Source organism: Exiguobacterium sp. (assembly GCF_020832205.1).
Classification (GTDB): domain Bacteria; phylum Bacillota; class Bacilli; order Exiguobacteriales; family Exiguobacteriaceae; genus Exiguobacterium.
In genome coordinates this window covers 56,808-108,223 of sequence record NZ_JAFIFD010000024.1, presented here as the reverse complement: position 1 = coordinate 108,223, position 51,416 = coordinate 56,808, and the positions used below count along the sequence as shown (strand labels likewise).

Sequence of the window (51,416 nt, the reverse complement as noted above, 5' to 3'; positions counted from 1 at the left end):
CGAGGAGAATCAAGTCGAGCTCGTCACCGGGTTCAACCGCCGTTTCGCGCCGGCTAAGACGGCAATGAAGGCCGTCGTAGCCCCGAACCACGTCCTCATCCAGAAGAATCGGACGTATCAGCCGGCGACACTGCGGGAATTCATCGTCGAGGACTTCGTCCACGTCGTCGACACGTTGCGATATTTGACAGGTCTCGAACCGGTGGAACAACTCTCCGTCCGTCCCCGTTACGACGGGGATACGCTCAAGCAACTTCAAATTCAATTCACGGCCGGCGGGATCGAGGCGATCGGGATCATGAACCGGGACAACGGCTGCACGGAAGAAGTGATGGAAGTGATGTCACCGAGCGTGAAGCGGGTCTCCCGGGACGTCGAGCGCGTCTACGACCACACCCCGGACGGCATGCTCGAACGGAGCTTGAGTCCGTGGGAATCGAACTTGACACGGCGTGGGTTCACGACGATGATCGATGAATTTATCAAGCTGCTAAAAGGGGAGCCGAATGATTCCGTAAGGGCCCGTGACAGCCTGACGACCCATGAGTTGTGTGAACAGATCGTCGAAGCGGTCACACGCTGAACACCCCCGTTTCCTGGCGCAATGGAGCGGGTAAGGATTCCTTAAGAGGAGGGATGTTCAGTGGAAATGCAAGAGTTAATCATGCAGGCGAACGACTTGCTATGGACGTATGTCCTTATTTTCGTTTTGATTGCCGGTGGGATCTTCTTCACGATCCGGATGGGCTTCGTCCAGTTCCGGATGCTGCCGGAAATGTTCAAGCTGTTGTTCGTCAAAGGATTGAAGCATGAGAAAGGCCAAGTATCTTCGTTCCAAGCGTTCGCGATCGGGACGGCGGCACGGGTCGGTACCGGGAACATCGCCGGCGTCTCGACGGCGATTGCCCTCGGGGGACCCGGGGCCGTCTTCTGGATGTGGCTCATCGCCTTGATCGGTTCGGCGTCGGCTTTCGTCGAGAGCACGCTCGCCCAAGTGTATAAAGTACACGACGGCAAAGCGTGGCGCGGGGGACCGGCCTATTACATCGAGCGGGCCCTCGGGCAACGCTGGCTCGGCATCGTCTTCGCGATTTTGATCACGTTCTCGTTCGGGTTCGCGTTTAACTCGGTACAAGCGAACACGATCGCCTTGTCCGTCAACAACGTGTTCGACATCGACACGGTATGGGTCGGGCTCATCCTCGCCGTCGTGACAGGGATCGTCATCTTCGGGGGGATCCGCTCCATTTCGACGCTGTCGGGGATCATTGTCCCGGTCATGGCCGGAGGCTACATCTTGCTTGCGATTTGGGTCGTGTTGACGAACCTTGACGCAGTACCGGCCGTGTTCTCGGCCATCTTCTCAGAAGGGGTGCTCGGCTTCCAACAACTGTTCGGTGGTGCGGTCGGCGCTGCCGTCTTGCAAGGGATTCGCCGCGGTTTGTTCTCGAACGAGGCGGGGATGGGCTCGGCTCCGAACGCCGCTGCGACGGCTGAAGTCAGTCATCCCGTGAAACAAGGGCTCATCCAGTCGCTCAGTGTGTTCGTGGACACGCTGTTCATCTGCACGGCGACGGCGATGATCGTCTTAATCTCTGGCGTGCCGGGTTCTGAAGAGCTCCAAGGCATCGAACTCGCCCAAGAAGCGCTTTTGACCGAAATCGGTCCGATCGCGACGTCACTCATGACGATTGCGATTCTGTTGTTCGCGTTCAGTTCGATTCTGGCGAATTATTATTACGGGGAGACGAACATCGAGTTCATTTCAGAACGAAAAGTGTATCTCATCATCTACCGCATCGCCGTGATCGGGATGGTCATGTTCGGTGCCGTTCGTTCGGCAGGGCTCGTCTGGTCGATTGCTGACATCTTCATGGGCTTGATGGCGCTCGTCAACATGTACGCCATCTTCCGTTTGAGCAAGATCGCCCGCGTACTGCTCGATGATTACGTCGCGCAGAAGCGGGCCGGAAAAGATCCGCACTTTAGCCGTGATGACGTCGACTTGCCCGGCAAGGAACACGTCGAGGCGTGGGAAACGAAGCGCGAACATATCGGTTGATTCAGGAGCAAGGGCTGTCTGGCGGTCCTTGCTTTAAATCGATATGAATTAATTTATTTCAAATACCGCATTCGTTTTATAAAATTAATCAAGAAAAGAGTAGAGAACATGATACAAACGATCACGACCGTATTCAAGCGTTTTTTTGTGGAACGCTTCTTTGATCAAGCCGCCATGCTGGCCTATTATTTTATTTTATCGACATTTCCATTTCTTCTGTTCGTGCTCGGGATTGTCGGATTGCTGCCGTTCACGAGCGGAGACGTCATCGATGCGCTCGCCCTCGTCATGCCAGAGGCGAGTTACGAGTTGCTAGAAGGAAACATCGAGGCGATCTTTGACGACTCGAGACTCGGCCTTGCGTCCATCAGCATCTTGCCGGCCCTTTGGATTTCGTCGATGGCAGTGCAATCGCTCGTCCGCTCGCTGAACGACGCCTATCGACTGATTCGCAATAAGTCATTCTTAAGAGGGGCGCTCCAAGACATCGCGGTCACGCTTGCCCTCATGTTCGTCTTACCGTTCTCGCTCGTCGTCCCGGTCGTCGAGGCGGCGTTGCGTGAAGTCTCGACACATATCCTGTTTATCGATGAAATTGTCGCGACGTACGCTCAAATTTGGTTTTATTTCCGCTGGGTTGTCGGGACGCTCATCTTGTTCAGTGTCTTCTTGCTCGTCTATAAATGGTTGCCGAGCCATCGGGGGACGTTTCGGGACAGCTGGAGCGGGGCGGCGTTCGCGACGTTCGGTATCTTGACAGTGTCGAACGTGTTCAGCTACTATTCACAGTATGCAAACTATGAACGCTTCTATGGACAGCTCGGCGCGTTCATCGTGTTGCTCGTCTGGTTTTATTTGGCGGCCTCGGTGATCTTGCTCGGCGGGTTGTTGAACGCCACGCTCATCGAACGAAAAGAAAAGTCCGACTAATCTGCAATTGCTTGTTATCATTCGGAGATTCAGGGAATGATATCGATAAGATCGCATCTTTCAATCGGAGGTGGGAAACATGAATATGCAACGGCTCGTACACAATCGTCGTTTCATCGATCAATCATTGTTTTACCTCGCCTTACAACTATGGAAGTGGATCATGTTGCTACCGGTTCTCTTCTACTTGGACGTTTCGATGCGTGTCGCCCCATTTTCCCAGTACGTGATGGTCAGTTTGATCCTTTACGTCGCATTTCGTGTCATTCAATACGTGATTGCGAGTCGGGCCACTTTGATGGAACTGCTCGAGTTCGGTTACGGGATTCTCTCTCTCGTCCTCGTCACTTCGCTGTTGATTGAAGTCTCGGCCTCACCGACCGCGATTGCGTTCCTTGCCGCTGTCTATCTCGTTCACCCGACGTTGGCGCTTCATCATTACCGTGATTTTAGCGAACGTAAATGGTTGAACAAACAGTTCCAGCTGTTCAGCCCGATGCTCAGGCAAGGGGAGGTGCCGGTCCACGTACTCGTATTGACCGAGGACGAGATCGTCATCACGGCCGAGAGCGGCAAAGAATTCACATACCGTCACATCTATTGGGGCGGGTTCTATTTTGAAAATGTGTCTTAAGGTGGTCGTTTGATTGGATAATATGATTGTCATCGGATTTTGGATTGTCGCGTTCCTTGCATTCTTTAAAGGAGCCTACGACATGTGGCGCGAGTATCGATCGACGAAGCAACGATCGGTCCTTTATTTCTTGATCGCCTTGATTTTGACTTGGTTTTGGTTCAACCCTTACGAATTGACCGCACTTCACCCGTTCGTTCTCATGGCTTACTATTGGAATCGGAACCGGACGCTTCGTAACGTGATGCTCGTCCTTGTCCTCGTTCCATTCATCATCCGCGTGTGGTTACTCGCTACGACGATGTGAACTCAAACTAAAATAGGCATAATAAAACACGACCCTGACGAAGGGTCGTGTTTTATTATGTTTATTCTTCTCTCGCGGCAGCAAGTTCTGCTTCCATCTCAGAGAATTCACGGCTGATTCGTTTTTGCTCACGCTGACTCGTGAACGTACTGACGAGTACGATGGCCAACATACTGAGGAAGAATCCTGGCACCATCTCGTAAATGACGTTTGAGAGCCCTGTGACGATCCAGAGGATGACAGTGAGTGCACCGACAAGGATACCGGCGAGGGCGCCTTGACGTGTCATCTTGTTCCAGTAGAGAGACAAGAGAATCGCTGGACCGAAGGCAGAACCGAAACCTGCCCACGCATAGCCGACGAGTGTCAAAATCGTGTTCGACGGGCTGAGCGACATGAGTGTCGCGACAACACCGACGAGAAGGACACCGATTCGTCCGGCGCGTACCATTGTCTTCTCGCTCGCTTCTTTGTTAAAGAACTTGCGATAGAAGTCTTCCGTCAACGCCGATGACGTGACGAGCAACTGCGAGGACACGGTCGACATGACCGCAGCAAGGATCGCGGCGAGCAAGAAACCAGTGATGAACGGGTGGAACAAGACGTCCGAGAAGCGGATGAACACCGTTTCCGGGTCTGCGAGCGGATTGCCCTGACCGCGGAAGTAGGCGATACCGACGAGTCCTGTCATCACGGCACCGATAATCGAGACCGTCATCCAACCCATTCCGATGCGACGTGCCGTCTTCAAAGAAGGGACGTCTTTGATCGCCATAAAGCGGACGATGATGTGCGGTTGCCCGAAATAGCCAAGGCCCCACGCGAGAAGCCCGATGATACCGAGCGTCGTCGTTCCTTTGAACAAGTCAAACAAGTCTGTGTTGATCGCTGTCGCTGTGTTGACGGCGTTCGACATCCCACCGACGTCTGATAACGCCACAAACGGCACGAGAACGAGGGCGAGGAACATGATCACACCTTGTGCGAAGTCAGTCCAACTGACGGCAGTGAAACCACCGAACAGCGTGTAAAGGATGACGACGCTGATCGTGACGATGACACCGGTCTGATAGTTGATTCCGAATGAGCTTTCAAATAGTTTACCACCTGAAACGAGTCCGGCCGACGTGTAGAACGTGAAAAAGATGATGATGACGGACGCGGACAGAATCCGTAGCCAGTTCGAGTGATCTCGGAACCGATTCTCAAGGAAGTCTGGAATCGTGATCGAGTCATTCGCCATCTCAGTGAAGACGCGAAGACGCGGAGCAACTAGCAAGTAGTTCAAGTAAGCTCCGATGACCAATCCAACGGCTAACCAAATTGCTGACAATCCCGTGGCATACATGGCCCCCGGTAGTCCCATTAACATCCAACCACTCATATCCGATGCTCCGGCTGACATGGCTGTAACACCTGGCCCCATTTTACGGCCACCTAACATATAATCTGATGAATCGGTCGTACGTTTAAACGCGACGTACCCGATAGCGAGCATCATCACGAGGTAAAGCGCGATGGATACCCATTCTTGCCATAACATTGTATTACCTCCTGTACGCTTTCATATGGTTCAATCATTCGCTTGAACATTGTGGTGTAATTCCCATAATGTCATCAGCGGGAACGGTAAAGACGAACTTGTGACTAACCTTAACGGACCTTGTGAGGCATTGCAAACTGTCATCTTTTCATAAAAACGGCTCTAAAGCCCATTATACCAACGGATAAGCAACTGTTTTTTCATAACAAAAGTTTAAATTTTCTGAATATTCGTCATACGGAGGATATGCCTATGTAATCTGTTTGTAACATTAAACAGTGGTTATTTCCCTTTCTTATAAAAAACACGTAAAGAAAGAGGCTGACAACGTCAGTCCTCTCAGAATTTACGGGATGTCCCGTCCGAAAATAAGTTGTTCGACGTTGCGCATTGTCGGGAACGTCTGCCCGGACCGCGCTTGCATCGTCACGAGTGCATACTGTTTGCCGCCTTCCTCCATTAAGAAGACCATCGTATAGCCTGATTCATCCGTATACCCGGTTTTTGTCGCCCGGACGAGGTCAGAATAATGGATACTGCGCTCATTGACGGCAGAACCTAGATGATACCACCAACGCCGTTTCTGGTTTCCGTCTTGGTCGATGAAGTTTGCCTCGTATTCATATGTACCGGCTATTTCGACCAGTTCCGGATAGTGACCGAACACGTACGCGATTTTAGCCATATCGTGGGCGGTCGTGTAGTGATCAGGGTCTGAGTAGCCATGGGCATTCATAAAATGCGTGCCCGTCAATCCTAACACGGTCGCCCGTGCGTTCATCAACTCGACGAACTCGCCCGTCGTCCCGCTCACATATTCAGCCAGACTGTTGGCTGCGTCATTTCCAGACTCGAGCAACGTCGCATACAGCGCCTGGCGGACGGAGAGTTGGTCACCGACGGCGAGATGGGCGATATGGCTGTCCCATGGAATATCAAGTGTCGAAGACTTGATTTTAATGAGCGGGGCGTCAAGCTCGTTTGAAACGGACGCCTTCTCATAGGCAAGGAGGGCGGTCATCAGTTTCGTCGTACTCGCAGGAAAGACACGGTCATCCCCGTTTTTGTCCATGAGAATGACACCATCGGTCAAATCGACGAATGTCATTGCACCGACGAGGATGTCGTCATACACGACGTCCGCAATCAGTCCTTGCTTCCATTCATTGATCGGGATGACAGGGAAATCCGGACCTTGACTGACCGGGGTCACTATTGGCGCGGCAGCTTTCGGCTCGACTGGCGTCTCGCGTTTGAAGCCGACGAGAGCCGGGATGAGTGCGATGACGGCGAGAAGTGCGAAACCAAAGATGAGGCGCCGCATCATATACGTTTGTTTTCGGTGTCTGCGTGTTTGCTTCACTATACATTCGCCCCTTTATGTTTTTACTTTTCTACCATAATGGATAACCGGTGTCCGAATCGTCTGAAAAATCTTGAAACAGGTCAATATTTTCTCAGAATGTCCACCTCTTTTCATTAATAGAGAGAAGAGGCACCACGTAGGGTGGTGCACGTGGATGTGCCGAAACAATAGGCAAGGACAACCGAATATAATAAAGTAGAAGTGTAACGACATAACGCATAGGAGTGGTATCGAGATGGAACTGACGAAACAGTGGCGTGACCATTTTAAACAACTACGGGCATTTGATGAGGCAATCTCTCTATTGTATTGGGATATGCGGACGCAAATGCCGGAGCAGTCGGCACCGCTTCGGGCCGAGACGATCGGATACTTGTCGACGGAGGCGTTCAAGCGACAGACGAGCGACTCGTTCAAACGGCTGCTCAACGAGATGGAGGAGACGAGCGGATTGACGATGACAGAGCAACGCTCGCTTCAAGTAGCGAAGACACAATACGAACGGAATGCAAAAATTCCGGCAAGTGAATATCAAGCATACGTGACACTCGTCTCCGAAGCGGAAACGGCGTGGGAAAAGGCAAAAGATCAGAACGATTGGGCCATGTTCGCGCCTTATCTGAAAAAAATCATTACGTATCAACGGAAGTTTGCCGATTACTTCGGTTATGACGCGCATCCGTATGATGCACTCTTGTACGATTTTGAGCCGGGAATGACGGTCGCCCAACTCGATGACCTGTTTGAGACGCTCCGTGACGAGCTCGTTCCGTTGATTCGCAACTTGCCTGGCGGCACCGCTTCGCTCGATTGGTCGATGGACCAAAAAGCACAAGAACGGATTTGTCATGACTGGATGCGAGTCGTCGATTACGACTTGAGCCGAGGACGGCTCGACGCGACCGTCCATCCGTTCGAAATCACGATCAACCGTCGCGATGTCCGGATCACGACCAAGTACGATGAAGCAGATTTCCGGAACGCCTTGTTCGGGACGATGCACGAGGCTGGTCATGCGACGTATGAGCAACAGATTGACGAGTCGCTCGATGAACTCGGACTCGGTGGCGGCGCCTCGATGGGGATTCACGAGTCGCAGTCGTTGTTTTTTGAGAATTTCGTCGGTCGGAGCGTCGCTTTCTTAAAGAGCGTCTATCCGAATCTGCAGGCCGAACATCCAGCCTTGCAAGCCGTCGACTTTGAAACGTTCTATGCCGGAGTGAATGAAGCGAAGCCATCGCTCATCCGCATCGAGGCAGACGAACTGACGTACAGTCTGCACATCATCATCCGCTACGAACTCGAGAAGGCGCTCATTCAAGGCGTCCTTACTGTCGACGAGTTGCCGGAAGCTTGGAACAAGCTTTACAAAGAGTATCTCGGTGTCGACGTCCCAAGCGATGCTAAAGGCGTGCTTCAAGACGTGCACTGGGCCGGCGGGTCGTTCGGTTACTTCCCGAGCTACGCGCTCGGATTGATTTATGCGGCTCAATTGACAGAGGCGTTAAAGGGTGAGCATCCCGATTTCGAGACGTGGGTCGCAACAGGCGAATTCGCGCCGATCAAGCAGTGGCTTGAAACGAACGTGCACCGCCATGGAAAAACGCTCACACCGAACGAGTTGATTCGTGCCGTCACCGGGGAAGACATCTCCGTTCGTCCGCTCGTCCGTTATTTGACAGCCAAATACGGCACCGCGTGAGGCAAACGTGATGAAGCTTTTTGCACACCGTGGAGTGATGGCGCATTACCCGGAAAACACGATGGCAGCTTTTCGTGCCGCCATCGTGGCCGGGGCTGACGGGATTGAGACGGACGTTCATATGACGCGCGACGGTGTACTTGTGCTCATCCATGACGAATCGCTCGAACGTACGACGGACGGGCGCGGACGCGTCGTCGACTTGACGTTAGCTGAGCTTCGAACGGCCAACGCGGCGGTCCATTTCGAGGGAAGCGAACCGGTCCCGACGCTTGAAGAGTTTCTAGCGCTGGTCATGCCGACGGGGTTGTGTGTAAACCTTGAATTAAAGACAGACATCGAACATTATCCAGGCATCGAAGAGCGTCTCGTCGAGGTCGTCGAGCGGACAGACTTTCCTGCAAATCGCCTTGTAATCTCTTCTTTTAATCATGACACGTTAAGACGTTTACGGAAGTTGTCGACCGAGTATGAACTTGCGGCCCTCTCCTCAAGGCGGATCGCGGACCCGGTCGCGTACTTGAAACAACTCGATGCGAGCGCATTCCATCCGAGTGTACGCGCATCGACGGACGCGGAGATCGCGACGTTAGTCGAAGCAGGTGTCAAAGTCCGGCCATACACCGTCAAGACGCTTGACCAATTGACCCGGTTTCAGAAACTCGGTGTGGATGCACTGTTCGTCAATGACATCGAATGGGCGCGAACACATTTAGCCTTGTGACGATACACGTCACAGGGTTTTTCTTTTAATGAGACAGGGTAGTAAAGAGAGTGTAAAGAAAGCGGTATCATCTGGAAAGTCGACGTAGCACATTCCGGACACACTGCCACCTTTACGCCGTTGCTCCGTTGTCTTAAGTTTAAGATGTCACCAGCTACATAGCAATCAGATGTAGCACGCTATGCAGCATCACACCAAACTTGTCGTACGCAGTCAATCGGTCAACCCAAGGGGAAAAAGGAGGAAATTTCACATGAAGAAATTGATGTCTTTGCTCGGAACGCTCGCACTCGCGTTCGCACTCGTCTTACCAGTCAGCGCGGACGGCCATGAAGGCGATGCGATGGTCCGGGTGCTTCACGCTTCACCTGACGCACCGGCGGTCGACGTGTATGTTAACGGCGAAGTCGCGGTCGAAGGCGCAGAGTTCAAAGCGCTCACAGATTATTTGACACTACCAGCCGGTGATTACAACGTTGAGATCAAGCCAGCCGGTGACACGGAAACGGTCGTCGTCGCAGCTGACCTCTCGCTCGAAGCCGGCAAGTTCTACACAGCGGCAGCAATCGGTCAATTAGAAAACATCGAGATCGCAGCGATGGAAGATGACGCCAACTTCGAAGACGGCAAATCGAAAGTCCGCGTTGCCCACTTCTCACCAGATGCTCCAGCGGTAGATGTCGCGCCTAAAGGCGGAGACCCGCTCTTCTCGAACCTCGAGTTCAAAGCGGTATCTGACTACGGTACACTCGACGCTGGCACGTATGACCTTGAAATTCGTCCAGCCGGAGCGACAGACGTCGTGAAAGCGCTCGACGGCGTTGCTCTTGAAGGCGGCAAGAACTATACAGCATTCGCAATCGGTCTTCTTGAAGGAGAGCCGGCGTTTGAAGTATTGCTCGCAGCAGACGGTGGGGAAATGGCCGGAGCTCCTGAAACAGGACAAGGCGGTCTCGCCCAAACTGCTTCAATGAACTGGTTGCTCGCAGCAGCGGCACTTGGTGCGGCAGCAGCTGGCTTCTACGTCTTTCGTCGTAAACAGCAAGACGCTTAAGTTACTCTTGATTGGGACGTTCCTATTTCTCACGGTTTCCGCCTCGGCCGATGCGCCTGACGCAACGCCGAAGCTGAAAACGGTCGGTTTTTCTGAACCGCTCGTTCTCGCCTCGACAGAAGTCGAGCGGCAGTCGTTTCATCGTGAGACGTTCATCCCGAAACGATTGATCATCCCATCGATTGACGTCGATGCGAAGGTGCAACCGGTCGGGAAAGACCGACTCGACCGGATGGACACCCCGGATCATGTCAACGAAGTCGGATGGTATCAATATGGCGCCAAAGCTGGTGCCCTCGGTAACGTCGTACTGTCTGGTCATCTCGATGATCTGCAGGGTCCTGCCATCTTTAGCGACCTCGGGACGTTACAGCGTGGAGAGATGGTGACACTCCAGCATAGCGAACAGGTTGCCAAATACGAGGTCGTCTCTGTGGAACGGTACCGGCTCGAAGATGTGCCGCTCGCTTCGATTTTCGCAGCGACACAATCTGAGCGGTTGCAACTCATCACGTGTGCAGGTCCATACGATCCTGAACACGGGTATCGTGACCGCATCGTCGTGACGGCCAAACTTATACGTTGATTAAATCGACAGCCCGGAGTGATTGCTACTCCGGGCTGTTTGTCGTTTAATTAGGTGAAGCCAATCTTCCATTCAATACGCAGAACGGGGATGAATACGATCACGTTAATAAACAAATATGCCTCGTCGGTCGGATTATGGTTGATCATCTGGTTCCTCGCCTATACGACGGTGGACAATATCGGATGGAGTGTTCTGATTGCGACAATGAGCTATCTGGTCTTGCGGAGCGTGTTCAAAAGATCAGAGCAAAGACAGACGCGGACGTTTGAACGAAAACTTAGAGGTGCGCGTCTCCGCAATGAGGAGGAATTGTATACCGAAGAAAAACGCAGATGGGATCAGTTGGGACGGGACCGAGCGGCTGACGATAAAAACATCGATAAAAAATAAGCCCCAGACCTCATCCAGAAGATGGGGCTGCGGCTTATTTTTGATGTCGACGTAGACTGTTAGGCGTCCATGCGGTCGAGCAACTTCGAGAGGACGATCAGTTCTTCGTCCGAGAAGTCCTCAAACACGTCCATCAAATATTCGATCTTCATATCTTCTAACGTTTCGAACAAGGCGCGGCCTTCTTCTGTCGCTTGAAGTTCAACGACGCGACGATCGCGTTCACTGCGCTCACGCGAAATGAGACCTTTCTTCGTCAACTCGTCCGCTAACGCGGTGATCATCGACGCTGAAAATTGGAACTCGTTCGACAGGGCCGAAGCGATTTGCGGGCTCGTTTGGCAGAGCGACCGAAGGATGAAGAATTCATTGCGTGTTAAATACTGTGAGAACATCGCCCGGAGGTTTTTTTTCACTCCGCGATAGTTCATGCGAATCCCGCGTTCAGCGTCAGCAACGAGCTGACGGCGGGATGCTGTTTGGACAGGTGTTGTCATCCTCGGAAGTCCCTCCTACTAAAAAATCATTATTTGCATATATTTCAGAACATAAAAACATTCTACATCAAAAACATGAAGTCTGTAAAGTTATGTTGGCTCTTCTCGGACGCGTAATTGTTGGATAATTTCATCATAATGTTTCAAATCCGGATAGAACCGGCGGAAGAAGAACTCGATTTGTTGATCGTCCCCTTCGGCAAGCAGCTTGGCCAGGACGGCATAGACGACTCCCATGCCTTGGCGCGGCAAAAGAGAAGACGGTAATAGAGTGGCGCAGTTGACGGCTTGTTTAAAATAATGGTCGAGCGTATCACTTAAATCTTGAAACGTTCGAATCTCTGCATAATGGAACATGCGCGTCAACTCGATGATCGTCGAGAGGTCCGTCTCGAGCAGCCAGTCGCTTTGGAAGATAGCGTTATCGAGTTTCTCGACGGTGACGTCGTTGGCGATATAGTAGTTCAAGTTGTCACGGGTGATCGTGACTTCCTCTGGCGACTCGACGATGCGCTCGACTGTCTCTTGTTCGAACGTCCGCAGCTGCTTACGAATGTTCACAAACTCCGAGTCGGCGATCTCAAGCAGTCCGGCGACTCGGCTGAAGCTGCGTTTGATTTCAGGCGGCACCGCGTTCGGATTCTTATAGCCGAGGTCGTGCTCGATTTCTGCCCAAGCGTGTTGCAAGATCGACCGGACTTGAATCTCCGCTTCTTTCTCTTCATAGCGCCGGTATTCCCCGAGCGCAAGCCGCTTGTCGTTCAATCCGACGACGTAATGGACAGACAAATAACCGAACTCGTTCGGGTCGAGCAGCGTCGACTTGTCAATCGACTGTTCCCGGTCGATCCGAAACTCTTCTTCGAGGATTTGAGCGACGGCGCGCACGTCGTCGTGAAAATACGTCACGATCCGAATACCGGCCAAGTCTTGTACGTCTCGGAGCGACCGGTATTGGTACGGCTTTCTAGATAGTTTGGCGTAGAGGCTCTCGGCTTCCTTCGCCCGGGCGACGATGGAATGGAACTGAATTCCGGCATCATCGAGCAATTCGCTAAGTAGTTGTTTCAGCTTGGCGGCGAACGCCTCGTAATCTTCCTTTTCATTCAAGTAGTCGAGCATGATCGCATTCATATCATGTGTCGGCATCCGTATCACTCCTTGTCTCATTGTCTTAAGTATAGCATCATTGAAATGCGGACACATATGACGTAGATACAGAATGTATAGGGGAGGTGCTACGATGAGGGCAAACCACTCGTTCGAATCAAACGAACTAGAAAAACTTGAGATTGCGGCGTCCATCTTGCAACAGTCCGGTTACCGAATCTCACGCATCCAGCGACAAGGGACGTCGGTATCTTTCACGGCCACGTGTACAGCGGTCGCCTCTGAACAGGAAGAGCGGGCGCGGATTGAAACGCTCGTCGAACATTTCGCGATTGAGGCCTGGTCGGTTCGATTCGGTTAAGGACGCCTTTCTGACGCTCATCATAAAATCGGGTTTTACGTCTCATTTTTGGGGAATAGTATATTATTCGATTTTTACGAAGGTGAACGTTTAGGAGGATGAATGATGTTAGAAACGAGAATTGTACGAGATATGATGTCGGTCGACCATGAAGTGAACGGGATGGTTTCGGGCGGCTGTGTGAACGAGCATATTTACTTATTTGCGAAAGACGAAGAGTTGACGCTTCGCCTTGCCGCCGAAGCGGGCGTCCAGCCTTACCGCATCACGGAAAAAGGGCTCTGGGAGTCGCTCGTCTCAAAATTCACGAAGAACTCAGACGATCGGATCGAACAACTGGAGAGCCTCGGTTTGACGAAAGAAATGGTCGAATCGCTTGAAGGGGAAATCCAAGACGGCAAAATTGTGCTCGTCTGTGACAAATCATAACGAACTCATACGAAACGGACCTGACGCGCGTCAGGTCCGTTTTTTTATTTCGTATCGTAATACGCGTCGACGATTCGTTTGAGCGACTGTTCGTTCAAATCGAGCGGGGCATACCCGGCCTCGGCGAGCAACTGTTTCGTGTTCGAATCGACAAAACTGATGTCGCGATTCAAGTAAGGATTGAATACTTTGACCATGTCATTGAATGCCTGTTCGACCACGCTCAAGGACGTCGTCGGTGTGTCCGTGATGCGCAAGTGCGGGAAGGCGAGCGCATGTTTCATGTAACCAAGCATGTCTTCATTACGGGGCGGTGTGTCGTTCGTCACGTTATAGATCGTGTTCGGTCGAGCGTGTTCGATCGCGGCAAGTAGCACGTCAGCGACGTAGTCGACCGGGACGAGGTTCGATGTACCTGTCTCGGATCCGACGAGCCGAATCGGTCCATCCGGTGCACCGCGGCGCTCAAGACGGCGTTTGAACACTTCAAGGGCACGCATGTACCCGTACATCGTGAATTTCGAGTCGGCTTCGCCGGTCTTCGAGTCCCCGACGATGATGGCCGGACGGAAGATTGATACGTCGAGATGATGTCGCTCATCCCAGACCGCCTGTTCCGCGTGGGCTTTGCTTTCTTCATACGGGTTGTGGAATGGTTGATCCGTCGCATAGAGTGTCTCGTGACCGACTTCGCGGACACCGAGCGTATAAGCGGTACTCACATGGAAGAAGCGGGGGCAATCGAGCGCTTTCGTGAGCGCGAGAGCTTGTTTCGTCCCGGTGAGGTTCGTCTCGAACAGTTCATCCCGAAGTTCTTCATCGAACTTGACGAGCGCCGCCATATGGAGCACCAAGTCAATTTTCTTTTTGTTCGTCTCGATGAACGCATCATCGGCTCCAAGCAACGGTGACGTCAAATCCCCGGCGAGGACGTCGATGGATGCGAGTTGCTCTGTCGAGAAGGTGCGCTTCACTTTTTCCGGTGAGCGGGCGAGCAAGTAGAGCCGATGCCCCCGGGCAATCAATTCACGTGCCAGCCGACCTCCTAAAAATCCTGTCGCGCCTGTCATAAATATGTTCACAGCGTTCTTCCTCTCTGTCTCAGTCTTCTACCATCATACCAACAAGGGGCCATTTGAGCCACTTTGACCATTTGTTTTCGAATTTGGGGTTTAACAATTTTTAAAGTGGGTTATGACTTAAAGAGAAGCGTACGCAAGGTACGTCATGACAGTGTTGACCTGTCAAATAACTTAAGTGAGGTTTTTTAGAATCATGGCAAATCTATTCGGAACTGATAAGGATGGCTACAGGAAGAAGCAAGCAGAGATCGAGAAGACGGTCGAAGAGAAAGGGATCACCCAGATTCACATGTATTTCTCGGACGTGCTCGGAGATCTGAAACTGTTGACTCTGTCTGCGAAGTTGTTGCCGGAAGTCTTTGAAGGGAAGACGATGTTTGACGGGTCGTCCATCGATGGTTTCTCCTCAATCAAAAACTCAGACTTATTCTTACGCCCGGATTTAGATCGACCACGCTACGAACAAGACGGTGACGAGAGCATCCTCGCCTTTTTCTGTGACGTTTGTAAGCCGGACGGCGAACGCTACGAGTTCGATCCCCGGAACGTCTTGAAAGATGCGCTAGAGCGTGCTGCTCGTGACGGCTACTCGATTTTTGTAGGAGCCGAGCCTGAGTTCTTCATCTTTGACGAAAACGGTGAATTTTACGACGAGGCGGGTTACTTCTCGACGCGTTCAGAAGATAAAGGGTACGAAGTCCGCCAGCACATCGCCAACCGCTTGAGCGAGGTCGGCTTCAATATCGAAGCGGTCCACCACGAGGTCGCGCCGGCCCAGCATGAGATCGGTATCAAGTATGATGATGCGCTCCACACAGCGGACAACATTCAATTCTTCAAGGAAATCGTCCAACTTGCCGCCCAAGAGAAAGGCGCGAAAGTATCGTTCTTGCCAAAACCGCTCCGTGACGTGAACGGGTCGGGGATGCACCTCAACATCTCGGTCTGGAAGAACGATAAAGATGGCAACCCGACAGACAACGCCTTCGAAGAGCCGAAATCGGACTATGGCCTCTCGGATACGGCTCGCTACTTCATCGAAGGGATCTTGAAGCATGCGCGGGCGACGGCCATCTTCACGAACCCGCTCCCTGAGTCGTATGAACGTCTCGTCCCAGGTTTTGAAGCTCCGGTCAACATTTGCTGGAGCCCATCGAACCGCAGCTCGATGATCCGTATCCCGGCGTCGCGCGGCAGTGCCACTCGCGTCGAAGTACGAAATCCGGATCCGAGCGCGAACCCGTATTTGGCGCTCGCAGCGCTCATCTACGCGGGACTCGAAGGGATCGAGCAACAGCTCGAACCATCGGCCCCGAACGAAGACGACTTGTTCGAATACTCGGCGAAACAAATCGAGAGTCAAGGCATCGCCTCGCTCCCGTCGACGTTCCACGAGTCGATTCAATCGCTTAAATCGGACAGCTTCCACGATTACTTCAATGAAGATTTAATCGACCGCTACTTGTCGCTCATTCAAGTGCGCAAGTAATAACAAAAGACGCCGTTCCTCCGACGAGAGGAATGGCGTCTTTTTTAGTGGATTCCGCGCATGTACGTTTTAATGACCGGTGCGAGCGCGAACAAGATGAGACTGAGGACGATGGCCGCGCCACCGATGACCCCGAAGTAAACCATCTCGTTCTCCGGTGAGTAAAAGCGGACGAGCTGCGCATTGATCCCTTGTGCTGCAGCGTTCGACAAGAACCAAAGGGACATCGTCTGGGCCGAGAAGGCAGACGGTGCGAGTTTCGTCGTCGCCGACAGACCGACCGGTGACAAGCTCAGCTCGCCGAGGACGACGATGAAGTAACTGAGGACGAGCCAGAGCGGATTGACGAGCGTGTCGGGTCCGCCGAAATAAGCCGGCAACAAGATGACCAAAAAACTGAGTCCCGCGAACAAGATACCGAACGCGAACTTGACCGGGATGCTCGGCTCCCGGTCACCGAGACGCACCCATAACCAAGCGAACACCGGCGCGAGCATGATGATGAAGAGCGGGTTCAGTGATTGGAACCATGCTGCCTTCAGCTCGATTCCAAGGAAGTTCAAGTTTGTCCGTTGATCGGCGTAGTTCGCGAGAATCGTCGCCCCTTGCTCTTGAATGGCCCAGAACATGACCGAGGCGATAAAGAGCGGGATATAGGCGATGATCCGCGACCGCTCGACTTCTGTCGTTTTCGGACTGCGATACATGACGATGAAGTAAATCGTCGGAATTGCGATCCCGAACACCCCGACGAGTCCGATGAACGTATTGATTGTGAACAGACCGCGCGGGATCAAGACGGCGAGCAGGCCTCCGATCAAGAGGACGGCGATTGTTGAGTATTTGATCGCGTTCTTTCGTTCTGTCGGTGTCAGCGGGTTTGGCACGTAAGATCCGGCCAAGCCGAGATTGCCTTTCTTCGTGACGATGAACACGACGAGTCCGATGAACATCCCGACGGCGGCGAGGGCAAAGCCCCAGTGGAAGCCGTAATCGGCCTGAACTTGTCCGACGATGAGCGGCGAGATGAACGCCCCTAAGTTAATCCCCATGTAGAAGATGCTGAAGCCGGCGTCACGACGACGATCCGTCTCATGATACAAGTCTCCGACGATGCTCGAAACGTTCGGTTTCAATAAACCGGTCCCGATGACAATCAACCCCATCGAAATGAACAAGAACGTCAAACTGCCCGGAACAGACAAGACGATATGTCCGAGCATGATGAACACACCACCATAGAAGACGGCGCGTGACGTCCCGAACACCCGGTCGGCGAGCCAGCCCCCGATGACACCGGACATATAGACGAGCGCTCCGTACACCGACATGATCGACAACGCGACGTTCCGGTCTAGGCCGAGTCCGCCTTCGGACACCTCGTAATACATGTAGAACACGAGGATGGCCCGCATCCCATAGTACGAGAACCGTTCCCAGAACTCGGTGAAGAACAACGTGAACAACCCTTTAGGCTGTCCGAAAAATCCTTTTTGTGGCACACTGTCCACGATTTTCTGCTTATCGATTCTTTCCATGAAGATTCCTCCCAACTGTCATATCATAAAAAGAACCGTTATGTTTGTAAAGTAAAATAGAATCATAATTTCAAAATTTAATTATTTTGAAACGAAACTAAAAACCACACTAAACGTCTAGGTTTAGTGTGGCTAAAAGTCAGGCCGTCTTCTGTTTCGCCTCTGCGGCACGCACACGGCGCCCGAGCTGCCAGTAGATGAGACCGGAGACGCAACTGGCGGCACCGACGAGGAGGAGCGCGACGTGGCCGGCACCCCGATTGAAGAACAAACTCGCAAAGAGCGGGGCCGTCACGCCGCCGATCAACCATTGGATGCTGGCCGCCCCGTTGTAAGCTCCGCGCATATTTTCAGGCGCGATCATGGCGATGAACGTCTGCTGGACCGGGGACATGATCATCTCACCGAGCGTATAGAACGCATAGACGGCGAGGAGGATCGAGACGAGCATGAGGTACGGCGTGCCGAGCGAATAAAGGAGACGCGGCACGACGGCAAGAAGCATCATGCCGACGCCGAACACGGTCGCCCCGGCGAGCATGACGTTACCGAACGGCTTTCGTCCGAGTTTCGAGGCAATCGGGAACTGGAACAATACGACCATGAGCCCGTTCAAGGCGAGCAAATAAGGGAACGGGTTTTCGCGGTCCGTGAACGACGGGAGCGATTCTTTCAAAAACAGCGGTAACATGCTCTCGACGATGGCGAAACCCATCGAGATGAAAACGCCGGCGAAGATGAAGACGAGAAAGACGCGGTCTTGAGAGAAGACGCGCAACACGTCTTGATTCGACAACGGCTCGTGCTCGGTCGTTTCCGGCAACGTCTCCCGAATGAATCGGGCCAGGACGAGGGCGTAGACGGCGAATACGGCCGCGGCCGCGAAAAAGATATATTGTCGGTCGAGGAAGAGCACGGCGCTGCCGAGAAGCGGGCCGAACGCCGCCCCGATGTTGTGCCCCATCCGAAGAAGACCGAACGCCTCGTTCAGTTGTTCCGGTTCGGTCACGTCGGCGACCATGGCGCTCGCGGCCGGATGGAACAGCGAGTTCGTCAAGCCGAGCATCGCGTTCAAAAGCAGTAACGGCCAGAACGAGTCGGCAAAGGCGAAGCCGACGAGGGCGACGGCATCTCCGATGATCGCAATCATCATGACGGGCTTACGGCCATAAAGGTCTGCGAATCGTCCGCCGACGACCGAACCGATGAGCGCCATAATCGGTCCTGTCGCAAGGATGATCCCGACTTGGACGTAACTGTCTAGTTTGTCACTATAGTAAAGGACGAGGAACGGGGCAATCATGAACATCATGACGCCGGTAATCGTCTCGCCGAGAAAACGGATCCAAATATTGCGGTCGAGCCGCTTGAGTGATTGATACATAAGGTTTCACCTGTTTCTATGGAATGAAAAAAGGGACGAGTATGCACGGAGCATACTCGTCCCTGTAAACGCGCGCATGCCACGGAAGGCAGGCGAAACCGTTCTCTGTCAAGAAAGTCGAGGCGCCCGCCTGTCAATATGAAGTTCCGTTTGGTGCATGATCATGACTGACATGGGGCAACCTCCTTTCGTGAATGTTGTGGTGTCTACGTTTCAAATGTATGACAGATAGTTTCAATGTGTCAACACATTTTTCTTGCTAGAGGAGCTCGTTCAAGTTCTTGCGGGTGAGCCGATAATCGATGAGCCGCGACAAGATGACTTGGATCATCGCCGTCACCGGCACACTGACGAACATGCCGACGAGACCGAACAAGCTGCCGCCGATGATGATCGAAGTGATGACCCAGAATGGGGTGATGCCGACGCTGTCCCCGAGAATTTTAGGTCCGAGCCACAGTCCGTCGAACTGTTGCAGTAAGAAGATGAACACTAAGACGAGTACGGCCGTGAACGGGTCATAGAAGTACGTGATGATGAACGCCGGAACCATGCCGAGGAGCGGACCGACGTACGGGATGAAGTTCAAGATGCCGATGATGACACCGAGCAACAGCGCATAAGGGGCGCCGATGATGAGCAGGCCGATGACGGCCATCACGCCGATGATGAGACAGTCGAGCGACTTCCCGATAATGTAGCGCTTGAAGATATAGTCCATCTCTTGAAAGATGTCGATCGTCGTCTTTGCTGTCGCGACCGGGAACATCGCATAGAGCAGACGTTTGAACATGCGGGCGAACACTTCCTTGTCTTTCAACAAGTAAATCGAGATGACGATACCGATCAAGAAGTTGATGAGCGTCATCGTGAAGCTCGAGACGTAGCTGACCGAGGACAAAACAGCCGCCTCGACCCAGCCCGAGTAGCGCTCCTCGAATCGTTTGAAGTCGAGCGTCTGGGCGATCGTCTCGTTATAGTCGTGTAAAAACGTGTTCAATTGGCCTAAAAACCCGTCGATTTGTCGAATGTAGAACGGAAGCTCCTCAATCAGCGAGGAGACGCTCGAGTAAATACGCGGAAACAACGTGATGGCCGAGATGACGAGCAGTCCGATGAACGTCACGTAGACGATCAACAGCCCTTGGTATCGTTTCAGTGCAAACCGTTCTTCCATATAAGAAAGGACCGTGTTCAACAACAAGGCGATGGCAATCCCCATGATGACGGGCGTCAACAGTTGAAACGTATATTGTAAGACGCGAGAGATTGTGTCCGGCTCACTGATGACTCGCCATAAGACGAGAAAGATTAGCCCGATCACACTTAATTTCCAAATCAATTGACGGTTTAGCTCCACTAGTCCATCCCCTCATCTTCTATTTTTTTCAGAATAACGTTCTTCTTTTACTATGACCGTTTTTTTTCAGGGTTTCAAGAGGGCTTCATCAATTTTCAAAATAAGGATTGACAGGATTGGTAACGTTTGGTTTACTAAAGGACATATTACACATAAATCGCATATAAACACTTTCTATCAAGAGAAGCGGAGGGACTGGCCCGATGAAGCTTCAGCAACAGATTGTTTTCCAATACTGTGCTAATTCCAGCAAGGTGACCTTGAGAGATGGGAAGGTGGTTGTTTGAATACGTCCGTATCTCGACACCCCTTTCCGCGGAAAGGGGTGTTTTTTGCATAGGAGGACCATCCATGGCAGACAGACGTTCAAACTTACTTAAAACTTTACCACCGCAGCATTTCGTCGGGCTCGCGGCCGAAGTGGCCGCGCTCGAACAGGCAGGGGCGGAGATCATCCGGCTCGGACAAGGCACGCCGGACTTGCCGACACCCGCGCCGATCTGCGAGGCGCTCGAGGCGGCGCTCCTCGACCCCACTACCCACCAGTACGGACCGTTCCGGGGACAAGACCGATTGAAACGGGCGGTCGCGACGTTCTATTTGAACGAGTACGGGGTCGAAGTCGACGCCGCGAGCGAAGTGGCCATCTTGATCGGCTCTAAATCCGGGCTGATCACGTTGCCGCAATGTGTCCTCGAGCCGGGGGACGGCATCTTGCTCCCGAACCCTGGCTATCCGGATTACATCTCGGGGGCCCGGCTCGCCGGGGCGCACGTTCATGACCTCGTCTTGACAGAAGCCAACGATTTTCTTCCCGACTACCACACACTCGACACGCATGGGGCGCGGCTCATGTATTTGAACTACCCGAGTAATCCGACAGGTGCCGTCGCGAGTCCGGCTTTCTTCGAGGAGACGGTACGGTTCGCCAAGGAGCGGGACCTCATGGTCGTCCATGACTTCGCCTACGGCAGCATCGGCTTTGATGGCCATGTGCCCCCGAGCTTTCTCCAAGCCGGCGGGGCGAAAGACGTCGGCATCGAAGTGTACACGATGTCAAAAGCGTTCAACATGTCCGGTTGGCGCGTCGCGTTCGCCGTCGGCAACAAAGATATCATCGAAGCGATCAACACGTACCAGGATCACGTCCACGTCAGCGTCTTCTCGGCCATCCAGGAGGCGGCGGTGGCGGCACTCGAATCCCCGAAATCCCTTCGCGATGATTTGGCCCGTCTGTATGAGGCTCGGCGGGACCGATTGGTGAACGGGTTGCGTCAAGCTGGTTGGGACGTCCCGGCCCCGAAAGGCTCGTTCTTCGTTTGGGCAAAAGTTCCGGAAGGCGATGCCAAATCATTTTCTCAGAAGCTGCTCCATGAGGCCGGGGTGGCGGTGACGCCGGGGTATTTCTTCGGCACGGAAGGCGATCGGTACGTCCGGTTCGGCCTCGTGTCACCGGAACCGAAGATCGATGAGGCCGTCGCCCGCATCGAGCAGCTGTTCGCCGCTTATGAGGAGGTACGGACATGATTCGCCAAGCCGTCCTCGAGTATGATCACGCCGATGACGCCCTCGATCGGCTCGACGAACTGATTGGAGGCCGCCGGGTCCATGTGCTCTGCGGTCAAAGCGGTTACGAGGCCGTCAAGCGAATCCTGCCGGCGATCGCCGACTATCCGACAACTCGGTTTCGTGGCGAGTGCATGGATGCGGAGGCAGCACGGATCGACCTCGCAAATACTGCCGTGTTGATCGCCATCGGTGGCGGGAAACTCGTTGATACGGCAAAACTCGCGGCAGTAGAGCGGGACATCCCGCTCATCGTCATCCCGACGCTCGCGTCCAACTGTGCCGCTTTCACGCCGCTCAGTGTCGTGTACCGGGAGGACGGGAGTTATGATCGTTACGACGTGTTCCGTGTCGTCATTGAACGGGTCATCGTCGACGCGCGCGTCATCGTCAGCTCTCCGTACGACTATTTCCGGGCCGGGGTCATCGATACGGTCGCCAAGCATTATGAGGCCCGCTATTTGAGCGGTGAACGTTCGCGAGACGCCGGGGTCAACTCGGGACTCGTCCTCGCCGAGCAATGTGGTCGTCTAGTCGAGCTCGACTTGAGCGAGGCGGCCTTCCGCGCCTACGGGGAAGACATCCGTTTCGCCGTCGACCACGTGCTTGCCATCGGCGGGGCCGTCGGCGGCTTCGGGGACGCCGGGACACGTGTCGCGGTCGCCCATGCCGTCCATAACGCCCTCAGTCAGTTCGTGACGACCCATGCGTTCTTGCACGGGGACAAAGTCGGGTTTGGGCTGCTCGTCCAAGAATCGTTGCGCCGTTCACCTGACGTGGACCGCCTTCATTCTTGGCTCGAGCAAGTAGGGGCCCCGACGACGCTCGAGGCACTCGGATTGTCCGTAGACGATATCCCGCGACTCGTGGCATCGGTCATCGGTGAGACGACGCTTCAACAGTTGCCTGAACCGGTCAATAGTGACTATTTGAAAATAATTTTTGAAAATTTACAGAAAACTATTTACAGATAAAAGAAAAATGAGTAATATTAAGACAATTACATAAGACCGATTGCTTATCAAGAGTGGTGGAGGGACTGGCCCTGTGAAACCCGGCAACCAGATCGTTATGATCATGGTGCTAATTCCAACAGACGGAAACGTCTGGGAGATGAGCGTGTCCGACTTTGCTGTGTCGTGCCCGCCTCTCTTGATGAGTGGCGGGCTTTCATTTTGGAGGAGGAATTATCCATGAACATCAAATCAAAAACAGTACTTGCCGGAACATCACTACTCGCAGCGATCGCCTTATCGGCGTGCGGACAAACGGACGCGAGCGAGGCGCTCAGCACCGAAGCGCTCACAATCGGCGTGACCGGCGGGCCGCACCAACAGATCGCTGAGGAAGTGAAGAAACTCGCGGCCGAGGATGGGCTCGAGCTCGACATCAAGGTGTTCAACGATTACAACACCCCGAACGCGGCATTGGCCGAAGGCAGCCTCGACGTCAACAGCTATCAGACGCTGTCGTTCCTCGAGCTGCAAAAAGCCGACAAAGGGTATAAGATCGACGACGTCTTCAAGACGGTCGCGTTCCCGATGGGGCTCTATTCGGACAAGCTGACCGACATCGACGACTTGAAGGAAGGCGACAAAGTCGCCGTGCCGAACGACCCGGCGAACGAACTCCGTGCCCTTCGCCTTTACGAGACGGCCGGCCTGATCACGCTGAAGGAAGGTTTGACGGATAAAGCGACGAAACGTGACATCGCCGAGAACCCGCTCAACCTCGAATTCATCGAGCTCGAGGCGTCGCAGCTCCCGACACAGCTCCCGGAAGTCGCGCTCGCCGCCATCAACACGAACTTCGCGATGGGAGCAGGACTCTCGATCAACGAGGACGCCCTGTTCCACGAAGACACGGTCGACAACCCGTATCCGAACTACGTCGTCGTCCGGAGCGACAATAAAGAGGATGAAGTCGTCGAGACGCTCAAGTCGTACTACCACTCAGACGAGATTCGGACGTTCATCGAAGAGACGTTCAACGGCTCGATCGTCCCGGCATTTTAAGGAGGCGCCATGATTGCACTAAAACAGATCAAAAAGACGTTCACTGTCAACAAAGGTACGGTCACGGCGCTCGATGACGTCTCGCTCACGATTGAAAAAGGCGAGATTTTCGGCATCATCGGACGAAGCGGTGCCGGGAAGAGTACGCTCATCCGGATGATCAACCTGCTTGAACGCCCGACGTCGGGCCAAGTCGAGATCGAAGGGCAAGACATCACGAAACTCGGGAAAAAGGAACTCTCGAAGCTCCGGCACCGCATCGGGATGATCTTCCAACATTACAACTTGCTCAAAACGGCCACGGTCGAAGACAACGTCGCCATCCCGCTCCGCTTAGAGGGACTCGATAAACAAACGATCCGACAACGCGTCGACAAATACCTCGACATCGTCGGACTGACCGACCATCGTAATCATTACCCGGAGCAGCTCTCAGGTGGCCAAAAACAACGCGTCGCCATCGCCCGTGCCCTCGCGCATGAGCCGGACATTCTGCTCAGCGATGAGGCGACGAGCGCGCTCGACCCGGAGACGACCGAGTCGATTCTCGACTTGTTGCTGGAAATCAACCGCGAGCTCGGGTTGACGATTTTCCTCATCACCCACGAGATGGAAGTCATCGAGCGGATCTGTGACCGTGTCGCCGTCATCGACGGTGGCAAGATCGTCGAAGAGGGGAACGTGCTCGACGTGTTCTCGGACCCACAACACGCGACGACGCAAAAATTCTTGAAGACGAACCTCGACGTCCCGGAAGAAGTCGTCGAGGAACTGAGCACTCACGGGACGCTCGTCCACTTGTCGTTCATCGGCAGCCAAACTGAACAGGCGGTGCTCGCCCAGCTGACGAAGCGGTTCGGGCTGCTCCCGAACATCATCGGCGGTGGCATCAAAAAGTTAAAAGGCGGTCTCGTCGGCAACTTGCTCGTTCACCTCGACGGCGAGGCGGGACAGACCGATCAAGCTGTCCGCTACCTCGAAGCGAGCGGTGTGAAAGTGAAGGAGGTGACGAACCATGCTACAGTTTTGGACCGATTGGGGTGACTTGATTTGGAACGGGACGCTCCAGACGTTGACGATGACCGGCATCGCCCTCGTCATCTCGACGTTCATCGGACTGCCGCTCGGGCCGCTCCTCGTCTTGACGCGTCCGAGCGGGCGACTGTCGAACCGTTACGTCTATGGTGCCCTTTCTAGCGTCATCAACGTCGTCCGTTCGATCCCGTTCATCATCCTGTTATTCTTCATCTTGCCGTTCACGCGCTTCATCATGGGGACGACGATCGGCGTGCAAGGTGTCCTTCTCCCGCTCATCGTCTTCACGGCACCGTATATCGCGAGGCTGATGGAGTCGGCGCTCCTCGAGGTCGACCGTGGCGTCGTCGAGGCGTATGAGGCGATGGGCATCTCGACGCGGAAAATCATCTGGTACGTCCTCATCCGTGAGGCCCGCTCGTCGATTGTGCTCGGTTTGACGATCGCGACGATCGGATTGATCGGGGCGACCGCGATGGCCGGTCTCGTTGGGGCGGGCGGTCTCGGCGATATCGCTTATCAATACGGGCATCTCCGTTTCGAACCGGAAGTCATGTACGTGACGATCTTCGTCTTGATCTTGCTCGTCCAGTCGATTCAATCGTTCGGTAACCGTTTGGCGGCCCATCTGAAGAAGGCATAAGAAAAAGAGCTCTGCTTCGGCAGGGCTCTTACTTGTTGTCGAGCAATCGTTTGAGCTCGGCGATCCGGTCATGTCGGGGGATGAACGTGCGAATCTCTTTCTCGCTGAACCCGATCTGGATTCGGTTGTCATCGACGACGATCGGACTTTTCAAAATCTGTGGGTGCGTCGCCACAAAACTATACAGTTCGCGGAGCGACATCTCATCCAATTGGTCCGCCGCCTGTTTATACACACTCTTCTGTACGGACAACAGGTCGGTCGTCCCATTCTCGGTGAGTCGGAGCATATCTTTGAACTCGTTGAATGACATCCCTTGATCGGTCAATTTTTTCTCGATGAACGGGATATTCTGTTCACGTAACCAATCGATCGTCTTGCGGGAAGAACTGCAACTTGTATGCGTGAATACGGTGACCGCCACGACAACCACATCTCCTTTTTGTAAGGTTGGATCATTTTATTTTCTCTCATCCATACGAGACGGAGCAAGAATATGTTTCAAATCACATACACTTTTTTTCATGAGGACAGTACGGTTCGTTCTAAGCGAGTTCGGGTACATGACGAAAGAGACTACAACCAAGGAGGGAAACGCATGTTTGATTACACAGTGAAGACGGATCAATCGGTGGCGGATGTCGTCGAGAAGTTGAAAGTGACGCTCAAAGAAGAAGAGTTTGGCGTGTTGTGGGATTTCGATTTGAGCGAGACGCTCGAGGAAAAAGGACAGGCGATTGACGGGGACTATCGCATCCTTGAGGTGTGTAACCCGAAAGAGGCGAAAAAAGTGTTGACGGCGCACCGCGAGGGCGGCTATTTCCTCCCGTGCAAGCTCGCCGTGTTCACGAAGGACGGCGCGACTCATGTCGGGATGCCGAAGCCGACGAAACTGATTGAGTTGATTGAAGATGATTCGCTCCAGTCGATCGCCAGAGATGTCGAGACGCGACTGACGCGTGCCATCGATCGAAGTGTATAAGTGATGACGCCCGCCCACAAGGCGGGTTTTTTATGTATTTTAATAAGTAAGATAATGGTAAAATTGGAGCATCAAGAAAAAAGGGGCGGTACGATTGAAGCCGAAAATGATAGCAATCGCGTTGAGTCTGCTCATCCTCTCAGGGTGCGGGAGCGAGCGGGACAGCGCACTGAAATTAGATTATATCGATGAACATTGGATTGTCGGCCATTATACGACAGATAAGAAGCCGATGACTGATGTCGGAACGGTGCTCGAGGCGTGTACGGGTGAATTGACGACGGTACTCGAGGGTGAACTGATTGTACACGATACAATCGTAGTGAGCCGTCCTCCGTTCACGAACGCAGGAGATGACTTCATGTACAAGGCGGTCACGTATGTGGAAGGGGACCAACTGTACGCGGTCTGCCGGGACATGGTCTCGCCGTACCTCCAGGCGGAAGTCGTTCAATCGTTCCCGCAACAAGTCGCCTCCGCGCAACCGGTCGACCGGGCACCGGTCGTGTTACCGGTCTCAGCATCGGACAAGGAAGCATTCCTCAAAGCGGATACGTTGCAGGACCATCCGTTCAAGCTCGAACCGTTCCGTGATGCCGTGTTCTCTTACTCACAGGCGTTCTACGGTGAAATCGAGATTGCAATCGACGGATGGCCGCCGTTGTTCCCGCTTCATATGTTTGAACCGGCGTCCGCAGGGATCGGTGATATCCAGATGATGTTCGCATCGAGCGAGAGCGAGTCGTTACCTTACATCTTGATGCGATACGGGGACGGACACATCTCTTCCCAACCACTCGAGGTGACGTTCGATGCGACGGAGTCGGCCCCTCGCTTCGAGTCACTCGAGGTCGAACGGCTACCGCTCGATGCGGATGTCCTCATACCGGATGTGTCTTACCCGATTTTTGCATTTCATTATAAGAAAGAGGGGAAGAGCGAGACGTCTGAAGTGACCTTGACGTATCGGGAAGGGACGTTCAGTACAGAAGAAGACCGAGATCTGAGGCAGCAATTCGCAGACGAACAGTTGGCGAATCGGGGTGCGGAGCCATATGTATACGTCCATAAGAAACCGTTCAATTTTGACGAGACGCTCGGTTACCCGGACGTCCTCAAGGCAGCGGGGACCGATATGGATGAGCTAATCGAGGCCATCGAGTTGGCCGAGCCCGTCAAACGGAGCGGCGAGACGGGTGCGTACCCACTACTGACAATCGTGGACGGCTTGAAAGGACAGCAGTTCGCCATCTCGTTTAAACAACGGTCGAAGAAACATGACGTGTACATCACCGACCTCTTGTCGGAACAGACGTATAAATTGACGAGTGAAGGGGCCGAGACGTTCTTTTCGTACTTCCCCCAAGTGAGAAAGTGAGTGTCGCCATGAATCGAGAAAGATGTAAAACTAAATACTTCTATTTGATCGCCTTCGGACTCATCCTTACGCTATCAGGTTGCGATGAATCGGAGGATGTCGTGCGGTATAATTATATCGAGTCCCATTGGACGGCCGAACGTGTGACGATGGATGAACAGGTCCAACAAGCCGACCCGAAAACGATTCTCACACAATGTGAGGAGCAGGAGCTGGTCTCTGAAATCGAAGGGGAGGCTTTGACGATGCTCGGTATCGCCTATGCAACACGAATGCCCTTCACTGAGCAAGATGGAACGACGTACGCGTTCTCCCAAGTCGCATATGTCGAAGGGGAGTCGCTCTATGCGCTCTGTCAATCCAATCATCTTGAAGGATATCGGGCCGTCAAGCTTGAGACACGTCCTGATTTTCTGAAGGACGAGCAAGGAATCGAAATACCAATACGCCCTCATATCGAATCGGCCGCAGATGAGGCGCGGGACACGCTACAGCGTAAAGACTCGATTTATGAAGACGGTCAAGGACAGAGAATACGACCGTTCACCGAAACATTGATGACAATCTCACCTAGCTTCAATGGGGTCATCGAATTCGGTATCGGAGATGAAGGGATTTATCATCCGTATTTCGACTTTGCACCTTACCTCGTTAAACAAGACACATACGTCGCGCTCGGGTATGATGTGAGTACAAATCTACCTTATATGCTCCTTTCACATGATGGCAGATACTACGGGACGCACCCGATACACGACAGCGACTTCGTTCAAGGGGCAGACCACGTTTCGGTACGGGCGTTAGTTGAGGAAAAAACATTAGACCCTCTTCAACCGTCTCCATTATATGAATTAACGTTTGAGTTAGACGGACAGATTGTCACGAAGAAGCTCTCGATTCGTTTTCACCCCAACGCCCTGTTACGAGAACCATCAGAAGTTGAACCTATGTCACTCGCCTATCTACATCGAAGCGCTTATCAACCGAACGTGCCGTTTTATTACCCGGATGCGATCAGTCTCGGCCATGATGCGCATGAGCGATTGATTGAAGCGCTTAATGAAGCGAACCCGACGAAACGAGTCGGTGAGTCCGGCGCGTACAACTATTTGACGCTATTCCAAGGAAACCGTGGCCAACAGTTTGAGCTTTCCTATCACAAAAGGTCAAGTAAGCTTGATGTTTACATAAAAGAGATTGACACAGAGCGGCAGTTTAAGTTGACGAGTGAAGGGGCTGAGACGTTCCAGGACGTATTCCCCCAAGCGTTCAAATGAAGAAACAACCGGCGCTGAAAAACATCTGGAACACCCAATTTCGGGTGTTCCTTTCTTGCTTAATGAAAAGGATTCTACATGGTAAATACTTCAAACTCAAGATATTGACCATCTGTACAAATCCTCACTAGGCGGGACTTTTCTCACACGGTAAACTGAAATTCCAACACATTAAAGGGATAAAGTCCTAATACAATTCATGTAACTAAGGTGGGATTAATCGGAATGACACAACTTAGCAATCGTACGCTCGCAGCACCGGACGTCTTGACTACAATCGCCGCCAATATGGCGATGATCCGTTTCGACCGTCAGCGCCGCGTCGTCGACGTGAACGACTTGTTCGCCAAGACGATGAAATATCGCCGTGATGAGATGATCGGCATGCAACACCATTTGTTCTGCACGCCGCAATTCGTCGGCAGTTCCGATTATCAGGCGTTTTGGAACAAACTGTTCAGCGGCTTCAGTGCATCCGACAAGATCGAGCGCATCGACGCCCGCGGCGAATCGATCTGGCTCGAGGCGACGTATATGCCGATCTTCGAAGGGGACGAGGTCGTTGGTGTCGTGAAAATCGCTTCGGACATCACCGATCGGCAGCTGACGATCGAACGTTATGCGCGCTCATTCCGGGACTTGGCAGAAGACTTGGACGCGCGGGCTCAGAGCGGTATGGAAGAGAGCCATCATTTGAAGAAGACGATCGAGCGCCTTGAGCGGGACGCGTCCGTCAACTTGTCGACGCTCGGGAAGCTGCAAGAGCAAGCCAGTGAGATTACGAAAATCGCGAGCACGATTAAAGAAATCGCCGCGCAGACAAATTTATTGTCGCTCAATGCGGCAATCGAAGCGGCCCGGGCCGGGGAGCACGGGAACGGGTTTAACGTCGTCGCGACAGAAGTACGCAACCTATCCCGTCTCGTCGAACGTGCCGTCATCGAAGTGCGCGCCAATACGGACGGGATGAACAAAGAGCTCGCCTCCATCGTCGACGGGGTATCACGATCGAACGAGGACATCCACGCCAGCGTGACCATCATGGAAGAGACATTGCGTCGGTTCGAGAGCATCGAACAGTCGGCCGAATCGTTGAACGGCGCGACCGAGCAGTTCACCACGGTCATCTGAAGAATTAAAACCAATCGTCCGGGGCAGGAAACGCCCTCGTTCAATTGGTTTTTTTGATGCGCAGCGTATGTCCATTTTGTCGGAGCCAATCCTTCGCCCATGCCACGTTCGGATAGACCGATTCGACGGTCGACCAAAAAGATTTTGAATGATCGAAATGGACGAGATGCGCCCACTCGTGCGCAATCACATAATCGAGCACTTCCGGTGGGGCGAGCATGAGGCGGACGTTGATCGAGATGGTGCCTGTTGAGCTGCAGGAGCCCCAACGCGTCTTTTGGTGGCCGATCCGAATGTTTGTCGCACGCACCCCGAGCAACCGCTCGTAACGCGCCGCGCGTTCCGTGACATGCCGCAGCGCCTCCTCGCGGAGCCAGCGCTCGTACGCGTCTCGTAACGTCGGTTCGTCCCAGTGGCCTGGGCAGAGGAACTTCTCCCCGTCATATGTAAACGAACGGGTGGAGCTTGAACGGATGAGAGGTAACGTGTCGCCCCGGTAGAAGAGACGATTTTCCGGCAACGGGCTCACTTGCGGTATGGCAGCAAGCCGCGTCTCGATCCAGTCCGCGTGGTCGCGCAAGATGGCATCGACTACCCGTTGCGGGAGCCGGGCCGGGATACGGAGCTCGACGCCTTCTGTCGTCACATAAAATGCGGCCCGTTTTCGCCGCTTATGGCGGATGACGGTCACGGTCATCGTTCTCACCTCCATGTCTTTGTCTTGCTCGATTATAGACCACGTCTCGAAAATCTGCCACGCTTTTGCCGACAAGGACCTCTTCATTTTTGTTACAGTAAGAAGAGGAGGGATGAACATGAAATCAATCTTACATCAAACGCTCGACCGGACCGGCACCGACTCGGTGAAATGGGATGGACTTGAGCGCTGGTTCCATTTGAAATCGGATGTGCTCCCGTTATGGGTGGCGGATATCGATGTCCGCACCGCACCCGCCATCAGCGAGGCACTCACGGCACGGGCAGCGACGGGGGAGTTTGGGTATACACTCTTCTCCCGTGATGCACAACGAGCGGTCAGTGACTGGTACAGTCGTCGTCATGACGTCAAGTTCGACCCGAACCATGTCTTGTTCTCAAGCGGTGTCGTCCCCGGGCTGACCCATATCGTCGAGGCGTTGACCGAAGAAGGGGACGGGGTCGTCATCCAGTCACCCGTCTATCCTCCGTTCCATGAACTCGTGACAGGATTGAAGCGTGAACTGCTCGACGCCCCGCTCATCCAAGTCAATGGTCGTTACGAAATGGACTTTGACGCCCTTGAGGCGGCGATGCGCCAAGCGAAACTGTTCTTACTCTGCTCGCCGCACAATCCGGTCGGACGCGTGTGGACGGAGTCCGAGCTCGCTCGTGTCATCGAGTTGGCGCGACGTCATGACGTCATCATCGTCGCCGATGAGATTCACGCCGACTTGACCTATCCGTCCCAACAGCACGTTGCGATCGGAAAGCTCGATGAACAAGTCATCACGGTGAGTGCGCCTTCGAAGGCGTTCAACATCGCAGGACTGTTCGCTTCGTACATCATCTGTCCGGATGACGCCTGGCGCAAGCGCATCATCCAAGTCCAGAACAAACATCACGTCCTGCCGACGCCGTTCGCCAATACGGCCATCATCGCGGCGTACACGGACCCCCGGGCCGAGCGGTGGCTCGATCAGTTGACGGCCGAGCTCGAGGAACAGGCGCAATATGTCGTCGGTCGCTTCCGTGATTCGATGCCGCAACTGACTTGTTATATGCCTGAGGCGAGCTATCTGCTCTGGATCGACTTCGAGCCGCTCGGTCTCGAACCGGAGGCGCGTAAGAAGTGGCTGCAAGAAGACGTTCGCATCTTCCTCTCGCCAGGGGTGCCGTTCGGGGAATCCGGGCGCTCGTTCGAACGATTGAACTTCGGGACGCGTCGCACCCTCATCGACGAGGCTCTCGAGCGCTTGATTCGGCAAGTGGGCGAGAATGAACAACGCACAGGAAACGCGTTTGTATGAAACGAGAAACGGGAAAAATTTCACAACGAGCCAACGAACATGGCGCTAGAAAGCAGGTGAGACGATGGAGACGATCAATTGGAAGAAAAAGATGGAGGAGCAGCTGAGACGGAGCGGCTTCACGCTCCAGGTCGAAAATATGGCCAATCTCGGACTGACCGAGATCCACGCGTCCTCGTCTCCGCTCATCTTCTATCCGCTCCGGGTCCGGCTTTATGAACGGATGGGCTGGCTTATGTGCACCGTCGACGCGACGACGGTCGACCGGAGCGAAGAGCATCCCTTGTTCGAGCGCATGGTCGCCGCTGTGTTCGAACGGATCGTCCGCCATTTGTACCACGCCTACGATTTCCACTTGTTGACGTATATCGGGAACACCGGCAACTACATCGCTCCGAAAGATTCAGAGACAGGCGAAATCGTCCGTCTGCTCGCCCAAGTTTGGAATGACCGCTCGTACTTGCACCTTGAGACGTACGAGGAGTACCCGGCTTTATACGTGACGCCGCCTTGGGCCCACCAGGCGTATGCGTTCGAAAGCACGGATGATGAGTGGATCGTCTACGCCGGACGGAGCGGGCGACCGGCGACAGACTACCGCGCTGACGGGACGGAGCTTCGGCCCCATCGACTCAGTGAGGGGGATTTATTTTTCCCGGTCGATCGCATCTCGAAAGAACGAGGTCCGCTCGCCCTTGCGGAATGGCTCCGGCTTGAGCGGCGGGAAGTCGAGGACTTCATGCTCGCCTTCATGCGGACGATTCGAAAATTCGATCCCTCGTTCGGTTTTGCCTGGGGCGGGACGGAGACGTTCTTCCATGGCGTCCCGGTCGAGCCTTACGCTCAAGTGCTTCGGCTCGAGAGTGGCAAACGCCGCTATCGTGTCATGAACAACTCCGCCAAGCGCTTGTTCGCGGTCGCCGACGATCCGATTGTTTGCCTGAATGAAGTCGAACAGACGTTACGGACGGTACGGCTGCCAGACCATCGCGTCTCGGCGCTCGGTCAACTCGTCATGGGGATTTGGCAACAGTTCGAGTCGGACGAGGCGACGTATATACAAGAAGTTGCGTACCGGGGTATTTCTAAATTCCAAATCGAAGAGAAAATCGGGCACGCGCTCGCCAATCAACAACGCGTCCGTTGGATCGAGAAATCCGACCCCCATCAGTCGGTCATCGAATACGCACATTTACGCGTCTCGTTCCCGAAACGGCCGCCTGGACTCGTCACTGTCGAGCCGCTCGAGTCTCCTTATGAAAGAGGTGCCTTATGAGAATTGTCGATGCTAGAGCGATGCCGATCAGCCATGAGGATTTGATCGCCGTCACCGACTCATCCGTCTACTATCGCGAAAAGTCAGGAGAGACAGGTTTCTCCATCTATCGTTTCGATGAGGTGGACGGGGCCGTCACCAAGATCAACCGGCGCCCTTATGAAGACTACGGAATCTCTAAACTGTTCATGAGCAACGGCCGCGTGTACTTTTTGAACGAGACACCGGACCGGTCGGGTGTCGTCCGGACCGAGCTCGTCGCGCTCGACTATCGTTCCGGCCGTGAAGACGTGCTCGCCACGTTCGAGAAACGGGGCAACAGCACACTCTATTGGGCGCTCGCGGATCGTTACTTCCTCTTTTTGACGAACTATGAATCGACAGACGAGGCGTGGCTTTTTGACGCCGAGACGGGCCGCCAAGAGCGGATTCGCGATGAGCGGCTCATCGGTCAGGCCGGACGTTTCCGGGAACTGTATTTGTTCACGACCGAGTTCGAAGGGGTCCCGTACGTCGTCTGCAACGCACGCCTCGACGAATTCGATTATTATGACGCGCTAGAATCGGGCCGGGTCTCCCCGGACGACCCGATTGACCACTCGGAGGCGATCCTCGTCTGCTCTCTCGAAGAGGCCGTCGAATCGATTTGGGCCAAGGCGGAAGAAGTTCCGTTCGAGGACTTGATTCGGCTGCACGGGGAAGGGGACACCGTGCAGTATCTCGGAGAGAAAGATGGACATCTCCGGTTCGCGGCGTTCATCGATGAAGCGAACGAAGAGACGATTTACGAACTGACGGCACCTGACGTATTGCGTGAGGTCGGGGTCATCGATTGGGGCGCTTACGAACCGATCGACTTCACGTACGATGATGTCGGCTCGACGATCTTCATCAAAGTCGAAGAGTCGGCAGAGCATACGGAACTCATCGATGCGACGACGGGCGCGCGCTATTTAGACACGGCCCCGTTCGAGCGCGTGCTCGCTGGGACATATTTTGTCCACGAATCGGCAGAGGGCGAACGCGGGGGCGTCAGCATCTTCCATCTCGAGGCGAACGAACGTCAGTCGTTCGAGGACGCTTACTATACGGTGCTCGATGACACGATCGTCATCTTGTCGACACGACAATTGTGAAAAGACACGGTTCCCTGAAACATGGGGACCGTGTCTTTATAGTCTGGTTTACATAATAAGTTATCGTAAACCGGTTATCGCTTGTTTTTTCTTCTCGTCACCGATATGGGCATACACTTGTGTCGTCGCGACCGATTCGTGTCCGAGCAGTTGTTGGATCGTCAACACGTCGACCCCTGCCATCGCCAGACGTGAGGCAAACGTATGACGAAGTTTGTGCGGCGTCACTTGTTTATGGACGAGGAAAGGCAAATACGGCTTCAACCGGTCGATGTGACCCTTCAACATATGCTGCACCGTTCGCACGGCGATCCGTTTTCCGGCATCGGACCGAAGCAACGGGCCGCTACGCGGACTTGCCGACTGTTCGAGCAAGGCGATCAACGGGGTCGCGAGCGGGAGGAGGCGTTCTTTATCACCTTTTCCGATGACGCGGATCGTGCCGGTCGTCAAGTCGATATCGCTCCAATCGAGGCCGGTGAGCTCCGAGACGCGCATGCCGGTCAGCCCGAGCAGTTGGATGATGAGGAAGTCCCGGTCCCGGTTCCGTTCGAACCAAGCCGCCTCGCGGTCGGACATGCCGACGTTGCTGCGGACGAGCGTCGAGAAGTCGAGCCATTCCTGCTCGGTCAAGTAGATCGGGTTGCGTTTGGCCCGCTTCGGCCGCTCTACGGCTTGGAACGGATTCGTCGTCGTGACTCCGCTCTCGATCAAGAAATTGAAGAGCGACTGCATCGAGGACAACTTCCGATTGATGACGCTCGGTGCGTTGTCGAGCTCGAGGGCAAGGTATGTCGCGTACGCATCGGCTCCCGCATGGTCGAACTCGATGAACGAGTCGGCCTCGACGGTCGATGGGTCGACTTCTGCCGCACTCGCCATCTCGACCCACCGGAAGAAGTCCATAAAGTCGTATAAATAGCGCTGGGCGGTCTGTTCAGAGTAGTGCTTGGCCGCCATGTGGTTCAAAAATCGTTGGATGAAGCCGGGCATCCGCTCATAACCGTTCAAGTCAAAACGGCGTGCAGCGGTTGGTGCCGGCGCTTGACCGAGTTGACGAAACAAACTCAACAGTAATCACTCCTTCATTAACAAATCGATGTGATGACCCGGTCTTTTCCGGCCTGTTTACCAGCCCGTAGCCGGTCATCGGCTTCTTTGACAAGCGTCTCGACACATGCGGCGGCGGATCCGTCCCGGTATGAGACACCGAACGTCATCGTCACATGTAAACGTGACCCTTCATAGATCGTCTCGGTAGATTTGATACGGGCGCGCAGCTCGTCGAGGCTCGTCGCGACTTCCTCTTCTGACTGGCCCTCGATGAACAGGAGCAACTCTGCGCCGCCCCAACGGACGCAAACGGCGTCCGTCCACGTCAAGGTGGCGGCGACACGTTTCAAGACGAGGTCGCCGCAGTCGTGTCCGTACCGTTCATTGAACGCTTTGAAGTGGTCGATGTCGGCGAGAGCGACAGCATAAGGCCGCCCTGCTGAGACGGTCCGTTCGATCGCCGTCTCGATATGGGCCGACCCGGTCATGCGGTTGTAGAGGCCGGTCAGTCCGTCTCGCGAGGCGAGCGTATGCAGGCGCCCGTTCGTCCGTTCGAGCTCGGACGTCACCTCGACGACCGACCCTTCGAAGATGAACGAGAGTCCGGCGATGAGTCCGATCGTCGACAAAAGGCAAAAGAGGCCCAGTCCTTGCTCGAACGACGGGGTGAGCGGTTGCGTCCCTGTCGTCACGGTGACGTACAGGAAACCGTAAATAGCCATGGCGAGGCCTGTCGTCGCGATACGGACGAGTCGGCTCACGTTCGGCATGAAGAACACACCGTAAGCGGCCATGATGATGAAATAGTGGACGTTCGCACCCCAGCCGAGGACGATCGTCGAGATGACGGCGTTGTAGACGACTTCGATGAACAAGCCGGTGAAGAACGTCCGATAGTAACGCTTATGTACGAAATAAAATGAAATCGAGTAGTAAAGGACGCTCGCGACGTTCGACCAGGCGAGCAGACCGACGTCGAGCCGCCAAAATGTGATTAAGAACACGACGTGGATGAACCAGGCGAGCGCGTTCCCGTATAAAGTGATGCGGTAGTTGTATAACGTACCGCGACGTTCCTCATAGGCAGTCCCCACGTGAACACCTCCTTTTACCAGTATACCGAACTCACCTCCGTTTGCCCATGCAAGTTCGTGAAATCACGTCAATCTGTCTGTCGAGAACCGCTAAGAACGGTCCGTATAATTGCGTGAAATAGATATTTCACGCAACGTTCTTGTGTGGGCGATTTTACACCCGAACGAACATCGACCAGTATATTCGATAATCGAAGGCTCTTAACATGGTTTACATAATAAGTTATAGTAAACCAATTGATTTGTTTTAAAAAAAGGAAAGAGTTACAGTTGTATGTAAATTGAAAATAAACCTTGAACCGCGATTAGGGGAACGGTACACTGAGAACGTAAACAAAAGGGGGCTACTGGAATGGACGACCAGCGTTTGAAACAATTGCTCGAGGAAGCGAAGACGATTGCCGTCGTCGGGATCTCCTCGAATCCGAACAAGACGGCCAACCAGATCGCAGACTATCTGCTGCTGCAAGGGTACACGGTCATCCCGGTCAACCCGACGCTCGAGACGTGGAACGGACGCAAGGTGTATCCGACCGTCGAAAGCATCCCGGGCCATATCGATATCGTCGATGTGTTCCGGCGCAGTGAGTATTTGGCCGGCGTCGCCGAGGATGCTGTCCGGCACGGGGATGTCGGGCTCATTTTCAACCAACTCGGGCTCTCGAGTGCCGAGGCCGAACGAATCGCCCGCGACGCCGGGATCGATTACGTCGAGAACCGATGCATCTACGTCGAGCATGCCCGCTTGATCGGCTAAGACCTGCCTCCTTGGTAGGTCTCCTTTTTTTCACGTGTCAAGCGTGACAAGGGAGGCTTGCCAGAATTCAAAAATCGCTATACAATAGGTTAGAAAAACGAACGTGTGTTCGAAATTGAGGTGACGGAAATGTCAACAGATTTATTCAATTACAATGAAGACGCCATCCAGGTGCTCGAAGGACTCACGGCCGTACGAAAACGCCCAGGAATGTACATCGGTTCGACCGACCACCGCGGGCTGCATCACCTCGTCTATGAGATCGTCGATAACGCGATCGATGAGGCGCTCGCCGGCTTCGGCGGACAGATCGACGTGACGATCCATAAAGACGATGCCATCACGGTCCGTGACCACGGACGTGGCATGCCGACGGGAATGCATGCTTCCGGCAAACCGACGCCAGAGGTCATCTTCACCGTCCTCCACGCCGGCGGAAAGTTCGGCCAAGGCGGCTATAAGACGTCCGGAGGGCTCCACGGGGTCGGCGCCTCGGTCGTGAACGCCCTCTCGAGCAAGGTCGTCGTGACGATTTACCGTGACGGCAAAATATTTGAGCAGACGTTTGCCGATGGCGGCGTCCCACAGACGACTCTTCTCGAGACCGGGAAGACACGCCAGACCGGGACGAGTGTCACTTTCAAACCGGACGCAAGCATTTTCTCGACGACGACGTACAACTACGACACGCTCGCCGAACGGCTGCGGGAATCGGCTTTCCTGTTGAAAGGATTGACGATCACGCTGACGGACGAGCGTTCTGGTAAAGAAGAGACGTTCCATTACGAGGAAGGGATCGCCGAATTCGTCCAGTATTTGAACGACGACAAGGCGACACTCCACCCGATCGTCTACTTCGAAGGGACCGAGAACGACATCGAGCTCGAACTCGCCTTCCAGTTCACGGACGCCTACTCAGAGAACGTGCTCTCGTTCGTCAATAACGTCCGCACGCGCGATGGTGGTACACACGAAGTCGGTGCCAAGACGGCGATGACCCGAATCGTGAACGAGTACGCCCGGAAGAACGGCTTGTTGAAAGAGAAAGATAAGAACCTTGACGGCGGTGACGTCCGTGAAGGGCTCACGCTCATCGTCTCGGTACGGATCCCAGAGGAATTCCTCCAGTTCGAGGGACAGACGAAGTCGAAACTCGGCTCGCCTGAGGCCCGTACGAGTGCCGACGGGGTCATGGCCAAGCAACTGACGATCTTCCTCGAGGAGAACCCGCAGATGGCGACGATGCTGATCAAGAAAGCGATCCGCGCCGCCCAGGCCCGCGAGGCCGCCCGGAAAGCCCGGGAAGAAGCGCGTAACGGCAAGAAGAAGAAACGCTCGAGCATCTTGAACGGGAAACTGACACCGGCGACGTCGAAGAACGCCGCCAAGAACGAACTGTTTCTCGTCGAGGGTGACTCGGCCGGCGGTTCGGCCAAACAAGGCCGTGACCGGACGTTCCAAGCCATCTTGCCGCTCCGTGGGAAAGTCATCAACTCGGAGAAGTCAAAACTTCAAGACATCATGAAAAACGAGGAAATCAACACGATCATCCACGCGATCGGGGCCGGTGTCGGCCACGATTTCGACCTCGAGGACTGCAATTTCGACAAAATCATCATCATGACCGATGCCGATACGGACGGGGCCCACATTCAAGTGCTCTTGTTGACGTTCTTCTTCCGCTACATGCGCCCGCTCGTCGAGGCCGGCAAAGTGTTCGTCGCCTTGCCGCCGCTCTATCGCATCTCGAAAGGGAAAGGCAAGTCGGAACAGTTCGAGTACGCCTGGGACGAAGAGGCGCTCGAGAAGCTCGTCAAAGTGTATAAGAAAGGCTATATCCTCCAACGCTACAAAGGTCTCGGTGAGATGAACGCCGACCAGCTGTGGGAGACGACGATGAACCCGGACACACGGACGCTCATCCGCGTCACAGTCGATGATGCCGCCGTCGCCGACAAGCGCGTCTCGGTGCTCATGGGAGACAACGTCGCCCATCGCCGGGAGTGGATCGAGGAGAACGTCGCCTTCGGCCTCCAGGAAGATGATTCGATCATCGCCAATGAACACGTGACTAAAGCGATTGAGGAAGTGATGTAACGATGTCGACGATTCAACACATTTTAAACTTGTCGCTCGAACAGGTCGTCGGTGACCGCTTCGGGCGTTACTCGAAATATATCATCCAGGACCGGGCCCTCCCGGACGCGCGCGACGGGCTCAAACCCGTCCAGCGCCGCATCCTGTATGCGATGCACCATGAAGGCAACACGAACGAGAAACCGTACCGCAAATCGGCCAAGACGGTCGGGAACGTCATCGGTAACTATCACCCGCACGGTGACAGCTCCGTCTATGAGGCGATGGTGCGCTTGTCGCAGGACTGGAAGTTGCGTTATCCGCTGATCGACATGCACGGGAACAACGGCTCGATGGACGGCGACTCGGCTGCCGCGATGCGGTACACCGAGGCCCGGTTATCGAAGATCGCCGGTGTCATGCTGACGTCGATCGCGAAGAACACGGTCGACTACACGCCGAACTTTGACGATTCGACCGAAGAACCGCTCGTCTTGCCTTCACTCCTCCCGAACTTGCTCATGAACGGGACGACAGGGATTTCCGCAGGTTATGCGACCGAGATTCCGCCGCACAACTTGACCGAGGTGCTCAATCTCGCCATCGCCCGCTTGAAAGGCGAGGTCGATACGGCGACAGACGCCCTCGAATATATGCAAGGACCGGACTTCCCGTCCGGTGGGATCGTCATGGGACGCGACGGCATCTTGAAGGCGTTCGAGACCGGCAAAGGAAAAGTCATCATCCGCGCCAAATCGGTCGTCGAGCCGCTCAAAGGCGGACGTGAACAGATTACGATCACCGAGCTCCCGTATGAGGTGAACAAGGCGAACCTCGTCAAGAAGATGGAAGAGCTTCGTCTCGACAAGAAAGTTGAAGGCGTCGCCGAAGTCCGTGACGAGACGGACCGGACCGGTGTCCGCGTCGTCATCGAGTTGAAAAAAGAAGCCGATGCGGAAGGTGTGCTCCACTTCTTCTTGAAGCATACCGACCTGCAACTCGCCTATAACTACAACATGGTCGCCATCGTCAACCGGACGCCGAAACAGATGGGACTCTTGCCGATCATCGACGCGTATTTGAAACACGTTGAAGAAGTCGTCACCCGCCGGACGACGTTCGAGCTCGACCAGGCGAAGAAACGCGCCGAAATCGTCGATGCGCTCGAACAGGCCATCTCGGTCTTAGACGAGACGCTCGAACTCATCCGGTCGGCGAAAGACAAGGCTGAGGCGAAGCAGAAGCTTATGACACGCTTCTCGTTCTCGGACCGTCAAGCCGAAGCGGTCGTCATGCTTCAATTGTATCGTTTGACGAACACGGATATCGTCGAGCTTCAAAAAGAAGCGTCGGCGCTCCAGAAAGAGATTGGCCGTCTCGCCAATATTTTGAACGTCGATGCGACGAAGCGGAAGCTCATCTCGAAAGAGTTGACAGCGCTCCGTGACGAGTTCGGCGACGCACGGCGCTCGGTCATCGAGTCAGAGGTCGAAGAGTTGAAACTGAAGACCGAGGTCATGATCGCCGTCGAGGAGACGATGGTGTTCGTCAGCCGCGATGGCTACGTCAAACGCTCATCGATGCGCTCATATGGCGCCTCGAGCGACGATATGCCGGAGATGAAACAGAAAGACCGTCCTGTCCTCGTCACGCAGGCGATGACGACGGACCATCTGCTCGTCTGGACGAACAAAGGCAGCTACCTGCTCATCCCGGTCCATCAGATTCCGGAGTCAAAATGGAAAGACGCCGGTCAACACGTGGCCAACCTCGTGCCGATCGAAGGCGAGCAAGTCGTGTCGGCTGACGTCGTCTCGACGTTCGAGTCGGACGCGCACTGCCTGTTCGTCACGCGTGAAGGGATGGTCAAACGGACACCGCTCCGTGACTATGACGCCCAGCGCAAGTCGAAGGCGCTCATGGCACTGAAGCTGAAAGGTGATGACGAGGTCGTCTTCGCCGGGATCAGTGACGGTCCAGGTCAACTCTTCCTCGTGTCGGAGCGGGGTTACGGGCTCTGGTTCAAAGAAGATGACGTACCGGTCGTCGGCCAGCGAGCCGCTGGTGTCAAAGCGATGAATTTGAAAGACGGAGATCTCGTCGCCGACGCGTTCGCTTTCTTCACGCCGCCGATGTTCGTCCTCGTGACGCAACGCGGGGCCGTCAAGAAAATGAAGCTCGAGGACCAGTTCGACTGCACGAACCGCAACTTGCGCGGGACGATGCTCATCCGTGAGGTCAAATCGAAACCGCACCAGATTCGCCGTGTCTTGCCGGTGCATGGGGATGAGACAATCCACATCGTCGGCAAAGAGAAAGCGAAGACGGTCAAGGCGAAGCAATTGACGCTCTTAGACCGCTACGCCAACGGCTCGTTCGTCTTTGACGAGGAGACGTTCGGTGAAATTGAGGACGTGTACCTCGATTAATGCGAAAACCCTTGTACAACAGCCGTTGTGCAGGGTTTTTTTGTTTCGTTATACTGAGAGTGAGTAGAATTGGAAAACAGTTCTTTAGGGAGGTGACAGGTTGTACAGGAGTAATCGTTCCGAGATCGGTTATGACCAAACGATGTGCAATCAGGGGAAGTACAGAACGTATCGGGTACTTTTGTTTCAAGGTACATTGTGAATGAGTACGTGGTGAGATAACGCTCAACAAGAAACGAGGCAATCATTCCATGCGAGAATTACTGAACGACCCAAACATGAACAACTACCCGGAGTTCCGCACGTTTTGTGAATTGAAGGATCGGGGATTTCGGAAACAGGCACTCGCTGCGCTGACACCGTTTATTGAAACAGTGAAGGATTGTGATTTCGAGCAACGACAGGAGTTCGTCGCCTGGCTGTTCACGCTCAGTGAACCAACACGGCAAGACGATGTCCCTGATGTATTCGTGTATCCACTCGTCACGAACATACTAAAACCGACGCTCGTTGAGTGGACGGAGCGGTCATCTGAAGACGCTCGTCCATACCGTTGGCTCGGCCTTTATGCGTTTGAAGAGTTATGGCACGAACGACTCGAACGAGCAATCGAACTTGGGGGAATGGCAGAACAGCGTGCGATCGAGGCACTCATGACTCATAAAATCTCTACCCTTAAGTTCTCGTTTCACCATATTAACGAAAACGTGTATCTCGGCGAGGTCAATCGGGATCGCGCAACCATCGCAGAAGCGAGAAAGTTGATCCACCATGTATTGAATGAGGAGAAACGAGCGGGTTATGAGATCGAATTGAGTTACCATAGTGAGTTGCTCGCGGATTGGGTCACATATACGCAATCGGATTCGGGGCAGGAACGTTTTCTCGACTGGTGTGAACGGAACGGGCGCGATTATTTTATTACCGATACTTTTTATTTCGAAGAATGATCGAACACGGCCTTTATTTATGAATCATGCTGTCATCATATACTTTTTAGGAGGAGCGGGTACGAGGAAAAAGGAACAACTCGCTCATATGGCGAAATGGATAAACAGGACAAACGATGGAGGGATGACTATGTCACAATGGCTCATGTGGGCCAAACGGCTCCAGGCGCTCTCACAGGCCGGCCAGACGTTCACGAAAGACGAGTACGACCGGGAACGCTATCTCGAGATCCAACAAATCGCGACTGAGATGTTTGAACAGCAGTCGAATCTAGCGCTTCATGAGCGGACAGAGCTTATTCATGTCGACGGTTATCCGACTCCGAAGCTCGATGTTCGCGGTGTCGTGTTTCGGGAGGACCGCTTGTTGCTCGTCAAAGAACGCTCTGACGGTCTATGGACGCTCCCGGGCGGCTTCTGCGAAGTCGGGTTGTCCCCGGCGGAGAACATCGTCAAAGAGATTGAGGAAGAGTCAGGCTTCGATGTAGCCCCGATTCGGCTTGTCGCCTTATTCGATATGCATCACCATCCACATCCGCCTTTGTCCCAGCACTACTATAAGCTGTTCATCGAGTGCGAAGTGATCGGCGGGGAGGCGCAGGTGAGCCAAGAAACGAGTGACGTCGGCTTCTTCGGCCGAGACGACTTGCCTCCGCTCTCGCTTGCCCGGAATACGCTTGAACAGCTTCATATGTGTTTTGAGGCCCGTTGGCAAGACGACTGGGTCACGTTGTTCGATTAAGGGGGAGGGGATTTTGTGTTGGTCACACGTCTAGAACATGTTCACCAGCTGACGTTTTATGCACCGGTGCTGCCGATCAACGTACAATTGATCGAGAAGGAACTAGGGCTCGTCTTGATCGATACCGCTTTGGAACGGAATGCGGCAGACATCCTCGCGTACATCGAGGCGCTCGAACAGCCGCTTCTCGCGATTTTATTGACACACGCCCACGGAGACCATGTCGGGGGCGTCGACGCGATTTTGAAGGCTCACCCCCATGCGGAGCTGTACGTGTCGCGTCGGGATGCGAGGTTGCTCGACGGGGATCGGACGTTAGATCCAGATGAACGAGAGTTGAAAGTAAAAGGTTCCCTCCCCAAAATCCATTCGTTACCCGACCAGTTGTTGGATCCCGGGGAGCGGTTGTTTGGTCTTCGTGTGTATCCGGCAGCGGGGCATACGCCGGGTTCCATCGCTTATTTCGACGAGGGCAACCGCATACTGTTCGCCGGCGACGCATTCCAATCCCACGGGGGAGTCGCGGTGGCGGGGGATGTCAGACCGCTCTTTCCGCTTCCTGGGTGGGCGACATGGGATAAACGGGCAGCGGTCGAGAATGCTGAGCGGCTGATCGACTTGGCGCCGCGACATACGTTCGTCGGTCACGGTCCGGAGATTGCCGGGACGCATCGGTTATATCGTGCGCTTAAACGCGCCAAACGTAAGCAAGCACGGTTGTTTGCCAGATGATGCCGGAGGTGCCACATGATGGAGTTACGTGAAATTTATACGACGAATTATGCAGCGGCTGAGCAAATGCTCGAGATCCAACGAAACGCCTATGCAGTCGAGGCCGAATTGATCGGGTTTGATGAGATTCCAGCCCGGTACGAGACGGTCGAGGTCATTCAAAACTTGCCGGGCACGAGTTACGGCTTGTATAATGACGAGCGGCTGATCGGGTTCATCACGATCGAAGCGGCCGAGAACACGGTCGAGGTCACGAAACTATGCATCGATCCGACGTATTTCAGGGCACGTCTGGCGACGACGTTGCTCGAACACGTGCTCAGTTTGCATGAAGACAAACTTGTCTATGTGCACACTGGGAAACATAACGGACCGGCGAAGCGGCTTTATATGAAACTGGGGTTTGAACCGAGCGCTGAGTTCGAGCCCGAACCAGGTGTCACATTGATCCGATTCACTAGAAATTGAATCTCAGCTCTCAATCTCACATTCCGTCTCACTTCTTTAAGTATACTAAAGGATTGAGACGGAGTTTTATTTTCACTGATAATATATGTTATGTTAACTAGAAGAAAAAAGAGAAACGCAATGTCAGATTTGACGTCTCGCCTCTCAGCTGCAACTCAGAATATCTTGTACCAATACAACGTCAGTTCGATGTTCGGATTGCCGGTTTGCTTTAGCGTATCCACACCACCGAGTTCGAACCCTTCTTTCGTATAAAATCGACACGCGATCACATTATCGTTCTGCGCTTCGAGCGACAATCCAAGCAACGATTGCTCTTTTGCCCACGTTTCTGCAACACCGATCAGCATATGACCGAGCCCGCTGTTTCGATACGCTTTCTGCACAGCGATGTTCTCGATATATGCAAAACGGTTCCAGTCTCTTACGACGCGGATTTGTCCGATACAAGCCGTCTCATCGAATGCCAAGAATACTTGTTTGTCCTCACGATTGATGTATTCAGACCAGTCCAGTGAATCGTCCGGGAATCTCGTCTCTTGAACTTTCCCATATAACTGTTCCTCATACGTCCAAACTCCGTCACTAAAGCTCGGAATGATTTTCCCGATGACTGGAAACGGATCATTTGCCTCGTTCACGACGCTGACGGAATCCTCATTTAACGCTTGAATCGAGATATCTAGGAATTCTCTCATTGGATCTTTCTCCTTTTGGCCGCTCCTATATCGTCTCCTCAGACTAGCCATACAGTGGCGGTTATGAAATCAAACTTGGAGGTTCTGTCGACAACACTTCGATTACATCATGTGGTGTCAGGAACACATAATGGTGAATATCATAGATTTTTTCGTAAATGTTGTCTGACTCTTCAGCTAGCCATTCCAAATAGTTTGAATCGGTCACTTGGAAGAGTGTCCAGTCGCCAAAATAATCCGCGTCATAATGTTTGTATAGATGGTCTAGCATTTTGAAAAGCGTTCCTTCGTCTGTATTTCGATACGAAAACACAAGTCCGTCAAATAAGAATGTATAGTTGTTCTCATCCGCATCGGTAAACACGAGTTTTAATCCGTCTTTATCATCAATTAGAGCCTGCAATTCTAGTTTAGCCGGCACCTCTTTATTGACGTTGCATCTTTCCGATTTCGCCATTCGCATCCCCTTCTTTTATTGTGATCGTCACGCACGCACATTACATACCCATAAAGAATAGGGTCATGAAATTCCAAAGCGATAACGCGAGCGGAATGAGGGAAAAGATGGTAACCCATCTTTTCTTCATAAATAGTCCGATCAAAAGTGTGAGTAAGCCGATTATTAAAACGACGATCATAGTCATAAATGTCATGGTTGGTCCATCCTCCGGAGCTAGATGATTGTAATTGGATGCAAAGATAGCTGCATACCATTCGTATTTTACATGATTTGCTATATTGATGTGAAAATCCTCTTTCTCTATAGTCAACATTAACGGTTTGGTGACTCAATTTCGTTCATTTTTGAACGTAGTTCGTCCCCACCCGCTCAAATCCTTTTTATACAAATTCATATCTGTTTCGAATAAATAGATAAACTGTGTCACTTCACTGAATCGTTCATTCAAGGACATGTTAGCGCTTTATGTATTTATGTTTCAAATATAATTTATCGCCTGTTTCAAAGTGTTTAGGAGTTGCCACAGGACTAGTGTCATGCTATTTTTAGACAGATGATAACTTAAGGAGGAACTTGAATGAAACGTATGACAAAAGGTTTGGCAGCATCCCTATTACTCGCTGTCCCGCTCGCGGCGTGTGGTGATTCTAGCACCGATCAGGCCGAGACTTCGCGCTGGGACGAGATCAAAGAAGAAGGTACACTTACGGTCGGTACGGCCGGCACGCTCTACCCTGCTTCGTTCCGGGCTGAAGAGAGCGACGAGTTGACAGGATTCGATGTCGAGTTGATGAAAGAGATCGGGCAACGGCTTGACCTCGAGGTTCAATTCAAAGAGATGGCGTTTGACAACATGTTGACGAGCGTTCAAAACGGGCAAGTCGACGTCGCGGCGAACGATATTTCGGTCACAGAAGACCGGAAAGAAAAGTTCGCGTTCTCGACGCCTTATAAGTACACGTACGGGACGGCCATCGTCCGAAAGAGTGACCTCTCAGGCATCGACTCGCTCGAGGACTTGAAAGGCAAGAGAGCCGCTGGTGAAGCGACGACCGTCTTCATGGAAGTGGCCCGTCAGTACGGAGCAGAAGAAGTGATCTATGATAACGCGACGAACGACCAGTATCTTCGTGACGTCTCGACGGGGCGGACCGATGTCATCTTGAACGACTACTACTTGCAGACGCTCGCCCTAGCCTTCTTCCCGGAGTTTGATATCGCCATCCACCCGGATATCGCCTACAACCCGCAAGAAGTCGCGTTCCTCATGGCGAAAGAGAACGATGAGTTGCAACAAAACATCGACCGCGTTCTCGCTGAGATGCTTGAGGACGGTACGGTGAAAGAATTGTCGGAGAAGTTCTATAACGGCGCGGACGTCTCGGTCGAGCCGGACGTCGATGCGACGATCGTCGAATTGGACTGAGCATGTTCGAAGGAGTGAAATGGGAGGCGATCTTTGACGCCGACTTGGCCATCCGCTCGTTCCCGTATCTTCTCGGAGGACTGCCGAACACGCTATGGATCTCATTCGTCAGCATGTTCTTCGGACTCGTGCTCGGGCTCATCCTTGCCCTCGGTAAGCTGTCACCGTCGCGTTTGTTGCGCTTCCCGTCGACGTTTTATATCTCGTTCATGCGCGGTGTCCCGATTCTGATCATTTTGTTTATCTTATATTCCGGATTCCCGTTCATCGGGATTCAGTTTGCGGCGTTGACGGCGGCGATCATCGGGTTCAGTTTGAACTCGGCCGCCTATATCGCCGAGATCATCCGGGCCTCGATTCGGGCAGTGGATAACGGACAGGTCGAAGCGGCCCGCTCGCTCGGGATGAACAAGTGGCTGACGCTCAAAGGGGTCATCTTGCCACAAGCGACACGGATCGCGCTCCCCCCGCTCTCGAACGTGTTTCTCGACTTGATCAAAGCGAGCTCGCTCGCGGCCATGATCACCGTCCCTGAGATCTTCAACAAGGCGAAGATCGTCGGGGGCCGCGAGTTCGATTACATGACGGTCTATTTGGTCGTCGCCCTCATCTATTGGGGCATCTGCACGTTCATGTCGTTCTTCCAAGACTGGCTCGAACGGCATTTTGAACGCTACTTGGATTCACCGAAACGATGACGCTGCCGTCATCGTTTTTTCTTTTCGTATCATACGAGCGTTTTAATGTGCTATGATTTTCTTAAATATTCAGAAAAAGACGGGGGAACTAAAATGATACAACCATGGACCACATATTTGAACGACCAGGTGATCGGACAGTCGAAAGCCATCAAGCTGTCGACGATCGCCCTCCTTTCTGGCGGACACGTACTGCTTGAAGACCGGCCGGGGACCGGGAAGACGACGCTCGCACGGAGTCTCGCCTCTTCCGTGTCTGCTGCCTTCCAACGGGTGCAATGTACGCCGGACACGCTTCCGAGCGATATTTTAGGGATGGAGCTGTTCAATCCGACGACCGGTTCATTCGAGCGCCGGACTGGACCAATCTTCACATCGATCTTGCTCGTCGATGAGATCAACCGGACGACGCCACGGACGCAATCCGCACTCCTTGAGGCGATGCAGGAACGCCAAGTGACACTCGGGGAAGTCTCACTCCGTCTACCGGACCCGTTTTTCGTCATCGCGACGCAAAACCCGTTCGACGGGCAAGGCACGTTCCCGCTCCCACAAGCCCAACTTGACCGTTTCTTGTTCAAACTGTCGCTCGCACCGTTATCTCGTGAATCGGAACGTCGACTGCTTCGGAACGAACATTTGAGTGCGGCGCCGTTCACGCTGAAACAAGACGAACTCGCCAAGATGCAACAAGCGGTCCGTGACGTGACGTTCCACGAGGCGATAGAGGATTATCTCCTCGATTTCGTCGAGGCGCTACGCCATCACCGGGACATCGAGGTCGGTCCGAGCCCGCGTGCGACGCTTGCCTATACGATGGCAGCACGGGCCCACGCTTTCATGGACGGACGCGATTACGTGTCACCGGAAGACATTCGGGCGCTCGCCTTGCCGATTCTTGGCCACCGTGTCGTACTGACGGTCGAGGCGTCGCTCAAGACGAAACCGGCAAAACTCATCAAGTCTGTTCTTGAGACCATCGCGGTCCCATCAGAGGTGTGACATGCAACTCGTCAGCCCTCGCTACCTCGAGTCCGGGTATATGTGGCTCTTGTTCGTCGTCGGGGTGTTCATCGCTCTGTACGGCAACGTCTTCCTCGCGAGTGCGATTCTCGGCTTCAGCCTGTATGCGCTCATCATGCCGGAGCTGTTGTTCCGTCTCGCCGATCATGTGCATGTCGACGTGACCGATGAGTTGAAGCTGTTCCCGGGGGACGAGGAGACGTATACGATCAACTTGCTGTCGACGGCGCCGGTGCCGCTCGGCGTCGTCCGGTTGTCGGGTTACCTGCATCCGACCGTCGATTCGGAGGACCACGCGTTTTGGCGCCAAGAGAACTATGTCGGCCGGGAAGCGGAAGTCGGGTATACGTTGCCGCTAAAGGCAATCAAACGCGGACCGATTCGGATCGAAGCGATCGGCATGGAGATTCGCGACCCGCTCCGCATGTTCTCGCTCTATAAAGAAGAACCGCTCGAACGGATCGGTTACGTCTTTCCAGACTTTTTGCCATATCCGATCCCGAAACGACCTCCGACGTTACCGGGAGAAGAGATGGTACGTCATAGTGCTTATCGCGACCCGGAGACGTTCCAATCGGTGGCGCCGTACCACGGACAGCCGATGCGACAACTATACTGGTCAGCGTACGCGAAGACGGGGGAACTGCTCGCCCGGACCGAGCAACCCGTCCAGGCGAACGAGTACGTCGTCGTCCTCGACTTGCTGACGAAAGACGGGCGCGCCCTCACCCATCAGATGGAGCGGTTGATCTCACAGGCAGCCGCATTATGCCGCGACTTCGAGAAAGAGAACGCGAGCTACGGACTCATCGTGCCGACGCTCACAAAAGACGGCATCACGTACGACCTTGCCCCGGGAAGCGGTGAGACCCATTTCCGCAAAGTGATGACAACGCTCGCTTGTCTATCAGAGCGTGACTTCCCGCTCGCGCGGTCGTTGTTCGAACGGAAAGTCGCGAAGTACGGGGGCAGCCAGTCGATTCTTCGCCTTGGAGGTGACGGACGATGAAACTGTTGTGGTGGGTATTTGCCGCCTTCTATGTCGGTCACGTCTTCCCGCTCGTCTATCTCTTCACCCTCCGTCTGCCGCGCAATTGGCAACTTGGGGCTCAGACAGCGTTAAGCGTCGCGGCGCTTTTCTTTTCCTATGAGATGAGCATCACGTTGCTCTTGTTCACATACGTCCATGCCTTCATCCGGACGCTCGACTGGACGGACCGCTACGCGATCGCGAGCGTTCTGTTCCTTATCGCCGATTGGTTGTTCCCGCCGGCGTCGCAGCCGCTCGCGATGATTGCGTTTCCGTTCCTGTTCTTGTTCTGGCAACGGAGCCTCTATTACCGACGTGACTACAAACGGATGTTGTCGATGCTCTTCATCGGGCTCACCGTCGGTCTCGTCCTCGCCTTGCTTCTCCGTACGGTGAAAGAGCTCTTGTTCGGGGACTTGGTCGCATGGGTCAGTCCGTTCCTCATGTGGCTTGGCGGTTGGTTCGACGGCATCACGCTCGACCCGTCGGACCGGGTGAACCGCTTCATGGTGCCGGACAACCCGAACCTCGATGCGGAGACGATGACGAATGAGACGTTCTTCGAGACGGCGTCGAATCAGACGATGCTCTTCCTCGGATTCTTCATTTTCTTACTGGTCGCGGGTCTCGCTTTGTTCTTCTATGTGCGAAAGCGGAACGAGGTACAAGAAGACGCGGTCGTACCAAGACGGACCCATACGCCGCACATGCGGTCGTCACGTGCCGTGCGGACACCGAAGCATGTCCGGTTACTCGATGCCGGGCGACGGCTCGAGAAGGCTCA

49 protein-coding genes, 1 pseudogene and 2 riboswitches (1 of these 52 only partly in view) are annotated in these 51,416 nt (G+C 53.9%); of the genes and pseudogenes, 36 read left to right on the top strand and 14 right to left on the bottom strand.

Features of this window, described 5'->3' with window-relative positions; genetic code table 11:
* The 5 genes and pseudogenes from JJU47_RS05815 to JJU47_RS05795 all read left to right on the top strand — a co-directional run.
* Positions 1-583: pseudogene (locus JJU47_RS05815) on the top strand (Gfo/Idh/MocA family protein); the annotation flags it as partial.
* Between the two features lie 66 nt (positions 584-649).
* Positions 650-2,062 carry an alanine/glycine:cation symporter family protein gene (locus JJU47_RS05810; protein ID WP_228617026.1) on the top strand — a complete coding sequence of 471 codons (1,413 nt, stop codon included), beginning with the start codon at positions 650-652 and terminating at the stop codon, positions 2,060-2,062.
* A 108-nt stretch (positions 2,063-2,170) separates the two neighbouring features.
* Positions 2,171-2,992 (top strand): YihY/virulence factor BrkB family protein, encoded by an 822-nt coding sequence (locus JJU47_RS05805; RefSeq protein ID WP_228617019.1) that lies wholly within the window; start codon positions 2,171-2,173, stop codon positions 2,990-2,992.
* 79 nt (positions 2,993-3,071) lie between these two features.
* A complete protein-coding gene (locus JJU47_RS05800) occupies positions 3,072-3,626 on the top strand; it encodes a hypothetical protein (RefSeq protein ID WP_228617017.1) in 555 nt (184 codons plus the stop codon).
* A 22-nt stretch (positions 3,627-3,648) separates the two neighbouring features.
* Entirely contained in the window at positions 3,649-3,933 is a 285-nt protein-coding gene (locus JJU47_RS05795) for a hypothetical protein (protein WP_228617024.1), read from the top strand.
* A 61-nt stretch (positions 3,934-3,994) separates the two neighbouring features.
* Here JJU47_RS05795 and putP read toward each other — a convergent pair whose 3' ends face one another.
* Positions 3,995-5,476 carry a sodium/proline symporter PutP gene (putP, locus tag JJU47_RS05790; RefSeq protein WP_228617014.1) on the bottom strand — a complete coding sequence of 494 codons (1,482 nt, stop codon included), beginning with the start codon at positions 5,474-5,476 and terminating at the stop codon, positions 3,995-3,997.
* A gap of 346 nt (positions 5,477-5,822) precedes the next feature.
* A complete protein-coding gene (locus JJU47_RS05785; RefSeq protein ID WP_228617012.1) occupies positions 5,823-6,839 on the bottom strand; it encodes a D-alanyl-D-alanine carboxypeptidase family protein in 1,017 nt (338 codons plus the stop codon).
* 238 nt (positions 6,840-7,077) lie between these two features.
* Between JJU47_RS05785 and JJU47_RS05780 the strand changes: the two genes are divergently transcribed.
* The 4 genes from JJU47_RS05780 (at position 7,078) to JJU47_RS05765 (ending at position 10,908) form a co-directional block, all read left to right on the top strand.
* Complete coding sequence (locus tag JJU47_RS05780) at positions 7,078-8,544, top strand: carboxypeptidase M32 (protein ID WP_228617010.1); 1,467 nt, start codon at positions 7,078-7,080, stop codon at positions 8,542-8,544.
* Positions 8,545-8,554: 10 nt separating this feature from the next.
* Complete coding sequence (locus JJU47_RS05775) at positions 8,555-9,268, top strand: glycerophosphodiester phosphodiesterase (protein ID WP_228617008.1); 714 nt, start codon at positions 8,555-8,557, stop codon at positions 9,266-9,268.
* 253 nt (positions 9,269-9,521) lie between these two features.
* The gene (locus tag JJU47_RS05770; RefSeq protein ID WP_024371934.1) at positions 9,522-10,322 is read left to right on the top strand and encodes a DUF4397 domain-containing protein; all 801 of its coding nucleotides are present in this window, start codon (positions 9,522-9,524) and stop codon (positions 10,320-10,322) included.
* On the top strand, positions 10,270-10,908 hold the full coding sequence (locus tag JJU47_RS05765; RefSeq protein WP_228617006.1) for a class F sortase: 639 nt from the start codon (positions 10,270-10,272) through the stop codon (positions 10,906-10,908). The genes JJU47_RS05770 and JJU47_RS05765 overlap by 53 nt, the downstream gene beginning before the upstream one ends.
* A 452-nt stretch (positions 10,909-11,360) precedes the next feature.
* Here the strand turns inward: JJU47_RS05765 and JJU47_RS05760 are convergent, their stop codons facing one another.
* Positions 11,361-11,798, bottom strand: a complete 438-nt coding sequence (locus JJU47_RS05760; protein ID WP_034806634.1) for a MarR family winged helix-turn-helix transcriptional regulator — start codon at positions 11,796-11,798, stop codon at positions 11,361-11,363.
* Between the two features lie 90 nt (positions 11,799-11,888).
* The gene (locus tag JJU47_RS05755; protein WP_228617003.1) at positions 11,889-12,947 is read right to left on the bottom strand and encodes a GTP pyrophosphokinase; all 1,059 of its coding nucleotides are present in this window, start codon (positions 12,945-12,947) and stop codon (positions 11,889-11,891) included.
* A gap of 94 nt (positions 12,948-13,041) precedes the next feature.
* Here JJU47_RS05755 and JJU47_RS05750 point away from each other — a divergent pair, with 94 nt between their 5' ends.
* Both JJU47_RS05750 and JJU47_RS05745 read left to right on the top strand, forming a co-directional pair.
* On the top strand, positions 13,042-13,269 hold the full coding sequence (locus JJU47_RS05750; RefSeq protein WP_228617000.1) for a hypothetical protein: 228 nt from the start codon (positions 13,042-13,044) through the stop codon (positions 13,267-13,269).
* Between the two features lie 105 nt (positions 13,270-13,374).
* The gene (locus tag JJU47_RS05745; protein WP_029334989.1) at positions 13,375-13,698 is read left to right on the top strand and encodes a YflT domain-containing protein; all 324 of its coding nucleotides are present in this window, start codon (positions 13,375-13,377) and stop codon (positions 13,696-13,698) included.
* Positions 13,699-13,742: 44 nt separating this feature from the next.
* Here the strand turns inward: JJU47_RS05745 and JJU47_RS05740 are convergent, their stop codons facing one another.
* Positions 13,743-14,780 (bottom strand): SDR family oxidoreductase, encoded by a 1,038-nt coding sequence (locus tag JJU47_RS05740; RefSeq protein WP_228616999.1) that lies wholly within the window; start codon positions 14,778-14,780, stop codon positions 13,743-13,745.
* Positions 14,781-14,973: 193 nt separating this feature from the next.
* On the opposite strand from JJU47_RS05740, the gene JJU47_RS05735 reads away from it, so the two are divergent.
* Positions 14,974-16,269, top strand: coding sequence for a glutamine synthetase family protein (locus JJU47_RS05735; protein WP_228616997.1), 1,296 nt, complete (start codon positions 14,974-14,976; stop codon positions 16,267-16,269).
* Positions 16,270-16,313: 44 nt separating this feature from the next.
* Here the strand turns inward: JJU47_RS05735 and JJU47_RS05730 are convergent, their stop codons facing one another.
* From JJU47_RS05730 to JJU47_RS05720, 3 genes are all read right to left on the bottom strand, one after another.
* Entirely contained in the window at positions 16,314-17,807 is a 1,494-nt protein-coding gene (locus JJU47_RS05730) for a peptide MFS transporter (protein ID WP_228616995.1), read from the bottom strand.
* A gap of 139 nt (positions 17,808-17,946) precedes the next feature.
* Positions 17,947-19,191 (bottom strand): MDR family MFS transporter, encoded by a 1,245-nt coding sequence (locus JJU47_RS05725; protein WP_228616992.1) that lies wholly within the window; start codon positions 19,189-19,191, stop codon positions 17,947-17,949.
* A 259-nt stretch (positions 19,192-19,450) separates the two neighbouring features.
* Positions 19,451-20,551 (bottom strand): AI-2E family transporter, encoded by a 1,101-nt coding sequence (locus JJU47_RS05720; RefSeq protein ID WP_228616990.1) that lies wholly within the window; start codon positions 20,549-20,551, stop codon positions 19,451-19,453.
* 171 nt (positions 20,552-20,722) lie between these two features.
* A riboswitch (SAM riboswitch) is annotated at positions 20,723-20,825 on the top strand.
* Between the two features lie 77 nt (positions 20,826-20,902).
* Here JJU47_RS05720 and JJU47_RS05715 point away from each other — a divergent pair.
* The 5 genes from JJU47_RS05715 (at position 20,903) to JJU47_RS05695 (ending at position 25,810) form a co-directional block, all read left to right on the top strand.
* Complete coding sequence (locus JJU47_RS05715) at positions 20,903-22,078, top strand: aminotransferase class I/II-fold pyridoxal phosphate-dependent enzyme (RefSeq protein WP_228616988.1); 1,176 nt, start codon at positions 20,903-20,905, stop codon at positions 22,076-22,078.
* Positions 22,075-23,091 (top strand): iron-containing alcohol dehydrogenase family protein, encoded by a 1,017-nt coding sequence (locus tag JJU47_RS05710; RefSeq protein ID WP_228616986.1) that lies wholly within the window; start codon positions 22,075-22,077, stop codon positions 23,089-23,091. The genes JJU47_RS05715 and JJU47_RS05710 overlap by 4 nt, the downstream gene beginning before the upstream one ends.
* 41 nt (positions 23,092-23,132) lie before the next feature.
* Positions 23,133-23,237: riboswitch (SAM riboswitch) on the top strand.
* 73 nt (positions 23,238-23,310) lie between these two features.
* Entirely contained in the window at positions 23,311-24,132 is an 822-nt protein-coding gene (locus tag JJU47_RS05705; protein WP_228616984.1) for a MetQ/NlpA family ABC transporter substrate-binding protein, read from the top strand.
* Between the two features lie 9 nt (positions 24,133-24,141).
* Positions 24,142-25,176 carry a methionine ABC transporter ATP-binding protein gene (locus JJU47_RS05700; protein ID WP_228616982.1) on the top strand — a complete coding sequence of 345 codons (1,035 nt, stop codon included), beginning with the start codon at positions 24,142-24,144 and terminating at the stop codon, positions 25,174-25,176.
* The gene (locus JJU47_RS05695) at positions 25,148-25,810 is read left to right on the top strand and encodes a methionine ABC transporter permease (protein WP_228616980.1); all 663 of its coding nucleotides are present in this window, start codon (positions 25,148-25,150) and stop codon (positions 25,808-25,810) included. The genes JJU47_RS05700 and JJU47_RS05695 overlap by 29 nt, the downstream gene beginning before the upstream one ends.
* A gap of 28 nt (positions 25,811-25,838) precedes the next feature.
* Here the strand turns inward: JJU47_RS05695 and JJU47_RS05690 are convergent, their stop codons facing one another.
* Complete coding sequence (locus JJU47_RS05690; protein WP_228616978.1) at positions 25,839-26,234, bottom strand: Spx/MgsR family RNA polymerase-binding regulatory protein; 396 nt, start codon at positions 26,232-26,234, stop codon at positions 25,839-25,841.
* Between the two features lie 174 nt (positions 26,235-26,408).
* On the opposite strand from JJU47_RS05690, the gene JJU47_RS05685 reads away from it, so the two are divergent.
* The 4 genes from JJU47_RS05685 to JJU47_RS05670 all read left to right on the top strand — a co-directional run bounded on the left by JJU47_RS05685 (position 26,409) and on the right by JJU47_RS05670 (position 30,578).
* Entirely contained in the window at positions 26,409-26,792 is a 384-nt protein-coding gene (locus JJU47_RS05685) for a DUF302 domain-containing protein (RefSeq protein ID WP_228616976.1), read from the top strand.
* Positions 26,793-26,886: 94 nt separating this feature from the next.
* Complete coding sequence (locus JJU47_RS05680; RefSeq protein ID WP_228616974.1) at positions 26,887-28,170, top strand: hypothetical protein; 1,284 nt, start codon at positions 26,887-26,889, stop codon at positions 28,168-28,170.
* A gap of 101 nt (positions 28,171-28,271) precedes the next feature.
* Positions 28,272-29,447, top strand: coding sequence for a hypothetical protein (locus JJU47_RS05675; protein WP_228616972.1), 1,176 nt, complete (start codon positions 28,272-28,274; stop codon positions 29,445-29,447).
* 225 nt (positions 29,448-29,672) lie between these two features.
* Positions 29,673-30,578, top strand: a complete 906-nt coding sequence (locus tag JJU47_RS05670; RefSeq protein ID WP_228616970.1) for a methyl-accepting chemotaxis protein — start codon at positions 29,673-29,675, stop codon at positions 30,576-30,578.
* A 40-nt stretch (positions 30,579-30,618) separates the two neighbouring features.
* Here JJU47_RS05670 and JJU47_RS05665 read toward each other — a convergent pair whose 3' ends face one another.
* Positions 30,619-31,275: a M48 family metallopeptidase gene (locus JJU47_RS05665; RefSeq protein WP_228616967.1), complete on the bottom strand. Its 657-nt coding sequence runs from the start codon at positions 31,273-31,275 to the stop codon at positions 30,619-30,621.
* 118 nt (positions 31,276-31,393) lie between these two features.
* Here JJU47_RS05665 and JJU47_RS05660 point away from each other — a divergent pair, with 118 nt between their 5' ends.
* The 3 genes from JJU47_RS05660 (at position 31,394) to JJU47_RS05650 (ending at position 34,996) form a co-directional block, all read left to right on the top strand.
* On the top strand, positions 31,394-32,584 hold the full coding sequence (locus JJU47_RS05660) for a MalY/PatB family protein (RefSeq protein ID WP_228616965.1): 1,191 nt from the start codon (positions 31,394-31,396) through the stop codon (positions 32,582-32,584).
* A 64-nt stretch (positions 32,585-32,648) separates the two neighbouring features.
* The gene (locus tag JJU47_RS05655; RefSeq protein WP_228616963.1) at positions 32,649-33,860 is read left to right on the top strand and encodes a hypothetical protein; all 1,212 of its coding nucleotides are present in this window, start codon (positions 32,649-32,651) and stop codon (positions 33,858-33,860) included.
* The gene (locus JJU47_RS05650; protein ID WP_228616961.1) at positions 33,857-34,996 is read left to right on the top strand and encodes a hypothetical protein; all 1,140 of its coding nucleotides are present in this window, start codon (positions 33,857-33,859) and stop codon (positions 34,994-34,996) included. The genes JJU47_RS05655 and JJU47_RS05650 overlap by 4 nt, the downstream gene beginning before the upstream one ends.
* A 60-nt stretch (positions 34,997-35,056) precedes the next feature.
* Here the strand turns inward: JJU47_RS05650 and JJU47_RS05645 are convergent, their stop codons facing one another.
* Together JJU47_RS05645 and JJU47_RS14675 are read right to left on the bottom strand one after the other, a co-directional pair.
* The gene (locus JJU47_RS05645) at positions 35,057-36,067 is read right to left on the bottom strand and encodes a tyrosine-type recombinase/integrase (protein ID WP_228616959.1); all 1,011 of its coding nucleotides are present in this window, start codon (positions 36,065-36,067) and stop codon (positions 35,057-35,059) included.
* Positions 36,068-36,084: 17 nt separating this feature from the next.
* Positions 36,085-37,143 carry a GGDEF domain-containing protein gene (locus JJU47_RS14675; RefSeq protein ID WP_228616957.1) on the bottom strand — a complete coding sequence of 353 codons (1,059 nt, stop codon included), beginning with the start codon at positions 37,141-37,143 and terminating at the stop codon, positions 36,085-36,087.
* Positions 37,144-37,495: 352 nt separating this feature from the next.
* Between JJU47_RS14675 and JJU47_RS05635 the strand changes: the two genes are divergently transcribed.
* From JJU47_RS05635 to JJU47_RS05605, 7 genes are all read left to right on the top strand, one after another.
* Positions 37,496-37,900, top strand: a complete 405-nt coding sequence (locus JJU47_RS05635) for a CoA-binding protein (protein WP_228616955.1) — start codon at positions 37,496-37,498, stop codon at positions 37,898-37,900.
* A 129-nt stretch (positions 37,901-38,029) separates the two neighbouring features.
* Positions 38,030-39,997: a DNA topoisomerase IV subunit B gene (gene parE, locus JJU47_RS05630; RefSeq protein WP_228616952.1), complete on the top strand. Its 1,968-nt coding sequence runs from the start codon at positions 38,030-38,032 to the stop codon at positions 39,995-39,997.
* A 2-nt stretch (positions 39,998-39,999) separates the two neighbouring features.
* Positions 40,000-42,405: a DNA topoisomerase IV subunit A gene (gene parC / locus JJU47_RS05625; RefSeq protein ID WP_228616950.1), complete on the top strand. Its 2,406-nt coding sequence runs from the start codon at positions 40,000-40,002 to the stop codon at positions 42,403-42,405.
* Between the two features lie 251 nt (positions 42,406-42,656).
* Positions 42,657-43,355 (top strand): hypothetical protein, encoded by a 699-nt coding sequence (locus tag JJU47_RS05620; protein ID WP_228616948.1) that lies wholly within the window; start codon positions 42,657-42,659, stop codon positions 43,353-43,355.
* A 130-nt stretch (positions 43,356-43,485) separates the two neighbouring features.
* Positions 43,486-44,097: an NUDIX hydrolase gene (locus JJU47_RS05615; RefSeq protein WP_228616946.1), complete on the top strand. Its 612-nt coding sequence runs from the start codon at positions 43,486-43,488 to the stop codon at positions 44,095-44,097.
* A gap of 15 nt (positions 44,098-44,112) precedes the next feature.
* A complete protein-coding gene (locus tag JJU47_RS05610) occupies positions 44,113-44,829 on the top strand; it encodes an MBL fold metallo-hydrolase (RefSeq protein WP_228616944.1) in 717 nt (238 codons plus the stop codon).
* A gap of 18 nt (positions 44,830-44,847) precedes the next feature.
* On the top strand, positions 44,848-45,297 hold the full coding sequence (locus tag JJU47_RS05605) for a GNAT family N-acetyltransferase (protein ID WP_228616942.1): 450 nt from the start codon (positions 44,848-44,850) through the stop codon (positions 45,295-45,297).
* A 155-nt stretch (positions 45,298-45,452) separates the two neighbouring features.
* Here JJU47_RS05605 and JJU47_RS05600 read toward each other — a convergent pair whose 3' ends face one another.
* Entirely contained in the window at positions 45,453-45,995 is a 543-nt protein-coding gene (locus tag JJU47_RS05600; protein ID WP_228616940.1) for a GNAT family N-acetyltransferase, read from the bottom strand.
* A gap of 61 nt (positions 45,996-46,056) precedes the next feature.
* Positions 46,057-46,452 carry a hypothetical protein gene (locus tag JJU47_RS05595; protein ID WP_228616937.1) on the bottom strand — a complete coding sequence of 132 codons (396 nt, stop codon included), beginning with the start codon at positions 46,450-46,452 and terminating at the stop codon, positions 46,057-46,059.
* Positions 46,453-47,032: 580 nt separating this feature from the next.
* On the opposite strand from JJU47_RS05595, the gene JJU47_RS05590 reads away from it, so the two are divergent.
* The 5 genes from JJU47_RS05590 to JJU47_RS05570 form a co-directional block, all read left to right on the top strand.
* A complete protein-coding gene (locus JJU47_RS05590; RefSeq protein WP_228616935.1) occupies positions 47,033-47,881 on the top strand; it encodes a transporter substrate-binding domain-containing protein in 849 nt (282 codons plus the stop codon).
* 2 nt (positions 47,882-47,883) lie between these two features.
* On the top strand, positions 47,884-48,579 hold the full coding sequence (locus tag JJU47_RS05585; protein WP_228616933.1) for an amino acid ABC transporter permease: 696 nt from the start codon (positions 47,884-47,886) through the stop codon (positions 48,577-48,579).
* 93 nt (positions 48,580-48,672) lie between these two features.
* Positions 48,673-49,581, top strand: a complete 909-nt coding sequence (locus tag JJU47_RS05580) for an AAA family ATPase (RefSeq protein WP_228616931.1) — start codon at positions 48,673-48,675, stop codon at positions 49,579-49,581.
* 1 nt (position 49,582) lies between these two features.
* Positions 49,583-50,611 carry a DUF58 domain-containing protein gene (locus JJU47_RS05575; RefSeq protein ID WP_228616929.1) on the top strand — a complete coding sequence of 343 codons (1,029 nt, stop codon included), beginning with the start codon at positions 49,583-49,585 and terminating at the stop codon, positions 50,609-50,611.
* Positions 50,608-51,416, top strand: partial view of a hypothetical protein gene (locus JJU47_RS05570; protein ID WP_228616927.1) — the 5' portion only. It continues 169 nt past the right edge of the window; 809 of the gene's 978 nt are visible here — the first part of the coding sequence; it begins with the start codon at positions 50,608-50,610; its stop codon lies off the right edge, out of view. Before JJU47_RS05575 ends, JJU47_RS05570 begins: the two co-directional genes overlap by 4 nt.

What these genes read in the sequence shown, in the direction of transcription:
- JJU47_RS05795 (WP_228617024.1), top strand. Translation starts at nt 3,649, where the DNA reads ATGATTGTCATCGGATTTTGGATTGTCGCGTTCCTTGCATTCTTTAAA.
- JJU47_RS05685 (WP_228616976.1), top strand. Translation starts at nt 26,409, where the DNA reads ATGTTTGATTACACAGTGAAGACGGATCAATCGGTGGCGGATGTCGTC.
- JJU47_RS05770 (WP_024371934.1), top strand. Translation starts at nt 9,522, where the DNA reads ATGAAGAAATTGATGTCTTTGCTCGGAACGCTCGCACTCGCGTTCGCA.
- JJU47_RS05780 (WP_228617010.1), top strand. Translation starts at nt 7,078, where the DNA reads ATGGAACTGACGAAACAGTGGCGTGACCATTTTAAACAACTACGGGCA.
- JJU47_RS05755 (WP_228617003.1), bottom strand. Translation starts at nt 12,947, where the DNA reads ATGCCGACACATGATATGAATGCGATCATGCTCGACTACTTGAATGAA.
- JJU47_RS05635 (WP_228616955.1), top strand. Translation starts at nt 37,496, where the DNA reads ATGGACGACCAGCGTTTGAAACAATTGCTCGAGGAAGCGAAGACGATT.
- parC (WP_228616950.1), top strand. Translation starts at nt 40,000, where the DNA reads ATGTCGACGATTCAACACATTTTAAACTTGTCGCTCGAACAGGTCGTC.
- JJU47_RS05575 (WP_228616929.1), top strand. Translation starts at nt 49,583, where the DNA reads ATGCAACTCGTCAGCCCTCGCTACCTCGAGTCCGGGTATATGTGGCTC.
- JJU47_RS05800 (WP_228617017.1), top strand. Translation starts at nt 3,072, where the DNA reads ATGAATATGCAACGGCTCGTACACAATCGTCGTTTCATCGATCAATCA.
- JJU47_RS05760 (WP_034806634.1), bottom strand. Translation starts at nt 11,798, where the DNA reads ATGACAACACCTGTCCAAACAGCATCCCGCCGTCAGCTCGTTGCTGAC.
- JJU47_RS05805 (WP_228617019.1), top strand. Translation starts at nt 2,171, where the DNA reads ATGATACAAACGATCACGACCGTATTCAAGCGTTTTTTTGTGGAACGC.
- JJU47_RS05585 (WP_228616933.1), top strand. Translation starts at nt 47,884, where the DNA reads ATGTTCGAAGGAGTGAAATGGGAGGCGATCTTTGACGCCGACTTGGCC.
- JJU47_RS05605 (WP_228616942.1), top strand. Translation starts at nt 44,848, where the DNA reads ATGGAGTTACGTGAAATTTATACGACGAATTATGCAGCGGCTGAGCAA.
- JJU47_RS05750 (WP_228617000.1), top strand. Translation starts at nt 13,042, where the DNA reads ATGAGGGCAAACCACTCGTTCGAATCAAACGAACTAGAAAAACTTGAG.
- JJU47_RS05590 (WP_228616935.1), top strand. Translation starts at nt 47,033, where the DNA reads ATGAAACGTATGACAAAAGGTTTGGCAGCATCCCTATTACTCGCTGTC.
- JJU47_RS05595 (WP_228616937.1), bottom strand. Translation starts at nt 46,452, where the DNA reads ATGGCGAAATCGGAAAGATGCAACGTCAATAAAGAGGTGCCGGCTAAA.
- JJU47_RS05655 (WP_228616963.1), top strand. Translation starts at nt 32,649, where the DNA reads ATGGAGACGATCAATTGGAAGAAAAAGATGGAGGAGCAGCTGAGACGG.
- JJU47_RS05730 (WP_228616995.1), bottom strand. Translation starts at nt 17,807, where the DNA reads ATGGAAAGAATCGATAAGCAGAAAATCGTGGACAGTGTGCCACAAAAA.
- JJU47_RS05700 (WP_228616982.1), top strand. Translation starts at nt 24,142, where the DNA reads ATGATTGCACTAAAACAGATCAAAAAGACGTTCACTGTCAACAAAGGT.
- JJU47_RS05665 (WP_228616967.1), bottom strand. Translation starts at nt 31,275, where the DNA reads ATGACCGTGACCGTCATCCGCCATAAGCGGCGAAAACGGGCCGCATTT.
- JJU47_RS05615 (WP_228616946.1), top strand. Translation starts at nt 43,486, where the DNA reads ATGTCACAATGGCTCATGTGGGCCAAACGGCTCCAGGCGCTCTCACAG.
- JJU47_RS05660 (WP_228616965.1), top strand. Translation starts at nt 31,394, where the DNA reads ATGAAATCAATCTTACATCAAACGCTCGACCGGACCGGCACCGACTCG.
- JJU47_RS05670 (WP_228616970.1), top strand. Translation starts at nt 29,673, where the DNA reads ATGACACAACTTAGCAATCGTACGCTCGCAGCACCGGACGTCTTGACT.
- JJU47_RS05580 (WP_228616931.1), top strand. Translation starts at nt 48,673, where the DNA reads ATGATACAACCATGGACCACATATTTGAACGACCAGGTGATCGGACAG.
- JJU47_RS05810 (WP_228617026.1), top strand. Translation starts at nt 650, where the DNA reads ATGCAAGAGTTAATCATGCAGGCGAACGACTTGCTATGGACGTATGTC.
- JJU47_RS05745 (WP_029334989.1), top strand. Translation starts at nt 13,375, where the DNA reads ATGTTAGAAACGAGAATTGTACGAGATATGATGTCGGTCGACCATGAA.
- JJU47_RS05620 (WP_228616948.1), top strand. Translation starts at nt 42,657, where the DNA reads ATGCGAGAATTACTGAACGACCCAAACATGAACAACTACCCGGAGTTC.
- JJU47_RS05650 (WP_228616961.1), top strand. Translation starts at nt 33,857, where the DNA reads ATGAGAATTGTCGATGCTAGAGCGATGCCGATCAGCCATGAGGATTTG.
- JJU47_RS05705 (WP_228616984.1), top strand. Translation starts at nt 23,311, where the DNA reads ATGAACATCAAATCAAAAACAGTACTTGCCGGAACATCACTACTCGCA.
- JJU47_RS05715 (WP_228616988.1), top strand. Translation starts at nt 20,903, where the DNA reads ATGGCAGACAGACGTTCAAACTTACTTAAAACTTTACCACCGCAGCAT.
- JJU47_RS05710 (WP_228616986.1), top strand. Translation starts at nt 22,075, where the DNA reads ATGATTCGCCAAGCCGTCCTCGAGTATGATCACGCCGATGACGCCCTC.
- JJU47_RS05735 (WP_228616997.1), top strand. Translation starts at nt 14,974, where the DNA reads ATGGCAAATCTATTCGGAACTGATAAGGATGGCTACAGGAAGAAGCAA.
- JJU47_RS05725 (WP_228616992.1), bottom strand. Translation starts at nt 19,191, where the DNA reads ATGTATCAATCACTCAAGCGGCTCGACCGCAATATTTGGATCCGTTTT.
- putP (WP_228617014.1), bottom strand. Translation starts at nt 5,476, where the DNA reads ATGTTATGGCAAGAATGGGTATCCATCGCGCTTTACCTCGTGATGATG.
- parE (WP_228616952.1), top strand. Translation starts at nt 38,030, where the DNA reads ATGTCAACAGATTTATTCAATTACAATGAAGACGCCATCCAGGTGCTC.
- JJU47_RS05600 (WP_228616940.1), bottom strand. Translation starts at nt 45,995, where the DNA reads ATGAGAGAATTCCTAGATATCTCGATTCAAGCGTTAAATGAGGATTCC.
- JJU47_RS05695 (WP_228616980.1), top strand. Translation starts at nt 25,148, where the DNA reads ATGCTACAGTTTTGGACCGATTGGGGTGACTTGATTTGGAACGGGACG.
- JJU47_RS05775 (WP_228617008.1), top strand. Translation starts at nt 8,555, where the DNA reads ATGAAGCTTTTTGCACACCGTGGAGTGATGGCGCATTACCCGGAAAAC.